At 71.5% G+C, this 57,100-nt stretch carries 48 protein-coding genes, 1 tRNA gene and 1 pseudogene; 24 read left to right on the top strand and 26 right to left on the bottom strand.

Going from position 1 to position 57,100, the window contains the following annotated elements; all coding sequences use genetic code 11:
• Positions 1-41: 41 nt before the first annotated feature.
• The 4 genes from J8M51_RS45090 to J8M51_RS45075 all read left to right on the top strand — a co-directional run bounded on the left by J8M51_RS45090 (position 42) and on the right by J8M51_RS45075 (position 6,172).
• Positions 42-797, top strand: coding sequence for a TIGR03089 family protein (locus J8M51_RS45090; protein ID WP_267300068.1), 756 nt, complete (start codon positions 42-44; stop codon positions 795-797).
• A 207-nt stretch (positions 798-1,004) separates the two neighbouring features.
• Positions 1,005-2,201, top strand: coding sequence for an LCP family protein (locus J8M51_RS45085; protein WP_267300067.1), 1,197 nt, complete (start codon positions 1,005-1,007; stop codon positions 2,199-2,201).
• 246 nt (positions 2,202-2,447) lie between these two features.
• Complete coding sequence (locus J8M51_RS45080) at positions 2,448-4,199, top strand: LCP family protein (RefSeq protein ID WP_086755888.1); 1,752 nt, start codon at positions 2,448-2,450, stop codon at positions 4,197-4,199.
• Between the two features lie 260 nt (positions 4,200-4,459).
• Positions 4,460-6,172: an LCP family protein gene (locus J8M51_RS45075; RefSeq protein WP_086755889.1), complete on the top strand. Its 1,713-nt coding sequence runs from the start codon at positions 4,460-4,462 to the stop codon at positions 6,170-6,172.
• Between the two features lie 78 nt (positions 6,173-6,250).
• On the opposite strand, the gene J8M51_RS45070 is transcribed toward J8M51_RS45075, so the two are convergent.
• Positions 6,251-7,279 (bottom strand): glycosyltransferase family 2 protein, encoded by a 1,029-nt coding sequence (locus tag J8M51_RS45070; RefSeq protein WP_086755890.1) that lies wholly within the window; start codon positions 7,277-7,279, stop codon positions 6,251-6,253.
• Positions 7,280-7,347: 68 nt separating this feature from the next.
• Between J8M51_RS45070 and J8M51_RS45065 the strand changes: the two genes are divergently transcribed.
• A complete protein-coding gene (locus J8M51_RS45065) occupies positions 7,348-8,874 on the top strand; it encodes an LCP family protein (RefSeq protein ID WP_256964724.1) in 1,527 nt (508 codons plus the stop codon).
• Positions 8,875-9,009: 135 nt separating this feature from the next.
• Entirely contained in the window at positions 9,010-10,278 is a 1,269-nt protein-coding gene (locus J8M51_RS45060) for an LCP family protein (protein WP_086755892.1), read from the top strand.
• A 72-nt stretch (positions 10,279-10,350) separates the two neighbouring features.
• Here J8M51_RS45060 and J8M51_RS45055 read toward each other — a convergent pair whose 3' ends face one another.
• Both J8M51_RS45055 and J8M51_RS45050 read right to left on the bottom strand, forming a co-directional pair.
• On the bottom strand, positions 10,351-10,716 hold the full coding sequence (locus J8M51_RS45055) for a four-helix bundle copper-binding protein (protein WP_086755893.1): 366 nt from the start codon (positions 10,714-10,716) through the stop codon (positions 10,351-10,353).
• A 103-nt stretch (positions 10,717-10,819) separates the two neighbouring features.
• Entirely contained in the window at positions 10,820-11,977 is a 1,158-nt protein-coding gene (locus J8M51_RS45050; protein ID WP_086755894.1) for an acyl-CoA dehydrogenase, read from the bottom strand.
• Positions 11,978-12,196: 219 nt separating this feature from the next.
• Here J8M51_RS45050 and J8M51_RS45045 point away from each other — a divergent pair, with 219 nt between their 5' ends.
• Complete coding sequence (locus J8M51_RS45045) at positions 12,197-13,540, top strand: UDP-glucose dehydrogenase family protein (protein WP_086755895.1); 1,344 nt, start codon at positions 12,197-12,199, stop codon at positions 13,538-13,540.
• A 121-nt stretch (positions 13,541-13,661) separates the two neighbouring features.
• Here the strand turns inward: J8M51_RS45045 and J8M51_RS45040 are convergent, their stop codons facing one another.
• Positions 13,662-14,168, bottom strand: coding sequence for a CGNR zinc finger domain-containing protein (locus tag J8M51_RS45040; protein WP_086755896.1), 507 nt, complete (start codon positions 14,166-14,168; stop codon positions 13,662-13,664).
• A gap of 105 nt (positions 14,169-14,273) precedes the next feature.
• Here J8M51_RS45040 and J8M51_RS45035 point away from each other — a divergent pair, with 105 nt between their 5' ends.
• Positions 14,274-14,636, top strand: coding sequence for a VOC family protein (locus J8M51_RS45035; protein ID WP_086755897.1), 363 nt, complete (start codon positions 14,274-14,276; stop codon positions 14,634-14,636).
• Between the two features lie 64 nt (positions 14,637-14,700).
• Here the strand turns inward: J8M51_RS45035 and J8M51_RS45030 are convergent, their stop codons facing one another.
• The 4 genes from J8M51_RS45030 to J8M51_RS45015 form a co-directional block, all read right to left on the bottom strand.
• Positions 14,701-16,110: a dipeptidase gene (locus J8M51_RS45030; RefSeq protein ID WP_256964727.1), complete on the bottom strand. Its 1,410-nt coding sequence runs from the start codon at positions 16,108-16,110 to the stop codon at positions 14,701-14,703.
• Positions 16,111-16,270: 160 nt separating this feature from the next.
• Positions 16,271-17,458 carry a dipeptidase gene (locus J8M51_RS45025; RefSeq protein ID WP_086755905.1) on the bottom strand — a complete coding sequence of 396 codons (1,188 nt, stop codon included), beginning with the start codon at positions 17,456-17,458 and terminating at the stop codon, positions 16,271-16,273.
• A 104-nt stretch (positions 17,459-17,562) separates the two neighbouring features.
• A complete protein-coding gene (gene purE / locus J8M51_RS45020; protein ID WP_086755898.1) occupies positions 17,563-18,099 on the bottom strand; it encodes a 5-(carboxyamino)imidazole ribonucleotide mutase in 537 nt (178 codons plus the stop codon).
• Positions 18,096-19,235 (bottom strand): 5-(carboxyamino)imidazole ribonucleotide synthase, encoded by a 1,140-nt coding sequence (locus J8M51_RS45015; RefSeq protein ID WP_086755899.1) that lies wholly within the window; start codon positions 19,233-19,235, stop codon positions 18,096-18,098. The genes purE and J8M51_RS45015 overlap by 4 nt, the downstream gene beginning before the upstream one ends.
• A 208-nt stretch (positions 19,236-19,443) precedes the next feature.
• Between J8M51_RS45015 and J8M51_RS45010 the strand changes: the two genes are divergently transcribed.
• Positions 19,444-19,998 (top strand): GtrA family protein, encoded by a 555-nt coding sequence (locus J8M51_RS45010; protein ID WP_086755900.1) that lies wholly within the window; start codon positions 19,444-19,446, stop codon positions 19,996-19,998.
• Positions 19,999-20,175: 177 nt separating this feature from the next.
• Here J8M51_RS45010 and J8M51_RS45005 read toward each other — a convergent pair whose 3' ends face one another.
• Both J8M51_RS45005 and J8M51_RS45000 read right to left on the bottom strand, forming a co-directional pair.
• On the bottom strand, positions 20,176-21,444 hold the full coding sequence (locus J8M51_RS45005) for an ATP-binding protein (RefSeq protein WP_086755901.1): 1,269 nt from the start codon (positions 21,442-21,444) through the stop codon (positions 20,176-20,178).
• 110 nt (positions 21,445-21,554) lie between these two features.
• On the bottom strand, positions 21,555-22,232 hold the full coding sequence (locus J8M51_RS45000) for a response regulator transcription factor (RefSeq protein WP_028797028.1): 678 nt from the start codon (positions 22,230-22,232) through the stop codon (positions 21,555-21,557).
• Between the two features lie 636 nt (positions 22,233-22,868).
• Here J8M51_RS45000 and J8M51_RS44995 point away from each other — a divergent pair.
• Entirely contained in the window at positions 22,869-24,413 is a 1,545-nt protein-coding gene (locus tag J8M51_RS44995) for a peptide MFS transporter (RefSeq protein WP_267300066.1), read from the top strand.
• An 85-nt stretch (positions 24,414-24,498) separates the two neighbouring features.
• On the opposite strand, the gene J8M51_RS44990 is transcribed toward J8M51_RS44995, so the two are convergent.
• From J8M51_RS44990 to J8M51_RS44975, 4 genes are all read right to left on the bottom strand, one after another.
• Positions 24,499-25,650, bottom strand: coding sequence for a hypothetical protein (locus J8M51_RS44990; RefSeq protein WP_398858212.1), 1,152 nt, complete (start codon positions 25,648-25,650; stop codon positions 24,499-24,501).
• A gap of 124 nt (positions 25,651-25,774) precedes the next feature.
• Positions 25,775-26,512 (bottom strand): peptidase, encoded by a 738-nt coding sequence (locus J8M51_RS44985; protein WP_267300065.1) that lies wholly within the window; start codon positions 26,510-26,512, stop codon positions 25,775-25,777.
• Between the two features lie 227 nt (positions 26,513-26,739).
• A complete protein-coding gene (locus J8M51_RS44980) occupies positions 26,740-27,255 on the bottom strand; it encodes an ATP-binding protein (RefSeq protein ID WP_216591484.1) in 516 nt (171 codons plus the stop codon).
• A 300-nt stretch (positions 27,256-27,555) separates the two neighbouring features.
• The gene (locus J8M51_RS44975) at positions 27,556-27,924 is read right to left on the bottom strand and encodes an STAS domain-containing protein (RefSeq protein WP_086761068.1); all 369 of its coding nucleotides are present in this window, start codon (positions 27,922-27,924) and stop codon (positions 27,556-27,558) included.
• A 235-nt stretch (positions 27,925-28,159) separates the two neighbouring features.
• Here J8M51_RS44975 and J8M51_RS44970 point away from each other — a divergent pair, with 235 nt between their 5' ends.
• Together J8M51_RS44970 and J8M51_RS44965 are read left to right on the top strand one after the other, a co-directional pair.
• The gene (locus J8M51_RS44970; RefSeq protein ID WP_086761066.1) at positions 28,160-29,083 is read left to right on the top strand and encodes an RNA polymerase sigma factor SigF; all 924 of its coding nucleotides are present in this window, start codon (positions 28,160-28,162) and stop codon (positions 29,081-29,083) included.
• A 273-nt stretch (positions 29,084-29,356) separates the two neighbouring features.
• Positions 29,357-31,654 carry an RICIN domain-containing protein gene (locus J8M51_RS44965; protein WP_086761064.1) on the top strand — a complete coding sequence of 766 codons (2,298 nt, stop codon included), beginning with the start codon at positions 29,357-29,359 and terminating at the stop codon, positions 31,652-31,654.
• Between the two features lie 22 nt (positions 31,655-31,676).
• Here the strand turns inward: J8M51_RS44965 and hutI are convergent, their stop codons facing one another.
• The 4 genes from hutI to hutU form a co-directional block, all read right to left on the bottom strand.
• Positions 31,677-32,987: an imidazolonepropionase gene (gene hutI, locus J8M51_RS44960; RefSeq protein WP_086761062.1), complete on the bottom strand. Its 1,311-nt coding sequence runs from the start codon at positions 32,985-32,987 to the stop codon at positions 31,677-31,679.
• Positions 32,984-34,321: a formimidoylglutamate deiminase gene (locus J8M51_RS44955; RefSeq protein ID WP_267299636.1), complete on the bottom strand. Its 1,338-nt coding sequence runs from the start codon at positions 34,319-34,321 to the stop codon at positions 32,984-32,986. The genes hutI and J8M51_RS44955 overlap by 4 nt, the downstream gene beginning before the upstream one ends.
• Entirely contained in the window at positions 34,318-35,520 is a 1,203-nt protein-coding gene (locus tag J8M51_RS44950) for an allantoate amidohydrolase (protein WP_267300195.1), read from the bottom strand. Before J8M51_RS44950 ends, J8M51_RS44955 begins: the two co-directional genes overlap by 4 nt.
• Positions 35,521-35,588: 68 nt before the next feature.
• The gene (hutU, locus tag J8M51_RS44945; RefSeq protein ID WP_267300064.1) at positions 35,589-37,262 is read right to left on the bottom strand and encodes a urocanate hydratase; all 1,674 of its coding nucleotides are present in this window, start codon (positions 37,260-37,262) and stop codon (positions 35,589-35,591) included.
• A gap of 187 nt (positions 37,263-37,449) precedes the next feature.
• Between hutU and J8M51_RS44940 the strand changes: the two genes are divergently transcribed.
• From J8M51_RS44940 to J8M51_RS44910, 7 genes and pseudogenes are all read left to right on the top strand, one after another.
• On the top strand, positions 37,450-38,883 hold the full coding sequence (locus tag J8M51_RS44940) for a type III PLP-dependent enzyme domain-containing protein (protein WP_267300063.1): 1,434 nt from the start codon (positions 37,450-37,452) through the stop codon (positions 38,881-38,883).
• Between the two features lie 381 nt (positions 38,884-39,264).
• Positions 39,265-39,663: a hypothetical protein gene (locus tag J8M51_RS44935; protein ID WP_086757424.1), complete on the top strand. Its 399-nt coding sequence runs from the start codon at positions 39,265-39,267 to the stop codon at positions 39,661-39,663.
• Positions 39,660-40,643 (top strand): annotated as a pseudogene (locus tag J8M51_RS44930) (hypothetical protein); the annotation flags it as partial. The gene J8M51_RS44935 and the pseudogene J8M51_RS44930, both read left to right, overlap by 4 nt.
• A 310-nt stretch (positions 40,644-40,953) precedes the next feature.
• Complete coding sequence (locus tag J8M51_RS44925; protein WP_267300062.1) at positions 40,954-41,592, top strand: roadblock/LC7 domain-containing protein; 639 nt, start codon at positions 40,954-40,956, stop codon at positions 41,590-41,592.
• A gap of 17 nt (positions 41,593-41,609) precedes the next feature.
• Complete coding sequence (locus J8M51_RS44920) at positions 41,610-41,984, top strand: roadblock/LC7 domain-containing protein (protein WP_013003073.1); 375 nt, start codon at positions 41,610-41,612, stop codon at positions 41,982-41,984.
• 118 nt (positions 41,985-42,102) lie between these two features.
• Positions 42,103-42,819 (top strand): lipoprotein, encoded by a 717-nt coding sequence (locus J8M51_RS44915; RefSeq protein WP_398858159.1) that lies wholly within the window; start codon positions 42,103-42,105, stop codon positions 42,817-42,819.
• A 182-nt stretch (positions 42,820-43,001) separates the two neighbouring features.
• Positions 43,002-44,363: an APC family permease gene (locus J8M51_RS44910; RefSeq protein ID WP_086763232.1), complete on the top strand. Its 1,362-nt coding sequence runs from the start codon at positions 43,002-43,004 to the stop codon at positions 44,361-44,363.
• 31 nt (positions 44,364-44,394) lie between these two features.
• Here J8M51_RS44910 and J8M51_RS44905 read toward each other — a convergent pair whose 3' ends face one another.
• From J8M51_RS44905 to J8M51_RS44895, 3 genes are all read right to left on the bottom strand, one after another.
• Entirely contained in the window at positions 44,395-44,991 is a 597-nt protein-coding gene (locus J8M51_RS44905; protein ID WP_267300061.1) for a hypothetical protein, read from the bottom strand.
• Positions 44,992-45,135: 144 nt separating this feature from the next.
• Complete coding sequence (locus J8M51_RS44900) at positions 45,136-46,029, bottom strand: MurR/RpiR family transcriptional regulator (RefSeq protein ID WP_216590933.1); 894 nt, start codon at positions 46,027-46,029, stop codon at positions 45,136-45,138.
• Complete coding sequence (locus J8M51_RS44895) at positions 46,029-47,645, bottom strand: aromatic amino acid ammonia-lyase (RefSeq protein ID WP_267300060.1); 1,617 nt, start codon at positions 47,643-47,645, stop codon at positions 46,029-46,031. Before J8M51_RS44895 ends, J8M51_RS44900 begins: the two co-directional genes overlap by 1 nt.
• 182 nt (positions 47,646-47,827) lie before the next feature.
• Between J8M51_RS44895 and J8M51_RS44890 the strand changes: the two genes are divergently transcribed.
• Positions 47,828-48,277 carry a hypothetical protein gene (locus J8M51_RS44890; protein WP_179203298.1) on the top strand — a complete coding sequence of 150 codons (450 nt, stop codon included), beginning with the start codon at positions 47,828-47,830 and terminating at the stop codon, positions 48,275-48,277.
• 404 nt (positions 48,278-48,681) lie between these two features.
• Here the strand turns inward: J8M51_RS44890 and J8M51_RS44885 are convergent, their stop codons facing one another.
• On the bottom strand, positions 48,682-50,076 hold the full coding sequence (locus J8M51_RS44885; protein WP_086759770.1) for a cystathionine beta-synthase: 1,395 nt from the start codon (positions 50,074-50,076) through the stop codon (positions 48,682-48,684).
• A gap of 158 nt (positions 50,077-50,234) precedes the next feature.
• Between J8M51_RS44885 and J8M51_RS44880 the strand changes: the two genes are divergently transcribed.
• Positions 50,235-51,329 carry an SGNH/GDSL hydrolase family protein gene (locus J8M51_RS44880; protein ID WP_216590936.1) on the top strand — a complete coding sequence of 365 codons (1,095 nt, stop codon included), beginning with the start codon at positions 50,235-50,237 and terminating at the stop codon, positions 51,327-51,329.
• 274 nt (positions 51,330-51,603) lie between these two features.
• Here J8M51_RS44880 and J8M51_RS44875 read toward each other — a convergent pair whose 3' ends face one another.
• Positions 51,604-52,422, bottom strand: coding sequence for an IS5 family transposase (locus tag J8M51_RS44875; RefSeq protein WP_086756328.1), 819 nt, complete (start codon positions 52,420-52,422; stop codon positions 51,604-51,606).
• A gap of 215 nt (positions 52,423-52,637) precedes the next feature.
• Here J8M51_RS44875 and J8M51_RS44870 point away from each other — a divergent pair, with 215 nt between their 5' ends.
• Positions 52,638-53,855 (top strand): acetyl-CoA C-acetyltransferase, encoded by a 1,218-nt coding sequence (locus tag J8M51_RS44870; protein WP_086756327.1) that lies wholly within the window; start codon positions 52,638-52,640, stop codon positions 53,853-53,855.
• Positions 53,856-54,113: 258 nt separating this feature from the next.
• Positions 54,114-54,896 (top strand): hypothetical protein, encoded by a 783-nt coding sequence (locus J8M51_RS44865; protein WP_086756325.1) that lies wholly within the window; start codon positions 54,114-54,116, stop codon positions 54,894-54,896.
• Between the two features lie 118 nt (positions 54,897-55,014).
• Here the strand turns inward: J8M51_RS44865 and J8M51_RS44860 are convergent, their stop codons facing one another.
• On the bottom strand, positions 55,015-55,326 hold the full coding sequence (locus tag J8M51_RS44860; protein ID WP_179203126.1) for a hypothetical protein: 312 nt from the start codon (positions 55,324-55,326) through the stop codon (positions 55,015-55,017).
• A 103-nt stretch (positions 55,327-55,429) separates the two neighbouring features.
• Between J8M51_RS44860 and J8M51_RS44855 the strand changes: the two genes are divergently transcribed.
• Complete coding sequence (locus tag J8M51_RS44855; RefSeq protein WP_086756323.1) at positions 55,430-55,660, top strand: DUF4287 domain-containing protein; 231 nt, start codon at positions 55,430-55,432, stop codon at positions 55,658-55,660.
• A gap of 91 nt (positions 55,661-55,751) precedes the next feature.
• Here J8M51_RS44855 and J8M51_RS44850 read toward each other — a convergent pair whose 3' ends face one another.
• Positions 55,752-56,633, bottom strand: coding sequence for a Bax inhibitor-1/YccA family protein (locus tag J8M51_RS44850; protein WP_086756320.1), 882 nt, complete (start codon positions 56,631-56,633; stop codon positions 55,752-55,754).
• A gap of 273 nt (positions 56,634-56,906) precedes the next feature.
• Positions 56,907-56,989 (bottom strand) — tRNA-Leu (locus J8M51_RS44845).
• Positions 56,990-57,100 lie beyond the last annotated feature (111 nt).

The following is a 57,100-nucleotide window of genomic DNA, read 5'->3' as shown; positions in this document are numbered from 1 at the left end:
CGGGAACCGCGGGCGAGCCGTCCCCGCGTACGCTTACGCGGATGAACGCCACCGACCGCACCCCTGCCGACCTGCTGCGATCCGCGCTGGCCGCGGATCCCGCCCGCCCCCTGGTGACCTTCTACGACGACGCGACGGGCGAGCGCGTCGAATTGTCCGTGGCCACCTTCGCCAATTGGGTGGCCAAGACCGCGAACCTCCTTCAGGGCGAGCTGTCCGCGGAGCCGGGCGACCGGGTCGCGCTGCTGCTGCCCGCGCACTGGCAGACGGCGGTGTGGCTGCTGGCGTGTGCGTCGGCGGGGGTCGTCGCCGAGGTCGGCGGGGATCCGGCGGCGGCCGATCTCGTGGTGAGCGGTCCCGACACGCTGGACGCGGCCCGGGCGTGCTCCGGGGAGCGGATCGCGCTCGCGCTGCGCCCGCTCGGCGGGCGGTTCCCGCAGGCGCCGTCGGGGTTCGCCGACTACGCGGTCGAGGTGCCGTCGCAGGGGGACCGGTTCGTGGCGTACGCGCCGGTGGATCCCGAGGAGCCGGCGCTGGTCGTGGCCGGGCGGGAGTTCAGCGGGGCGGAGGTCGTGGAGCGGGCGCGGGCGGACGCCGCCGGCCTGGGGCTGACGGGCCCGGGGGCCCGGGTGCTGTCGGGGCTGGGCTACGACACGTGGGAGGGGCTGGCCGCCGGGTTGTACGGGCCGCTCGCCAGTGGGGGGTCCGTGGTGCTGTGCCGGCATCTCGGGCAGCTCGGGGAGGACGCGCTGGCCAAGCGGATCGAGAGTGAGCGGGTGACGGCGGTTTCGCGATAGCGCCGTGGAATGGGCGGTCGTACGGCGACTGCGGGTGCGTGGGGCTTCTCGCGCGGTTCCCCGCGCCCCTGAAAAGCAGGACCGCAGCCCCTCCCCCCAGGCACCCCGTCCCCCGTTCGGCCTAGCCCCGGCCGCCCCCGCACCCCCTCCCGCGCCATCGTCGTAGGAGCAACGACTCGCTCGTACGACGGTGAGGGGTGGCCGGAAGTGGACGACGTCGGAGGCAGGACGCGTGGGCTGGGGCCCGGTGTGGGCGGTACGCCCACCGGGGCCGGGCTCAGGCGTCGGCGCCGGCGGCGGTGGGCGCGGTGGGTGGGGGGCGGGACCGTGCTGGTGGTCGTCGCGGCCCTGGGGGCGGGGTGGGTGGCGTACCGGAAGCTGGACGGGAACATCACCTCGGACCGGACGGCGGCGGACGAGCTGGCGCGGTACGAGAAGGAGCGGCCGACGGCGCTGGTGCGGGGCGCGCAGAACATCCTGGTGATCGGGTCGGACTCACGGTCCGGGAACGGGAACGCCGAGTACGGGCGGGACTCGGGCACCGAGCGCTCCGACACGACGATCCTGCTGCATCTCGCGGCGGACCGGCGGAGCGCGACCGCGGTGTCGCTGCCGCGGGATCTGATGGTGGACGTGCCGAGCTGCCGGCGGCCGGACGGACGGCGTACCGAACCGGTGTTCACCATGTTCAACTACGCGTTCCAGAGCGGTGGTTCGGCCTGCACCATCCGGACGGTCGAGCGGATGACCGACATCCGGATCGACCATCACGTCGTCGTCGACTTCAGCGGCTTCAAGGAGATGGTCGACGCCGTCGACGGGGTCGAGGTGTGCCTCACCGAACCCATCCACGACAAGCAGGCCAAACTGCGGCTCCCCGCGGGCAAGGTGAGGCTCGACGGCGAACAGGCGCTCGGGTACGTACGGGCCCGCAAGTCGCTGGGTGACGGCAGCGACACCGAACGGATGGACCGGCAGCAGCGATTCCTCGCGGCGCTGGCCACGAAGGTGCGCAGCAATGGGGTGCTGCTGAATCCGGTGAAGCTGTATCCGGTGCTGGACGCGGCCACGTCATCCCTCACCACGGACCCGGGACTGGCGAGTCTGCGCGGGCTCTACGACCTTGTGCGCGGGCTGAGAACGATTCCCATGGAAAAGGTGCAGTTCCTGACCGTTCCGCGGAAGTCATATGCGTACGACGCCAATCGTGATGAGCTCGTCGAGCCGGCGGCACGGAGCCTTTTCGCGCGGCTGCGCTCCGACGCGCCCCTGGCGGTCGCGGGGGAACTGCCCGAAGGGATGCGGGAAGGGGAAACGGAAGAGCTTTCGGGAAGCCTCTCCGGCGCCCCGGACCCGATGCCGACTTTCCGCGGCAGTACGGCCGCGGAGGAGGACTGCGGGTGACCTGGACAGGGCCCTCCAGGTAAAACCCACGTCAACACAAGGAACAAATGCTCTAGGAAATGGGCAGATTGCCCAGTTGTAGGGGCGTGCAATTTGTCACCGCCGTCGCTTGACGCGTGATCGGGCAGCTAGTGTGAGCGATCCGGTGCGTCAGGCCTTCTCGGTCGCGCACCACTTGCATCGAGAGCCGAGCGTCTTTTGAGGGGGGAAGGCGCCGCGTGGCCCCGACGGAGGAATCAGACAACCGTGGACGCGCAAGGCCGTGGGCGGGCGGATGACATCGACCCCGCAGACCAGTGGGTACTCAACCCGAGCACCGGTGAATACGAACTGCGACTGAGTCCTTCCGCACCGCAATCGGCGGTGCCGAGGCCGCGTCGGGCCGCGCCCGCCGCGTCGGGCGCCAGGGGGGCGGGCACCACCACGCGTTCCGCGTCGGTGGGCACGGACACCCGGGAGATCCCCGACACGCTGCCGGGTCCCCGGCGCCGTCGGGGTGTGCCCGAGGAGGACCCGCTGCCGGGTCGCCGGGGCGGCCGGGGCAAGGCCAAGGCCAAGCCGAAGAAGTCCACGGGCAAGCGGATACTGGTGTGGACGGGCGGCACGCTGGCCTTCCTGCTGGTCGGGGTCAGCGCCGCGGGCTACCTGTACTACCAGCACCTCAACAACAACATCCAGAAGATCTCGGACGACGGCGCGAGCACCGGCGGCTTCAGCAAGGACCGGGCGATCAACCTGCTGGTGATCGGCACGGACAAGCGGACCGGCGCGGGCAACGAGAGTTACGGCGACAAGGAGAGCGTCGGCCACGCCGACACCACGATCCTGCTGCACGTCTCCAAGGACCGTACGAACGCGACCGCGATGAGCATCCCGCGCGACATGATCGTGGACATCCCGGACTGCCTCACCACACAAGAGGACGGCTCCAAGAAGAACATCGCGGGCACGAACGACGTGCGGTTCAACACCAGCCTCGGCCAGGACGGCCGCACCCCGAGCTGCACGATGCGCACGGTCACCGAGCTGACCGGGATCACCCCCGACCACTTCATGGTCGCCGACTTCAACGCGGTGAAGACGCTCTCCACGGCCATCGGCGGTGTCGAGGTCTGTCTGGCGAAGGACATCAAGGACTCCAAGTCCAAGCTGGACCTCAGCGCCGGCAAGCACACGATCCAGGGCGAGGAGGCGCTGGCGTTCCTGCGCACCCGCTACAGCGTGGGCCTCGGCAGCGACCTGAGCCGGATCGAGCTCCAGCAGCAGTTCCTCAGCTCGATGATCCGGCAGATGAAGTCGAAGGACACGCTGACCGACCCGACGAAGGTGCTGGACCTCGCGGAGGCCGCGACCAGCGCGCTGTCCGTCGACTCGAAGATCTCCGACATCAAGAAGCTGGCCTCGCTCGGCCAGGAGGTCGGCAAGGTCAAGACGAAGAACATCACCTTCACCACCGTGCCGGTCATCGACAACACCGACGGCGCGACCGTGCTGCCCACGCCGGGCAAGGCCGAGCAGCTGTTCTCGACGATCCGCGACGACATCTCGCTCACCGAGGTGAAGAAGCAGAAGAAGGCGAAGGAGGCCGCGAAGCTCAAGGGCGAGCGCGCCGACGCCTCCGAGGTCCGGGTCAGCGTCTACAACGGCGGGGCCGAGGCCGGCAGCGCACAGGCCACTCTCAGCTGGCTGCAGAATGATGTCGGCGTGACCAAGTCGAGCCAGCTCGGCAACGCCGACAAGACGTTGAAGAAGACGACCCTCGCGTACGACCCCGACCAGGCCGACCAGGCGCGCAAGCTGGCCGATCTGATGGGGCTGTCCGCGTCCGCGCTGAAGCCCGGCAAGGGCAACAGCGAGACCAACTCCCAGGGCCTGCCGTCGATGGTGCTGACCCTGGGCGAGGACTTCAAGGGTGCCGGGGTGTCGCTGAGCGCGGCGTCGGCGGCGGATCTGGACGTCGAGAAGAACACCGCAGACAAGGAAAAGTGCGCCAGTTGATGACCTGAGGGGGTCAGGGCGCGTCTTACCGGACGCGAGTGCGGGGTCACACCGGTTTCACCTCTGATGGCTGCCGGGCGGGCGCGGGAACGCGCCCGGCCGGTCGGTTCTCGATGCCCGTACGCCGTCCGCCCGGAGTGTCATCCGGCCGGAACGCATGACGCGTTCAACAGAACATGAGTACATCCGAGTCGGGGTCTCGACAGTCCAACAGGAGGCGGGGAAGGCCCCGCCACGGCAGGGTGGGGAGGGGCAGGGAGATGGTACGGAGTGACGTGCGCGGGGACGGGGGGCGACCGCGCGTCGAGGAACCCGGCGAGGACGGGGACCTGGAACCGCAGGAGGGCTCGTCGTCCGGCTCGGACGGCGACACGGACGGCGACGGCGACGCGGACGTCAGAGTCCCCGAGCAGGGCGGACGGAAGCGCCGGAGCGGTGGCAACGGCGCCGGCGGCGACGGCGGTGGACGGGGGCGCGCGAAGACCGCCGGGAGACCCCGGCGCAGACGGGCGCTGCGCTGGTCGGCGACGGTCCTGGCGGTCGTGATACTCGGCACCGCGGGTGCGGGCTATCTCTACTTCCAGCACCTCAACGGCAACATCAAGAAGGAGAAGCTGAACCTCGGCGACACGAAGATCGCCGAGCCGACGCCCAACGCCTTCGGCCAGACCCCGCTGAACATCCTGCTCATCGGCTCGGACGCGCGGGACACCGAGGAGAACCAGAAGCTCGGCGGCGCCCGGGACACCTTCGACGGCCCGCCGCTCGCCGATGTGCAGATGCTGCTGCACCTGTCCGCCGACCGCTCCAACATGTCGGTCGTCAGCATGCCCCGCGACACCCTGCTCCCCATCCCCAAGTGCACGGACCCCGACAGCGGGGACGTGTACGACGCGTCCACCCAGGCGATGACCAACGACTCGCTGCGCCGCGGCGGCCCCGGCTGCACGGTCGCCACCTGGCAGGAGCTGACCGGGATCCGCATCGACCACTTCATGATGGTCGACTTCGCCGGTGTGGTGTCGATGGCCGACGCGATCGGCGGTGTGCCGGTGTGCGTGACCGACAACATCTACTCGCACACCAGCGCGGGCAAGGGCTCGGGCCTGAAGCTGGAGAAGGGCACCACGTACATCAAGGGCAAGCAGGCCCTGCAGTGGCTGCGCACCCGGTACGGCTTCGAGGACGGCAGCGACATCGCGCGGGCCAAGGCGCAGCACCAGTACATGAACGCGATGGTCCGCGAGCTGCGCGAGAACGCCACGATCACCAACCCGAACAAGCTGCGCAACCTGGCGGAGGAGGCCACCAAGGCGCTCACCGTCGACGAGAGCCTCGGCACGGTGACCAAGCTCTACGACCTCAGCACCGAGCTGCGCAAGGTCGAGCCGGCCCGGATCACGATGACGACGATGCCGTACACCTATGTCGGTGCCCGGGTCGTGCCCAAGGAGGGCGACGCGGAGAAGCTGTTCCGGCTGGTGCGTGAGGACATCGCGCTGGACGGCAAGGACAAGAAGAGAACCACGACCGAGGACGCGGCCTCCGACGACCCGGCGGCGGCGAAGGACAAGATCGGGGTGCTGGTGCAGAACGGCACCATGACCTCCACGCTCGCCCCGGTGGCCGGCCGCGCGCACACGGTGTCGCAGCTGCTCGTCGAGGAGGGTTTCGCCAAGTCCTCGTCCGACGCGTCCACCGCGCTCACCGAGGACAAGACCGTCGTGCGCTATCCGAGCGCCGACCTGGAGGGCGACGCCCAGGTGGTCGCCAAGGCCCTCGGCATCCCGCTGGGCCAGGTGGAGAAGTCCACGAACGTCTCCGGGGTCACCCTCGTCGTCGGCGCCGACTGGCGCGAGGGGAAGACGTACGAGGCCGAGAAGGAGGACGACACGACCCCCGAGTCGGCGGACGCCCTCAACGGCGCGAACGAGAAGGCCTGCATGAAGGTCGACCCGGGCTTCACCTGGTGACCGCGGAAGCCGTCCGTGCATGAGCCGGGGCCCCTCACACGATCGCGTGAGGGGCCCCGGCTCGTACGTGCGGTGTGCTCAGCCCTCGGCCAGGACCGCCGGGCGGCGGGAGGCGATGACCTTCTTCGCCAGGGAGCGGGGGCTGGTGAGGAAGCCGAAGCCCCAGGACATGTGCATGGTGGCGAGGGCGACGGGGATCTGCAGACGGGCCTTGAGCGGCAGCCCCTTGCCCGCCGGGACCGAGCCCGCGACGATCGCCGCGAGATAGCCGCCGGGGATGAGATAGCCGAGCGGGGTCAGCAGGCCGCCCACCAGGACACCGGCCACGATCGCGCACACCGCGGTCGGCGGGGCGAGATAGCGCAGGTTGATGGAGCCCTCGTGGTAGCGGGCGACGACGTGGCGCCAACGCCCGTAGTCCTTGTACTGCTTGGCGAGCGCCTTCACGCTGGGCCGCGGCCGGTACGACACCCGCAGCTCGGGCGAGAACCAGATCAGACCGCCGGCCTCGCGGATGCGGAAGTTCAGCTCCCAGTCCTGGGCCCGGATGAACTCGACGTTGTAGCCGTCCTGCCGCTCCAGCGCCTCGCGCCGGAAGACGCCCAGGTAGACCGTCTCGGCGGGACCGGCCTGGCCGCCCGTGTGGAAGGCGGCGTTGCCCACGCCGATCTTCGAGGTCATGGCGGCGGCGACCGCGTGCTCCCAGTCGTTCTCGCCCTCGGCGTGCATGATCCCGCCGACGTTCTGCGCGCCGGTCTCCTCCAGGAGCCGTACGGCGGTGGCGATGTAGTTCGGCGAGAGGATGCCGTGGCCGTCGACGCGCACCACGATCGGGTGACGGGATGCCTTGATCGCGGCGTTGAGCGCGGCGGGCGTGCGCCCGGTGGGATTCGGGACGGTGTGCACACGCGGGTCCTCGGCCACGAGCTGGGCCGCGATCTCGTCCGTGCGGTCCTTGGACGGACCGAGGGCGATCACGACCTCCATCTCGCCGGCGTACTCCTGCGCGAGGATCGCTTGGACGGCTCCGCGCAGATGCCGCTCCTCGTCGAGGACGGGCATGATCACGGACACGGCGGGGAGCGGCACGTCGGGCTTGGCGTTCATAGAGGGCTCACGTTACCGCGAACGGGGGACACCGACGCGCGCCGCCCGGTCGCGTGCGCGGGGCACGGATGCCGGGACCCTACGGTGCTCAAGGTTCTCTGGCTTCTCCCTCTTCGTCGCCCCCTTCCCCGACCGGTCCCGCGGAGGTGTCCCCCGTGTCCGCACCGCCCCGCCGCCCAGCCCGTCCGCAGCAGCCCCGGCCCCCCGTGCGTCCCCGGCGGCGGAGCTGGGCCATGCGGGCGGTGACCACGCTCTCGGTGGTGGTGCTGGCCGCCGCGGGGATCGGGCACGCGGTGGTGACCCGCCTGGACAACGAGATCACCCGGGTCGACGCCTTCAAGGACATGAAGAACCGCCCCGAGGCGGGCCACGGCATGAACGTCCTGCTGGTCGGCACCGACGGCCGCGACCGGATCAGCGAGGAGGAGCGGCGGAAGTACCGGCTGGGCGGCGCCCCCTGCCACTGCACGGACACGATGATGATCGTGCACATCTCGGAGGACCGGGAGCGCGCGAGCGTCGTGAGTCTGCCGCGCGACTCGTACGCCGAGATCCCCGAGCACACCGACCGCACCACCGGGAAGACGCACCCGGCGCACCCGGTCAAGCTGAACGCGGCCTACGCGGAGGGCGGGCCGGGGCTCACCGTGCGGACGGTCGAGCACATGACGAAGGTGAAGATCGACCACTACGTCGAGGTCGACTTCACCAGCTTCATGCGGACCGTGGACGTCCTCGGGGGCGTCCGGATCTGCACGACCCGCCCCCTGAAGGACAGCTACACCGGCCTCGACCTGCCCGCAGGCACCCATGACCTGGACGGCGGCCAGGCCCTGCAGTACGTCCGCTCGCGGCACGCGGACGGCTCCTCCGACCTCGGCCGGATGAAGCGGCAGCAGCGTTTCATGGCGTCCCTGATGTCCCAGGCCACCTCCTCCGGGGTGCTGCTCAACCCGATGAAGTTCCGCGACATCACCCAGGCCGTCCTCGGTTCCGTCCGCGCCGACAAGGAGTTCGGCACCGGTGAGCTGATCGACCTCGGCCGGGCGATGCGCAACCTCACCCCGGCGTCCTCCGAGTTCACCACCGTGCCGATCGGGCGCATGGGGTACGCGGTGGAGGGCATCGGCTCGACGCTCAAGTGGGACGACGCCAAGTCGGCCCGGCTCTTCGGGGCCCTGCGTGACGACCGCCCCCTCGCCCCCTTCAAGGTCCGCGGCACCTACGCGCTCGTCGACGTGGCCCCGCAGCAGATCCGCGTCCAGGTCGAGAACGGCACGGCGGTCGAGGGCCTCGGCAGGAAGATGGACCGCGAGCTGGCCGCGACGGGCTTCCGCACCACGAAGACGCCGGTGAACGCCCCCCGGCAGAACGTCACCCGCAGCGTGGTCTTCTACGACCCGCGCTGGGACCGCTCGGCCCGCTCCCTCGCCGCCGCGCTCCCCGGTTCGGAGCTGCGGCCGGTCCGGGCCCAGGGCCCCACCCTCAGGGTGGTCGCCGGCACGGACTTCAAGGGTGTCCGCAAGGTACGCGCCGAGGACCCGGAACAGGGCGAGTCCGGGGTGGTGCGGGGCGACCAGGTGTCCTGCGCCTGAGAAGGGCCGGCACCGCCCGGGCGGACCCCGCACTGTTCGACTTGAGTGCGATTTGTGTCAGCTTGGCAACAGCACTGCTCTGGTTTTTCGTCGACCCTTGTAAAGGACACAGCCCGACCCGGCACACTGGGGCGCATGAACGATTGGCCCGAGGGATGGTCCGGCAACAACCGCGGCGGCGACTACGCCCAGCCCGATGGACCGCGTGTGATGCGCCAGGTCCGTCGCGGCCCGTCGGCACCCCCTCAGGGTGGTGTGCCCCAGCAGCCGGCGTACGGCGACCCGTACGGCGACGGCTACGGCAACAACGGCCCCGACCAGTACAGCGGCGGCCACAACAGCGACTACAACACCGGCCAGGTCTACGGCGCCGGTGGCGGCGGTGACGGCTACGGCGGCGGCCGGGGCGGGCGTCCCGCGCCGGACTGGCGGCGTCGTATCAAGCTCACGGCGATCACGGTCACCGTGGTGGTGCTGGCGACGACGATCGGCACGTACTTCTGGGCCGACTCCAAGCTGAACCGCGAGGTCGACCTGTCGAAGGTCATCGAGCGGCCGGCCGAGGGCGAGGGCACCAACTACCTGATCGTCGGTTCCGACAGCCGTGAGGGCCTGTCCGACGAGCAGAAGAAGGAGCTCCACACCGGGTCCGCCGACGGCAAGCGCACGGACTCGATGATGATCCTGCACACCGGGTCGAACGGCCCGACGCTGGTGTCGCTCCCCCGGGACTCCAACGTCGAGATCCCGACCTTCGTCGGCTCCGAGTCCGGCAAGACCTTCAAGGGCACCGGCCGCCAGGTGAAGCTGAACGCGGCGTACGCGGAGGACGGGCCCGAGCTGCTGGTCCGTACCGTCGAGGCCAACACGGGCCTGCGCATCGACCACTACGTGGAGATCGGCTTCGCCGGTTTCGCGAACATCGTCGACGCGGTCGGCGGTGTGGAGATCGACATCCCCAAGGGCGGTCTGAAGGACACCAAGTCCGGCGCGAACTTCGAGGCGGGCAAGCAGACGCTGAACGGCGAGCAGTCCCTCGCCTTCGTCCGCACCCGTTACGCCCTCGCGCGCAGCGACCTGGACCGTACGAAGAACCAGCAGAAGTTCCTCGCGGCCCTCGCCGGCCAGACGGCGACGCCGAGCACGGTGCTGAACCCGTTCAAGCTGTATCCGACGATGAGCGCCGGTCTGGACACCCTGATCGTCGACAAGGACATGAGCCTGTTCGACCTGGCCGACATGTTCTGGGCGATGAAGGGCGTGACGGGCGGCGACGGCAAGTCGATGAACATGCCGATCTCGGGCAACGCCGGCAACGGCAACCTCCAGTGGGACACCGCGAAGGTGAAGCAGCTGGTGGAGCAGTTGAAGAACGACGAGACGGTGACGGTGTCGGACAACTGACCCATGCGGCACGCGGCACACGGCTGAGGGGCACCCCGTGACGGGGTGCCCCTCAGCCGTTCACCGGTCGGGTCAGGCGGTCGCGCCCGCCATCGCCCGGCAGGTCTCCGAGCAGCGGCGACACGCTTCCGCGCACCTCATCAGCTGCGGATCGTCCGGCATGGACATACACGCCTCGGCGCACATGTCACAGGCGCGGGCACACATCGCGCACATCTCGGCGGACAGCGGCGAGCGGCGCATCATCATGTCCGCGCACATACGGGTCATCTCTGCGCAGTCCATCAGGGCGCGCATGATCTGCATCTGGGCCTGGCCGCCGGCCTGCATGCAGGAGCTCATGGTCTCCTCGCACACGCTGTGGCAGGTCATGCAGGCGTTGACGCAGTCCTGCATCTCCTTGCTCATGGCGGTCATGGCTCCGGTGTGCTGCGTCATGGCTCCTCCTGGGGGTGGTGGGGAGTGCGGGGCCCGGGACCGGACTCCGCACTTCCGTCCTACGCCTCCCCGCCCCCGCCCGCCACCGCGCCGGAGGAGGTTGTTACGGCAGGTTGCGCGCCATGACGATGCGCTGGACCTGGTTGGTGCCCTCGTAGATCTGGGTGATCTTGGCGTCGCGCATCATGCGCTCGACCGGGTAGTCGCGGGTGTAGCCGTAGCCGCCGAGGAGCTGGACGGCGTCCGTGGTGACCTCCATGGCGACGTCGGAGGCGAAGCACTTGGCGGCGGCGCCCTGGAAGGTGAGGTCCTTGTCGCCGCGCTCGGACTTGGCGGCGGCCTGGTAGGTGAGGGCGCGGGCGGCCTCGACCTTCATGGCCATGTCGGCGAGCATGAACTGGATGCCCTGGAAGTCGGCGATCGGCTTGCCGAACTGCTTGCGCTCCTGGACATAGCCCTTGGCGTAGTCGAGGGCGCCCTGGGCGACACCGAGGGCCTGGGCGGCGATGGTGATCCGGGTGTGGTCCAGGGTCTTCATCGCCGTGGCGAAGCCGGTGCCCTCCTCGCCGATGATGCGGTCGGCGGGGATGCGGACGTTGTCGAGGTAGACCTCGCGGGTCGGGGAGCCCTTGATGCCGAGCTTCTTCTCCGGGGCGCCGAAGGAGACGCCCTCGTCGGACTTCTCGACGACGAAGGCGGAGATGCCCTTGGAGCGCTTCTCCGGGTCCGTGACGGCCATCACCGTGTAGTACTCGGACTCGCCGGCGTTGGTGATCCAGCGCTTCACGCCGTTGAGGATCCAGTGGTCGCCGTCGCGGACCGCGCGGGTCTTCATGCCGGCCGCGTCGGAACCGGCGTCCGGCTCGGAGAGGCAGTACGAGAACATCGCGTCGCCCTTGGCGAGCGGGCCCAGGTACTTCTTCTTCAGCTCCTCGGAGCCGGAGAGGATCACGGGCAGCGAGCCGAGCTTGTTGACGGCCGGGATGAGGGAGGAGGAGACACAGGCACGGGCCACCTCCTCGATCACGATGACCGTGGCGAGCGCGTCGGCGCCGGCGCCGCCGTACTCCTCGGGCACGTGCACGGCGTGCAGGTCATTGGCGACCAGCGCGTCCAGCGCCTCCCGCGGGAAGCGGGCCTCCTCGTCCACGGCGGCGGCGTGGGGCGCGATCTTCGCCTCGGCGAGGGAACGGATCGCGTCACGGAGCATGTCGTGCTCCTCGGACGGGCGGTACAGGTCGAAATCAGCCGATCCGGCCAAGGTCTCTCACGCTCCTGACGCTAACTACCGTTAAGTAACACAAATTTTAGAGCCCTGCCCGTGCGACGGGTACGTGAGTTTGACGACAGGACGCGGTCCCCCTGGGGGGAATCTGCCCGATGAAGGGCTCGGACACGCCCCGACTATGCTCACGTGCACGCGTGCACACGGCTGTGCACGCCCGCACAGCCCCCACGGCCGGACAGCACAGGAGCACTCATGGCCCTCAAGATCACCGTGATCGGCACCGGCTATCTCGGCGCGACACACGCCGCGGCCATGGCCGAGCTGGGGTTCGAGGTGCTCGGGCTCGATGTCGTCGAAGAGAAGATCGACATGCTGCGGCGGGGCGCGGTCCCGATGTACGAGCCGGGCCTGGAGGAGCTGCTGCGCAGGCATGTCGCCGGCATCGAGGGGTCCAGCGGGCGGCTGCGCTTCACCACCGACTACGCCGAGGTCGCGGCCTTCGGTGACGTCCACTTCGTCTGTGTGAACACCCCGCAGCGGCACGGCGAGTACGCCTGCGACATGTCCTACGTGGACGCGGCCTTCGCCTCGCTCGCCCCGCATCTGACGGGCCCGGCCCTGGTGGTCGGCAAGTCGACGGTGCCGGTGGGCTCCGCGGACCGGCTGGCCGCCTATCTCGCCGAGCACGCGCCGGCCGGGGCGGACGCCGAACTGGCCTGGAACCCGGAGTTCCTGCGCGAGGGCTTCGCCGTGAACGACACCCTGCACCCGGACCGGATCGTGGTCGGGGTGCGCAGTGAGCGCGCCGAGAAGCTGATGCGCGAGGTGTACGCGACGCCGGTCGGCGAGGGCTCGCCCTTCGTCCTGACCGACTTCCCGACCGCCGAGCTGGTGAAGACCTCCGCCAACTCCTTCCTCGCCACCAAGATCTCCTTCATCAACGCCATGGCCGAGATGTGCGAGGCCTCCGGGGGCGATGTCGCCAAGCTGGCGGAGGCCATCGGGCACGACGACCGGATCGGCAGGAAGTTCCTGCGGGCCGGGATCGGCTTCGGCGGCGGCTGTCTGCCGAAGGACATCCGTGCGTTCATGGCGCGCGCCGGTGAGCTGGGCGCCGACCAGGCGCTGACGTTCCTGCGCGAGATCGACTCCATCAACATGCGCCAGCGCGGTCAGATGGTGGAGCTGGCCCGGCAGGCGCTGGGCGGCGGCTCCTTCCTCGGCAAGCGGGTCGCGGTCCTCGGCGCCACCTTCAAGCCCAACTCCGACGACGTACGCGACTCCCCCGCGCTCAACGTGGCCGGGCAGATCCACCTCCAGGGCGGCCAGGTCACCGTCTACGACCCCAAGGGCATGGACAACGCCCGGCGGCTCTTCCCGACGCTCGGGTACGCCGACACCGCGCTGGACGCCGTACGGGGCGCCGACATCGTGCTGCACCTGACGGAGTGGGGCGAGTTCCGCGAGCTGGACCCGGCGGCGCTCGGCGAGGTGGCGTCGACCCGGCTGGTGCTGGACGGCCGTAACGCGCTGGACCCGCAGCTGTGGCGGCAGGCGGGCTGGACGTACCGGGCGATGGGGCGGCCGACCGCGTAGCCGACTGTCGGAGTGCCGCAAGGGCACGGCAGGGCGACACCGTTCCGGCCGAGGCTCAGTCGGCCGGAACGGCGTCTTTCCATATTCTCCACCGTTCCGGCGCCCGGCGGGGGCGAAGCGCTTACTTCGCTCGGTAGCGGCGCATCTTCGCGCGGGCGCCGCACACCCGCATCGAGCACCAGCGGCCCCGGCCGGCCGGGCTGCGGTCGTAGTACGCCCAGTGGCAGTCGGGGGCCTCGCAGGCCTTGAGGCGCTGCCAGGTGCCGGCGGTGAGGGCCTCCGCGACGGCCGCGGCCACCCGGGAGAGCAGAGGGGCCGGGTCGGCGGCGGGGCGCAGGGTCGCGGAGCCGTCCTCGGCGCGGACCACGACGACGAGCGGGGCGGCGGCCAGAAGCTCGCCGAGCGGGGTCACCGGGCCGTGCGGTACGTGTCCGGCGTGGGCGAGCAGGGTCGCGCGCAGGGACTCCCGCAGCCCGCGTACGTCCGTCAGGTCCTCGGCGTCCGTCAGGCCCAGGCGGGCGCGGCCCTCCGGGGTGTCCAGCGCGTCGGCGCCCGACTCCAGGTCCAGCGTGTTCACCAGGCTCTCCACGAGGGCCAGGCCGCCGGGGGCGGACGGTCTCTCACTCATGCCACGAAGTTACCTCTTGAGGGGATGCATGAGGTAACCGTTACTGGTTACCCTCCCCTAGAGGTAACCGATCTCTCATGCGCAGCAACGAGCAAGGAGAAGGCCATGGCCGTCGCCAAGCTGGATGTCGTCGTTCTGGACTGTCCCGACCCGGCCGCGCTCGCCGGTTTCTACGCCGAGGTGGTCGGCGGGACGGTCAGTGGAGAGGGGGACTGGGTGAACCTGGAGGTGCCGGGCGGGGGCGCGCGGCTGGCGTTCCAGAAGGCGCCGGGGTTCGTGGCGCCCGCGTGGCCCTCGGCGGATCGGTCGCAGCAGTTCCATCTCGATCTGAACGTGGAGGACATGGACGCGGCGGAGAAGGAGGTGCTGGCGCTGGGGGCGACGGTGCTGGACGCGGCGGACCGTGAGCGGGGGTTCCGGGTGTACGCGGATCCCGCGGGGCATCCGTTCTGTCTGTGCGCGTGCTGAGGCTGTCCGTGCGCGTGCTGAGGTGAGAAGAGGGCCGCGCCCCATTTCGGGGGCGCGGCCCCCGTCAGCCGTCCAGTTCCTCGATGCTCGCCGTCGAGGCCTCGCGGCGGTCCTTCGCCGCGCGTGCCGTGAAGTCGGCGGTGCGCAGGACTCGTTGGACGTTGCCCCAGGTGAGGAGGGCGAGGTCGGGTTCGGACCAGCCCCGGTGCATGAGTTCGGCGACCAGGCGGGGGTAGCAGGAGGCGTCGGTGAGCTCCTGGGGGTGGGCGGCGCCGGAGTCGTAGGTGCCGGAGAGGCCGACGCACTCGGGGCCGGCGATCGCGCGGACGTGGTCGAGGTGGTCGGCGACATCGCGGATCGAGGGGCCGGTCTGCTCAGCGGTGAGCGGCACCATGCACAGGCCACGGGCCTCGCCCAGCGCCGCGAGGAGATCGTCGGCGAGGTTGGCGGGGTGGGGGCGCAGGGCGCCGGCGGCCGAGCGGGTGCACACCACCGGCGCGCGGGAGACCGCGAGCGCCCGGCGGACGGTCTGCTCCGAGGCGCCGGAGAGGTCGGCGAGGACGCCGATGCGGTTCATCTCGCGGACCACCTCCTCGCCGAACCTGCTCAGCCCGGACCCGCCCGCCCAGGACGCGCCGGTGAGGGTGAGGGCTTTGAGGCCGAGCGCGTGCAGGGCGCGCAGGATGCCGAGGGAGTCGCCGATCGCCGGGGCTCCGGCGGGACCGAGCAGCACGGCGACACGGCCGCAGTTGCGGGCGTCGGTGGTCTCCCCCGCGCTGTGCACGAGCCGCAGGCCCTCGGGGTGGGCGTGGACGACCGTCCGGACCAGGTCCAGCTGCTCCAGGGTGGCACCGACGGCCCGCTCGCCCGCGAGGCCGTCGGGCAGGTGCAGCGACCAGAACAGCGCGCCGATGTGGCCCTTGCGCATCCGGGGCACATCCGTGTCCACCCCGCCCTCGCCCAGCTCCAGGTCGTACCGGGGCAGCTGCCGCAGCACCCACGGCAGCCCGCTGTATCCGTCGGCGACGGGGTGCGCGACGAGGAAGGCGTGCGCCTGGTCCAGCTCGGAGGGGGGTTCGGCGACAGCGGTGGCGACGACGCCGTCGGCGGCCGTGGTCCCGGCTTCGGCCTCGGTCCCGGCGTCGTCCTCGGTCCCGGCTTCCTTCGTCCCCGCCACGGTGGTTCCGGCGCTCGTCGGCCCGGTTCCGGGCCCGTCGCCGCCGTCGCCGTGGGCACGGCCACCGGGCGGGCCGCCGACGAGGACCGTGGCGGTGGTACGGCCGCCCTCGGCATAGCCGGTGGCGGCGGCCCCGCCGGCGGCCCTGTCGCCGGGGCGCCGGTCGTCGCCGTGGGCTATCCGCTCCGCCGCCGGGGCGCGCCGGTCGCGTTTCGGCTTGGGCTTGGTCGGGGTGGGGGGCGTGTCGAGTTCGCCGGCCTCCCCTGCGGCCTGCAGTTCGTCCTGCAGATCTGCCATGGCGGACCTCCGTAGCCGTTGGGTGATCGCAGTACTCGTCACCGTGGCACGGAGGCCGCCCGCCTTCCTGCGGGGTGGGGCGTTCGGGTTGTACGGCCGCGGCGGGGCCGCCGTACGCCACCCGGGTGATGCCCGGCGGGCGCCCGGGTGGGGCCCGGTGTCACCCGTCCAGCTGAGCCAACGTCGCGTTCGACGGGCCCGTGCGGGCCTGGAGGTCACGGGCCACGTCCTCCGCCGCGCCCAGCACCCGGACCGCGTTCTGCCAGGTCAGCTTGGCCAGGTCGGTCCGGGACCAACCGCGGTCGAGCAGCTCGGCGATCAGGTTCGGGTAGCAGGAGACGTCGCCGAGGCCGTCCGGGGTGAAGGCCGTGCCGTCGTAGTCGCCGCCGATGCCGAGGTGGTCGACACCGGCCACCTCGCGCATGTGGTCGAGATGGTCCGCGACCGTGGAGACCGTGGCGACCGGGCGGGGGCTGCGCTCCTCGAAGGCGCGGTGGACCGCCATGCCCTCGGGGGTGGTGTCGAGGTGGTGCAGACCGTGGGCCCGCATGTTCTCGTCGGCGGCGGCCGTCCAGTCCACGGCGGCCTGGAGCACGAACTTCGGCACGAACGTCACCATCGCCACTCCCCCGTTGACCGGGAGCCGTTCGAGGACGTCGTCCGGGATGTTGCGGGGGTGGTCGCAGACGGCCCGTGACGAGGAGTGCGAGAAGATCACCGGGGCGACGGAGGTGTCCAGCGCGTCACGCATCGTCGTCGCGGCGACGTGCGAGAGGTCGACGAGCATGCCCTCGCGGTTCATCTCCCGCACGACCGCCCGGCCGAAGGCCGAGAGCCCGCCGACCGCCGCCTTGTCCGTGGCGGAGTCCGCCCAGGCGATGTTGTCGTTGTGGGTGAGCGTCATGTAGCGGACGCCGAGCGCGTACAGCGCCCGCAGCGTGGCGAGGCTGTTGTCGATGGAGTGGCCGCCCTCGGCCCCCATCAGCGAGGCGACCCGGCCCTCGGCACGGGCCGCCTCCATGTCGGCGGCGGTCAGCGCGGCCCGCAGCTCGGCCGGGTAACGGTCGATCAACTGCCGTACGCAGTCGATCTGTTCGAGTGTCGCGGACACCGCCCCGGGCAGGAACGCGGGGTCCGAGGGCACGTACACCGACCAGAACTGCGCGCCGACCCCGCCCGCGCGCAGCCGCGCCAGGTCGGTGTGCAGGAAGGCGCTCTGGTCGATGGCGATGTCCCGCGCGCCGAGGTCGTAGCGGACCTGCTCGCGCAGCGCCCACGGCAGGTCGTTGTGTCCGTCCGCGACCGGGAACTCCCGCAGCAGTTCCCGGGCCGCCTCCATCGATGCCATGTCCATGCCCATACTCATATCCCCCGTGATCCCCGTCATTCCGCGATGTCCACCATGTCCACCATGTTCGCGATGTCCGCGATGTCCGCCCGCTGTCGCCGGGCCTACTTCCCGAAACCGAAGCCGTTGCCGGCGCCCTCGACCTTGGTGCGCAGGCGCTTGCCCTTCTCGGTGGCCTGGTCGTTCAGCTCCTGCTGGAACTCCCGCATCCGGCCGAGGAGTTCCTCGTCGTGCGTGGCCAGGATGCGCGCGGCCAGCAGACCGGCGTTGCGGGCCCCGGCGACGGAGACCGCCGCGACGGGCACACCGGCCGGCATCTGCACGATCGACAGCAGGGAGTCCATGCCGTCGAGGTACTTCAGCGGCACGGGCACACCGATGACCGGCAGCGGGGTCACCGAGGCGAGCATGCCGGGCAGATGGGCGGCGCCGCCCGCACCCGCGATGATCACCTTGAGGCCCCGGCCCGCCGCGTCCTCGCCGTACGCGACCATCTCGCGCGGCATCCGGTGCGCGGAGACGACATCGACCTCGTACGCGATCTCGAACTCGTCGAGGGCCTGCGCGGCGGCCTCCATGACGGGCCAGTCGGAGTCCGACCCCATGACGATGCCCACGACGGGCCCGGCGGCGCTGCTCATTCGGTGATCGTGCCTCTCAGGTATCCGGCGGCGTGACGGGCGCGCTCCAGCACGTCGTCGAGGTCGTCGCCGTAGGTGTTCACGTGTCCGACCTTACGGCCGGGCTTCACGTCCTTGCCGTACATGTGGATCTTGAGCTGCGGGTCGCGGGCCATGCAGTGCAGATACGCGGAGTACATGTCCGGGTAGTCGCCGCCGAGGACGTTGACCATGACGGTCCACCTGGCGCGCGGGCGCGGGTCGCCGAGCGGGAGGTCGAGGACGGCCCGTACGTGGTTGGCGAACTGGCTGGTGATCGCGCCGTCCTGGCTCCAGTGGCCGGAGTTGTGGGGGCGCATGGCCAGTTCGTTGACGAGGATGCGGCCGTCGCGGGTCTGGAACAGCTCGACGGCCAGGTGGCCGACGACGTCCAGTTCCTTGGCGATGCTCAGGGCCATCTCCTCGGCGCGCAGCGCGAGGGCCGGGTCGAGGTCGGGGGCGGGCGCGATGACGGTGTCACAGACGCCGTTCACCTGCTGCGACTCGACGACCGGGTACGCGACGGCCTGGCCGTGCGGCGACCGTACGACGTTGGCCGCCAGCTCCCGCACGAAGTCGACCTTCTCCTCCGCGAGGACCGGGACGCCGGCGCGGAAGGGGTCGGCCGCGTCCTCGACGGACCGGACGACCCAGACGCCCTTGCCGTCGTAGCCGCCGCGGACCGTCTTGAGGATGACCGGAAACCCGTCGCCCTCGGCGGCGAAAGCGGCCACGTCCTCGGGGTCCGCGACGATGCGGTGCCGTGGGCACGGCACACCGATCGCGTCGAGCCTCGCGCGCATCACCCCCTTGTCCTGGGCGTGCTGGAGCGCGTCCGGGCCGGGGCGTACGGGGATGCCGTCCGCCTCCAGTGCCCGTAGATGCTCGGTGGGTACATGTTCGTGATCGAAGGTGATCACGTCGCAGCCCTGCGCGAACGCACGCAGCGTGTCGAGATCGCGGTAGTCGCCGATGACGACATCACCGACGACCTGCGCCGCGGAATCCTGAGGGGTGTCACTGAGGAGCTTGAATCTGATGCCGAGCGGGATGCCCGCCTCGTGTGTCATACGAGCGAGCTGGCCACCGCCGACCATGCCGACTACCGGGAACGTCACGACCCCAGGGTATCGGCCATGGAATCGGCCACTCCCGGGTGCCCGATTTCCCCGCTCATTTCCGCACTGGACCGCCCACGGACCACTCCTGTCTCCCGGCTGTGAGCTTCCGCACAGGCATTGCCCAGGGGCGCTGGTTAGCATGGCTGAACCAGTGGATTTCGACCGAAGATCAACTCATCCCGGATCGCGACGGGGGCCGCACACGATGGGAAGTACCAGCTCGGGCACCGGCTCGGGGGCTGATACCAAGCCCCGCGGCGCCCTGCGTCGACGGTTCGACCTGCTCGTACGGGAGGTCGCCAAGTTCGGCGCGGTGGGCGGGGCGGGGCTCCTGGTGAACCTCGCGGTGTTCAACCTCGTACGGCACACCACCGATCTGCAGGTGGTCCGGGCCAGCGTGACAGCCACGGTCGTCGCCATCGCGTTCAACTACGTGGGCTTTCGCTACTTCACGTACCGGGACCGTGACAAGAGCGGCCGTACGAAGGAGCTGTCGCTGTTCCTGCTGTTCAGCGCGGTCGGACTGGTGATCGAGAACGGCGTCCTCTACACCGCCACGTACGGCTTCGGCTGGGACAGCCCGCTGCAGTCCAACATCTTCAAGTTCCTCGGCATCGGCGTCGCCACCCTCTTCCGCTTCTGGTCCTACCGCACCTGGGTGTTCCGTACCCTCCCGGCCCGCGAGGCGGTGGCCAGCGCGGAATCGTTCCTCGAAGAGGGGGCCGCCCGCCCACGGACGGTGACGGGCAAGCGCCGCTGAGGTCTGCGGCGGCGGTCTGCGGCGGTGGAAAGCGTGGGGCGCAGCCCCGGCTTTTCAGGGGCGCGGGGAACTGCGCGAGAAGCCCCACCGGCCCGCGGTCGCCCTCCCGCGCCTCGGAGCCGCGACCCGTCCGCGAACCCCTACGCTCCAGCCACCGAGGACAACATGGCCGCCGGGCTACCGAACCGGCCGCTCCCCGCCGGCAGGCGTCCGTACCGGCGTACGCGACAGGAACAACCCGAACACCGGCGGCTGCGCCTGAAGCATCTCCAGACGCCCCCCGTCCGCCTCCGCGAGGTCCCGTGCCACGGCCAGCCCGATCCCCGTCGAGTTGCGCCCGCTGATCGCCCGCTCGAAGATCCGCGCCCCGAGGTCGGCGGGCACGCCGGGCCCCTCGTCGGTGACCTCGATCACCGCCTGGTTCCCGGTGACCCGGGTGCGCAGCGCCACCGTGCCCCCGCCGTGCATGAGCGAGTTCTCGATCAGCGCGGCCAGCACCTGCGCGACCGCCCCCGGCGTCCCCACGGCCTGGAGGTGCCGCTTGCCCGAGCTGACCACGGCCCGCCCGGCACTGCGGTAGGCCGGCCGCCACTCCTCCAGCTGCTGCTTGATGACCTCGTCCAGCTCGAAGGAGACCGCGGAGCCGTTGCGGGGGTCGCGGGAGTTGGTGAGGAGCCGTTCCACGACGTCCGTGAGCCGCTCGACCTGGGTGAGCGCGATGTGCGCCTCCTCCTTCACCGTGTCGATGTCGTCGGTGAGGGTGATCTCCTCCAGCCGCATCGACAGCGCGGTCAGCGGCGTGCGCAGCTGGTGGGACGCGTCGGCCGCGAGCCGCCGCTCGGCGGTGAGCATACGGCCGATGCGCTCGGCGGAGGCGTCGAGCACGTCCGCGACCCGGTCCAGCTCGGGGACGCCGTACCGCTTGTGCCGGGGGCGCGGGTCGCCGGAGCCGAGGCGTTCGGCGGTCTCGGCGAGGTCGGTGAGCGGGGAGGCGAGGCGGTTGGCCTGGCGCACCGCGAGGAGGACCGCGGCGATGACGGCGAGGAAGGCGACCGCCGCGATGATCAGCAGCGTACGGCCGACCTCGCGGCTGACCGCCGAGCGGGACTCCTCGACGGTGACGACCTCGTCCTTCTCGCCCTTGGCCTCATGGCGGATGACGTCACCGACCGGCTTGTCGCCGATCTCGATCGTGGACTGCCCGGGGATCTCGATCCGGGCGTAGCGCTCGTCGCCGACCTGGTCCCTGAGGACCTCCGCGGTGATCCGTTCGTCGCCGATGATGCGGCTGTCCACGATGCTCGTCAGCTGGACCGCCTCGGACTCCACGCGTTCCTGGGCGCTGTTGCTGATCGTGCGGGTCTCGACGATGACGAGGGAGACACCGAAGACCGCGATGACGACGAGCACCACGGCGAGGGTGGACTGGATGAGACGGCGACGCACGGGGGCCCTCCGGGCGGGCGGGGTGTTTTACGTGGACCAGTGTGCCTCTGCCCGGTAAGGCGCCCGGCGCCAGGGCCGGACGCCCCCGAGCCGTCGGGCGCCCCGTCCGGTCAGTTCTTCTCGAACCGGAACCCCACACCCCGCACCGTCGCGATGTACCGGGGGTTCGCCGCATCGTCGCCCAGCTTCTTGCGCAGCCAGGAGATGTGCATGTCGAGGGTCTTGGTCGACGACCACCACGTGGTGTCCCAGACCTCGCGCATCAGCTGGTCACGGGTGACGACCCGGCCCGCGTCGCGCACGAGCACGCGCAGCAGGTCGAACTCCTTGGCGGTGAGCTGGAGTTCCTCGTCGCCCATCCACGCCCGGTGCGACTCGACGTCGATCCGCACGCCGTGCGTGGCGGGCGGTTGCGCCGGCTCCGCCGCACCGCGCCGGAGCAGCGCCCGCACACGGGCGAGCAGCTCGGCGAGCCGGAAGGGCTTGGTGACGTAGTCGTCGGCGCCCGCGTCGAGGCCCACGACGGTGTCCACCTCGTCGGCGCGCGCGGTCAGGATGAGGATCGGCACGGTGTGCCCCTCGGCGCGCAGCCGGCGGGCCACCTCCAAGCCGTCCATGCCGGGCAGCCCCAGGTCCAGGACGACCAGGTCGACGCCACCCTGCATTCCGGCGTCCAGCGCGGTGGGGCCGTCCTCGCGGACCTCCACCTCGTACCCTTCCCGGCGCAGTGCGCGAGCCAACGGCTCCGAGATGGACGCGTCGTCCTCGGCGAGCAGTACACGGGTCATGGAGTGATGGTAGTCCGAGAAGAACCGCAGGTGGAGGGTGATCGGCAAGCGCGATTCACACCTTTGTCCAACGGTTCCCTTACTCTCCCCGGGCATGATCCACTGCGACGGGCGTTTCGTCCCTCCCCCGTGAAGATCCGGGCGCGGGTGTGAAGAAGACGCCCGGCTTCGGTGCGGGTCACGCGCCGATCCCGTGAACATGCCGCCACCGCGCCCCGCCGTGCGGAGCCACCCCCTGCGTCACCCCGTCACGAAACCCCGTATGACCTTCGAATATGCGCTCACGACGGTCTTCTTACCTGTGATCCGCCTCTCAAGCTCTTCCGTTTCCCTCAGCCTTCTGACGTATGGTGACGGAACGCCTGTAGCGACACGTGGGGACCTTTGGCGACATATAACCGCTGAAGGTCTCCTTTCTGTGCGTAATGACCTGTGGCCGGGCCCCGAACACGCGGGACGCATCGATGCGTTGACGCGCGTAGAAGGGCGTGGATCCCGGTGGTCGCCGTCCGCCGTCCCGTGATCCGGGGCGGGATCCCCGTGGGCGTGGGGTGGACGACCCGGCCCACCGGTGCCGGCCGCCCCTCCACCGGGCGCGCGCCCCCACGACGCCGTCCCGACCTGCAAGGAACGACCATGGCGTCCAGCCTGACGAAGGACTCGGCCGGCCAGGGAACCCCCGGCCCCGAACCCACCTTCTTCGGCCACCCCCGCGGACTGGCCACTCTCTTCATGACCGAGATGTGGGAGCGATTCTCCTACTACGGCATGAAGGCCCTGCTCACCGTCTACCTGCTCTCCGGCGGCCCCGACGCCGGCAAGGGGAGCATGGGCGGCGGCCTGGCCATGGACCTGGCCACCACCACTACGATCGTCGCCGTCTACTCGGCGATGGTGTACCTGCTCGCGATGCCCGGCGGCTGGCTCGGCGACCGAGTCTGGGGCCCCCGCAAGACGGTGACGATCGCGGCGGTCACGATCATGTCCGGGCATCTGGTGCTCGCCCTGCCGGGCGGCCAGGCACCGTTCTTCGCGGGCCTCGCACTGGTCGCGGCCGGCTCCGGCCTGCTGAAGGCCAACATCTCGACGATGGTGGGCCACCTGTACGACGGCCCCGGGGACCCGCGGCGCGACGGCGGCTTCACGATCTTCTACATGGGCATCAACGCGGGCGCCTTCTTCGCCCCGCTGGCCATCGGCACGGTCGGTCAGGAGGTGAACTGGCACCTCGGCTTCGGTCTGGCCGCGGTCGGCATGGCGATCGGTCTCGCCGTGTTCCTCGCCGGCAGCCGGACCCTGAGCCCGCGGAGCGACGTGGTCCCGAAGCCGCTCGCTGCCGAGGAGCGCACCGCCTGGCTGCGCAAGGGACTGCTCTGGCTGGCGGTCGCGGCCGTCTTCTACGGCGCTGTGGGCCTCAGCGGCCACTTCACCCTGAACTGGGCGATGATCCCGCTGACCGTCATCGGTCTGGTCGTCCCGGCCGGTGTGCTGCTGCGCATCAAGCGGGACAAGGAGCTGACGGCCGCCGACCAGTCGAAGATGACCGGCTACATATGGTTCTTCGTGGCCGCCGCCGTGTTCTGGATGATCTACGACCAGGGCGCCTCCACGGTCCAGGCCTTCGGCTCGAACAACCAGAAGGTGGCCGGCTCGCTGCTCGGCTTCGAGTTCCCGACCTCCTGGTACCAGTCGCTGAACCCGCTGTTCATCATGGCACTGGCCCCGGTCTTCGCCTGGCTCTGGCTGTGGCTCAACCGTCAGGGCAAGGAGCCCAGCACGGCCGTGAAGTTCGCGATGGCCCTGGTGCTCATCGGTGTCTCGTTCTTCTTCTTCCTGATCCCGCTGGGCATGGCTGCGGACGGCACTCTGGCCAGCCCGATGTGGCTGGTGGGCATCTACTTCATCCAGACCGTCGGTGAGCTGTGCCTCTCCCCTGTCGGCCTGTCGGTGACGACGAAGATGGCCCCGGCCAAGTACGCCAGCCAGATGATGGGCGTGTGGTTCCTCGCAGTCACCGCGGGCGACTCCATCACCGGTCTGCTCTCCAACCCGGCCGTCGGAGGCTTCGACCTCAGCGGCACCGGCATGGTCGCCGTCGAGGCCACCCTCGCCGTTCTCGCCGGCTTCGCGATCTACATGTACCGCAAGAAGGTGAGGGCCCTCACGGGCGACGTCAACTGAGACCGACACCCACCGGACCGCGCGACGGTCCACGGGAAGGGCCGCCGCACCTGGAGATGCGGCGGCCCTTCTCTTTTCCCACCCCTCAAGGGGAGTCGTCCTCCGGCGACGACGAGCGCCGCGCGGCCCGTGCCGCCACCGAGCCCGTGTCCGGTTCCGTGTCCGGCGTGAACCACGGCAGGGCCTCGGATGTCGTGCGTGACGGGGGTGGTGGGGGTGATGAGGGTTGTGGGGTACGGGGCTGGGCGTGCGCGGCGGTGGTGGGGCCCGGGGTGGGGAGCCAGGCGGGGAGTCGGGGTGTGCGCGGGCCTCGTGGCTTCGCGGCGGGGGGCGTGCGGGCGGGGCGCAGCCGGTCCACCGCGGCCATGCCGATCCGGAACAGCGCCGCCGGGACGACGAGGCAGAGCATCAGCCAGAAGAGGGTGACGCCCCAGGGGCGGCCCACGGTCCAGGGCTGTTCGGCGAGGACCTTGCCGCCGTACTTGAGGGAGACGGTGTAGTCGCCGTGGGCCCCGGCCGCGAGTTCCACGGGCAGGGTGACGCGGGCCTCGCTGCCGGGCCGGATGGTGCCGGTCCACTGCTGTTCCTCCCACCTCGGCGCGAACACACCGTGGGAGGTGCCGACCTGGAACACGGGGTTCTTCACCGGGGAGGTCCCGACGTTGCCGACGGTGAGGACGAGTTCGCGGGCGGGCGGCGCCCCGAACCAGGTCAACAGCCCGCTCGCGCCCGTCAGCCGGCCGTCCGTCAGGAGCGACAGCCGCCCGCCGGACGCCTCCCGCGGCAGGGGCTCGACCGAGTGCCCGGCCACCTCGAAGGCCGCGTCGGCCGCCGCCTCGGGGCCCGTGATGGTGGAGACGTGCACGACGCAGGGGCACGGCACCGGCGGCTCCGCCACCGGCAGCTCCCGGCGGAAGCCGCCCTTGCCGTCGGCGGTCACGGCCCGTCCGTCGGCGTTGGCACAGGAGTCCGTGCCGCCGGACACGCCCCGCGCGGGTGAGGCCTGACCGCAGATCAGCACCATCAGGATCGCCTTCGGCCGCCAGCCGGACCCGGTCACGGTGACCGAACCACCGGTCCCCGCCTCCGGCTTGGAGACGTGCACGGTCGGCCGATCCGCCGCCGCGCCCGCCCGCGCCGGGGCGTGCGCCTGCGCGGGCCCGCCCCCGAAGAGCGCCACGAGCACCATGAGCGCCATGAGCGCCACTGCGAGGGCCGACACCATCGTCGGCACCATCGCCGACACCGACCTCGACACCGACCTCGGCATCGACCGCGGCACCGGCATCGACTTCGACTTCGACTTCGGCATCGCGTACGACCTCGGGATCCGCCGCCCACTGATCACGTTCCGGCTCCCGTCAGCGACGTACCGCCTGGTTCCTGCGCGTCACCCACAACGCCCCCGCCGCGCCGGCGAGCAGCACGGTGCCGCCGAGCGTGCCGAGCGCGACCGCCGAGTCCAGGGGCCCGGTCTGCGGGAGCTCCCCGCCCGAGCCGCCCGTACCCGTCGTACCGCCCGTGCCGCCCGAACCCCCGGAGTCCGACCCGCCCCCCGTGCCGCCCGCGGCGGTGACGTCGAGCGTCAGCGACGGGCCGGGATCGTTGCCGGGGGTGCAGGTCGTCACCGTGCCGAGGGCCTTGATGGTGAGGACGCCCGCGGTGAAGTCGACCTTGCCGGTCTTCTTCGGGGTGTAGGTGCCGCTCAGGTCATTGATCTTGATCGGTGTGTTGGCCGGAATCGCCTCCTGGTTCGCCGGCCCGGTCACCGTGAGCGTGCCGCTGTCGGCGCCGCCCAGTTCGATCGTGGCGCTCGGCGTCATCGCGCCCTTGCCCAGTTCGACCGGGCTCGACGAGACACCCTTCTGCCAGGACATCGTGATCTTGTAGTCGTCGCCGCTCTCGACCCCCTTGATGTCGATCGGCGACACCGCGGACTTGTCCCCGATCGGCGTCTTGCAGTTGTACTCGACGTCCACGACCTCGGCATGGGCCACCGGAGCGGCCATCAGCACCGCCGAGCCGGCCAGGGCCGCGAGGCACGCGAGCGCGGCGCTTCGTTTCTGGTACGTCCGGTACGACACCTCGGCACCCCACATTCTGACGGAACATCAGATCGGCGGCTCAAGGTACGCCGGGGCCCTTGGAGAAGGAAGACACACGCAGGTGTCGGATGTGTGTCGACGGGCAGAGCCTGTCGGCGGTCGGAGGCGCGTCGACGAGCGGAGGCCGTGTCGGCGAGCGGAGGTGCGGCGACAGGCGGACGCGCGGCGACGAGCGGCGCCCGCCCCGGCGGGACGGGGCCTGCCCCGCCCCCGGCGGAACGCTAGGCCGGTGCCCCCAGCTCGGCCCACACCGTCTTCCCGGCCGCCCCGGGAGCCCGTACGACCCCCCAGTCCAGACAGAGCCGCTGCACGATGAACATCCCGTGCCCGCCCGGCCGGCCGGCCCGGTGCGGGGTCCGGGGCGCGGGGTTTCCCGTGCCCCGGTCGGACACCTCGATCCGCAGCACCTTGTTGTCGCAGCCGATCCGCAGCTCGGCGGGGCCACCGGCGTGCAGACACGCGTTGGTGACCAGTTCGGACACCACCAGCAGGACGTCCTCGGCCGCCGCGCGGCGGTCCGCGGTCGCGGCCGGCAGCCATCCCCACGCGTGGAGCGCCTGACGGGTGAAGTCACGGGCGAGCGGCACCACTCCGCTCTCGCCGTCGAAGCCGAGACGCCGGGTCCGACGACTCGTGGCGGGGGCCTCGGGCGGGTCTCCGCCGGGCTCCCCGGAAGCGCCGCCGGCACCCGGTTCCGGGCCGCGGTCGCCCGGCGAGAAAGGCCGGGTGGTGCTCATCAGCGCTTCACCTCACCGCTTCACCAGTGCACGATTCAGGACTCATCAAGGGTGCGGGACGAGACCCGCGGTACATACCGTCTTCTGCTGCGTGTTGTCGTGTTGTCCGCCGCCGTCACGCTCCCGCCGCCGTACGTCGCCACGCGTTGTCTTGCGTCGTCATGTCGTCGTCTTCGCTTCAGGATGTCTCCTGCCCGAGCGAACCGTCAGAACACCCACGTTTTCGGCATAGAACATGTGACGCGAATAACCCGGCCGGGACGGGGGGCCGGGGCCGGCCTCGGACACGAGGAACGCGCCCTAGTCGCCCAGGGCCGCGTCAAGGGTGTCGTGGACGGTGAAGACCGCGTCCGCCCCGGTGATCTCGAAGACCCGCGCCACCGCCGGGAGCATGCCCGCCAGATGGACGCCGCCGCCCGCGGCCTCCGCCCTGAGCCGGACGCCCAGCAGGACGTTCAGCCCCGTGGAGTCGCAGAACTCCAGGCGCGAACAGTCCACCACCAGGCGGGTGAAGCCCTTGTCCAGGCAGCTCTCGAGTGGCTCACGCAACAGATCGGCGGTGTGGTGATCGAGCTCACCCGCCGGGGTCACGACGGCGCTGGAGCCCTCTTCCCGCACCTCGACCCGTAGTCGGCCCGACTGTGCGCTGCCGACCGTCCCACGGTCCATGCCGTCTCTCTCCCGACCGTCGTGACTGCTGACTCGCCCTCGAACACTACGCCTTCTCCACACTCCCCGACACCCGAACAATCCCTCGAAAAGGGACATTTCGCCACAGTACGCACTTGCGACGGCGTCGTGAAACCGGGTAGGGCTAGTAGTGACACGAATCGACACGGCCGGCTTTGGAGGCGCCGCACACCGCAGTGCACGTATTGGCATCGGCGGCCATATGCCGAGAACGATGGAGGACATCATGTCACCCCGGCTCGACGCATCGCATACCCAGAGGGCGACATCGGCATCCGCCCCGGAAGAGACGGCAGCGACCGAGGACGGCCCCGCCCACGATCCGGGCGACGGTCTCGCCGACCTGCCGGAGATCCCCCCGTACGACGAGGTGGGGCCGGTGGACGCGCGAGCGCTGTCCAAGACCCTCTTCGAGCGGCTGGAGTCCCTCGAAGAAGGCACGTACGACTACTCGTACGTGCGCAACACCCTCGTCGAACTCAACCTGGCCCTGGTGAAGTTCGCCGCCTCCCGGTTCCGCTCGCGCAGCGAACCCATGGAGGACATCATCCAGGTCGGCACCATCGGCCTGATCAAGGCGATCGACCGCTTCGAACTGAGCCGTGGCGTCGAGTTCCCCACGTTCGCGATGCCGACCATCGTCGGCGAGATCAAGCGTTTCTTCCGTGACACCAGCTGGTCCGTGCGCGTACCGCGCAGGCTCCAGGAGCTGCGCCTCGACCTGGCCAAGGCCGGTGACGAGCTCGCGCAGAAGTTCGACCGCGCGCCTACCGTCGGAGAGCTGGCGGAGCGCCTCGGGCTGACGAACGACGAGGTCGTCGAGGGCATGGCGGCGTCGAACGCGTACACCGCCTCCTCGCTGGACGCCCAGCCCGAGGAGGACGACTCCGAGGGCGCGCTGGCGGACCGGATCGGCTACGAGGACCACGGGCTCGAAGGCATCGAGTACGTCGAGTCCCTGAAGCCGCTGATCGCCGAACTTCCGCCGCGTGACCGGCAGATCCTCTCCCTGCGGTTCGTGGCCAACATGACGCAGTCCGAGATCGGGGACGAACTGGGCATCTCCCAGATGCATGTCTCCCGGCTGCTGTCCCGCACGCTGGTACGGCTGCGCAAGGGACTGACGCTGGAGGAGTGAGCGCGGGCGCGCCGAACGGGACGCCGCATGGGCACGTCGAACGGGCATGCCGAACGGTGTCTCGCGCGATGACGGAAATCGGCCGGGCGCGACGGGAGTCACGACACTCCTGGCGTACCCGGCCGAACTGCTGCCGGCCTGCCGCCCGTCCCACCCCCTTACCGCAAGAAACCCCTTCCCTCTCGTTCACCTTCCGTCACTATGGTCACGCGCCAGGCTGTTCGGTATGTCAGAAGCCGACGGGCGGACACGGGGGTGCGAGGAGGCACGAGGATGACTCGGGCTCGGGACGAGCGCCCCGGCGGCGACGGCCATGAGGACCATCAGGACACCGGCGCGCCGGGCGCACGCCCCGACGACGGGTCCGATCACCGGCACGCGGACGCGTCCGACGCACGGCTCACCACCCTGCTGCGCGCCGACACGCCGGTCGCGTACACGGCCCTGCGCGAACTGCGCGAACGCCACCGCCCCTCGGTCCTCGCCTACGCCCGGCTGTGCGCCGCGAGCGAGTCCTCGGCACGGGAGCTGGCGACGCAGGCGTTCACCATGGCCACCAAGGAGACGGCGCGTGGCGTCGAGCCGGCCGTCCCCTGGCGTCATCAACTGCTCCTGCTGACCGTCCGGGTGGCCGCCACGTGGACCGCGGACGGACACGCGACCGGCCTCGCCGCCGCCCTGCGCCCCGTGCTGGACGCGGCGAGCCCCGACGGCCCCGTCCCGCCCCTGCTCGCGGCGTTCCAGTCCCTGCCGCCCCGCCCGCAGGGCCTCATCTGGTACGGCGTCGTGGAGGAGGAACCGGACGACCGTACGGCCGTCCTGCTCGGCCTCACCGCCGACGACGTCACGTACAAGCGGGAGTCCGCGGTCCAGGCCCTGCGCCAGGCCTGTCTCCGAGCACGTCTCGCCGCCTCCGACGACCCGCGCTGCCAGGACTTCCGTCGGCTCATCGAGGAGTCCGTACGCCCGGACACCCCCCGCCACAGCACCGATCTGCAGGCCCACATGGAGCATTGCGGGCACTGCGCAGGCGCGTACGAGGAACTGTGCGCCCTGCGCGACAGCCCGCGTACGACCCTCGCGGAGGGGCTGTTGCCCTGGGGCGGTACGGCGTACACGCGGGGAGCGAGCGCTGCGCGGAGCGGCGCGAGTGCGTGGGACGGGGGCGGCGGGTACGGCGGAGCGGGCTTCGCCGAGCCGGAGGCCGGGGCGCGGACGGGCGCCGGGAACGCGCCCCAGCCGCCCCAGCCGGGGCAGCCATGGGCGAGCCCCGGGGCGGACTCCCGAGCCGGCGGCTGGGCGGGGGCGGGCATCGACACCGTGTCCGGCCCCGGCGTCAGTTTTGACGTGGGCGCCGGTGCGGGTGCTGGTGCAGGCGGCGGCTCGGGCGACGGTTCCGGTATGGGCATGGGCGTGGGCATGGGCGGGAGGCCTGATTCCGGCTCCGGCGCCGATGGCGACTCCGGTGTGAGCGATGGTGTCGGCGCAGGCATCGGCCCTGGTGCGGGCGGTTCGGGTACCGGAGGCGACAGCGCCGGTGTCGGCTCCGGGCCCGGCATCGACTCCGGCTTCGGGTCCGGCTCCGCCTTCGTACGCGGCCAGGGCGCGGAGGCGGGGTCACGCTCCGACGCCTTCGCCGGGGCGGAGGCGTGGGGAGCCTCCGGCGACGGACCTCCCGGCAGGGCCGCGGAGGCAGGTGCCGCCGCCGGGACCTCTGCGGTCGGCATCGGTGGCGGAGCCGACTCCTGGGCGTCGGCCGGAGCCGACGGCATGACGGCCGGGGCCGGAAACGGAAACGGAATCGGAGCCGGGGAAGGGCCGGAGTCCGGAGCGCCCGGCGGTGGCTGGTCGCCGACCCGGCGGCTCGTGCTGACCTCGGTTGCCCTCGGCGTGGCGCTGGCGCCACTGCTGGCGTTCCTGGTGTTCTCGGGCACGGTCGGCTCGTCCGACGACAACGCGGGTTCCGTCGGGACGCCCGCCACACCGCCCTCGGGACCGGTGACCCCGACGGCTCCGGCGAGCCCGACCCCCTCGGCGTCCCCTTCCGAGAGCGAGAGCCCCTCGAAGCCGCCGGAGAAGGAGAAGCCGACGAAGAGCCCGAGTCCGACTCCGTCGACGTCGGGTCCGGCGACGCCGCAACTGCCCTACGGCCCGCCGCTGAACGGTTCCTACACCCAGGTCGTGAACGTCGCCTCGGGGCTGTGTCTGGACATCCGGGGCGAGTTGGAGAAGGGCACGGACGTCGTCACGGCGACCTGCTCCTCGCGCGCCACCCAGCGCTGGCGCGTGGACTCCGAGCGGGACGCCCTCCAGTCGTTCGCCGACCCCGATCTGTGCCTCGACAGTCGCGGGGCGACCGACGACGGGGTGGGCATCTGGGACTGCGACTCACTGGACGGGGACAACGGCAAGAACCTCAGGTTCGAGTTCGGCCCCCGGGGACTGATCAGCCCGGCGATCGGGCCGGGGTACGCCGTGACCCCGGACGCGCTCGGTTCCGTCAGCTTCGCCGAGGTGTCGGGGCGCGACGGCCAGCGGTGGCGGGCGGGCGCCGGCCCGGTCCACACCTGAGGCCCCGCCCGGGAACCGCCGGTCAGACCACGCGTACGCCCCGGCGCCACACATCCGTGACCAGGGGAACGCCCGGCCGGTAGGCGAGGTGGACGTGGCTGGGCGCGTCCAGCAGCGCGAGATCGGCGTACGCGCCGGGCGTGAGGCGGCCGATGTCATCGCGGCGGAGCGCCCGCGCGCCCCCGGCCGTGGCCGACCAGACCGCCTCGTCCGGTGTCATCCCCATGTCCCGCACGGCGAGCGCGACGCAGAAGGGGACGGACGAGGTGAAGGACGAGCCCGGGTTGCAGTCCGTGGAAAGGGCCACGGTGACCCCCGCGTCGAGCAGCCGCCGGGCGTCCGGCCACTGGGCACGGGTGGAGAACTCGGCACCGGGGAGAAGCGTCGCGACCGTACGGCTGTTCGCCAGGGCGTCCACGTCGGCGTCGGTGAGGTGGGTGCAGTGGTCCGCGCTCGCCGCGTCCAGTTCCACGGCGAGCTGGACGCCGGGGCCGTACGACAGCTGGTTGGCGTGGATGCGCGGGTGCAGGCCCTTGGCCTTGCCCGCCGTGAGGATCGCGCGGGCCTGGTCGCCGTCGAAGGCGCCCTTCTCGCAGAAGACGTCGATCCAACGGGCGTACGGGGCGCAGGCGTCGAGCATCTCGCCGGTCACCAGCGCCACGTACGCGGCGGGGTCGTCGGCGTGGTCCGGGGAGACGATGTGGGCGCCGAGATACGTCACCTCGTCCGTGTGCCGGGCGGCGATGCGCAGGGCCCGTGCCTCGTCCTCGACGGTCAGGCCGTAGCCGGACTTCGTCTCGAAGGTGGTCGTGCCCTGCCGGAGCGCCTCGCGGAGGTAACGGGTGAGGTTGGCCTCCAGTTCCGCGTCGGTGGCGGCACGGGTCGCGGCGACGGTCGTACGGATGCCGCCCGCGCTGTAGGCCCGGCCGGACATCCGGGCGTTGAACTCGGCGGTCCGGTCGCCCGCGAAGACGAGGTGGGAGTGGGAGTCCACGAAGCCCGGGATCACCGCCCGTCCACCGGCGTCGACCCGATTGTCAGTGGCGGGTGCTTTGCTCTGTTCACCGGTCCACGCGATGCGTTCACCGTCGATGACGACGGCCGCGTCCTGGATCAGTCCGAGAGGCGAACCGTCGCCGAGGGAGGGGTCGTTGGTGACCAGGGCAGCGATGTTGGTGATGAGCGTACTCGCGGTGCTCGCCGAGTCGGCGGGGCTGACGGTCGTCGGGCTGCTCATGGCGTCCTTGGTTGCTTGGTCGGCGGTCGGATCGGGTTCGGGGGCCGAGGAGGCCGAGGAGCGGGCCGGGCGCGGGGGCGGCCCGGCCCGGGTCATCCGCGGAGTGCTGCGATGGCGTGCGCGAGGGCTTGTGGCACGTCCGGGACGCGTGTGTGTGTCCCGTCGCGTACGACGTGTCGTCCCGCGGTCACTGTGTGGGTCACGTCCGCTGCCGACGCGGCGAATACCGCGGTCTCCGCGCCGAGCCGTGGCAGCGGCCCCGCTGTCCTGACCGTGTCGAGCGCGAGGGTGGTGAAGTCGGCGAGCGCGCCCGTCTCCAGGGTGCCGGCCTGGTCCCAGCCGAGCGCGGTGTGGCCGTCGGCGGAGGCCGCGCGCAGGAGGGCGGCGGCTGTCCAGTGGCCGCGGGTGCGGGTGCGCAGCCGTTCGTTCAGCTCCATCGCGCGGGCTTCTTCGAGGAGGTCGATGACCGCGTGGCTGTCGGAGCCCAGGGAAAGGGGTGAGCCGGCTTGCTGGAGGGCTACGGCCGGTCCGATGCCGTCGGCGAGGTCGCGTTCGGTGGTGGGGCACATGCAGGTGCCGGTGCCGGTGTCGCCGATCAGGGTGATGTCGGTGGTGGTGAGGTGGGTGTTGTGGACGCCGGTGGTGCGGGGGCCCAGGACGCCGTGGTCGGCCAGGAGGCGGGTGGGGGTGCAGCCGTGGGTCTGGTGGCAGGCGTCGTTCTCGGCCGTCTGCTCGGAGAGGTGGACGTGGAGCGGGGCGTGGCGTTCCTGGGCCCAGTGTGCGACGGTCGCCAGCTGGCCGGCGGGGACGGCGCGTACGGAGTGGATCGCGGCGCCGATCCTCGCGTGGTCCCGGTCCTTGAGGAGGGAGGCGCGTTCGGCCCAGGCGTCGGCTGTGTGGTCGGAGAAGCGGAGTTGGTGGGTATCGGGGGCCTTGCCGAAGCCGGCGGAGAGGTAGGCGGTGTCGAGGAGGGTGATGCGGATGCCGGCGTCGTCGGCGGCGGCGATGAGGGCTTCGCCCATGGCGTTGGGGTCGGTGTAGGGGGTGCCGCCGGGGGCGTGGTGGACGTAGTGGAACTCGCCGACGGCCGTGATCCCGGCGAGCGCCATCTCCGCGTACACCGCACGCGCGAGGGCGTGGTAGGTGTCGGGGGTGAGCCGGTCCGCCACCCGGTACATGACTTCCCGCCAGGTCCAGAAGGTGCCGGAGCCGACCTGGACGGTGGAGCGCAGGGCCCGGTGGAAGGCATGGCTGTGGGCGTTGGCCAGGCCGGGCAGGGTGAGGCCGCGCAGGACCACTGCGCCGGGCGGCGGGGTGTCGAGGTTCTGGCGGACGGCGGTGATGCGGCCGTCCGTCACGGTCAGGGTCACGCCGGGCTCGACGTGGGTGTCGAGCCAGGCGTGTTCGAGCCAGTAGGTCGTCGATGTCACCTGCGGGCCAGCCCTTCCAGGATGTCGGCGAGGGCGCTCACTCCGGTCAGGCAGTCGTCCTCGGCGGCGTGTTCGGCCGGGGAGTGGGAGATGCCGGTGGGGTTGCGCACGAACAGCATGGCGGTCGGGACGGTCCCGGAGAGGATCCCGGCGTCGTGTCCGGCACCGGTGCCCAGGACCGGGACCGTCAGACCGGTGTCCTTGCCCAGGATGCGGGCGAGTTCGGTGCGCAGGGCGTGGTCGAACTCCACGACCGGGGTGAAGGACTCCCGGACGATGTCCAGATCGATGCCATGCGCCTGGGCGTAGTCGCGGGCGGCCTCCTCGATCCCGCCGACCACTGTGTCGAGGCTTTCCTGGTCGGCGGCGCGGGAGTCGAGCCAGCCACGCACCAGGGAGGGGATGGCGTTGACACCGTTGGGTTCGACGGAGATCTTGCCGAAGGTGGCCACCGCCCCGGCGAGCTGGGCCTGGTGACGGGCGGCCAGGACGGTCTGGGCGTAGGACAGCATCGGGTCGCGGCGGTCGGCCAGGCGGGTGGTGCCGGCGTGGTTGGCCTCGCCCCGGAAGTCGAACCGCCACCGCCCGTGCGGCCAGATGGCACTCGCGATGCCGACCGCGTCCCCGGACAGGTCCAGGGCCCGGCCCTGCTCGACGTGCAGTTCGACGAACGCCCCGATCCGGGCCAGCCGCTCGGGGTCCGCCCCGATGGCCTCAGGGTCGTAGCCGGCGGCCTCCATCGCCCGGGGCAGCGTGATCCCGTCACCGTCGGTCAGCCGGTGTGCCTGCTCGACGGTCAGCTGACCCGCAGCCAACCGTGACCCGGCACAGGCCAGCCCGAACCGCGCCCCCTCCTCATCACCGAAGTTGACGATGGCCAGGGGCTTGTCGAGGCGGGCGCCCCGGGCACGGAGTTCGTCCAGCGCGGCGAACGACGACACCACGCCCAAAGGACCGTCGAAGGCCCCGCCGTCGGGCACCGAGTCCAGGTGCGAGCCGGTGACCACGGCATCCCCAGCGGCCGGGTCCCCCAGCCAGGCCCACTGGTTGCCGTTGCGGTCGACCTCGTAGTCCAGCCCCCGGTCCCGCGCCTGCTCCTCGAACCAGGCCCGGCACTCGGCATCCGCCCCGGTCCACGCGAACCGCCGATATCCACCGGAATCCGAATGCCGCCCGATCGGTGCGAGGTCCCGCCACATCTCATGGAAGGAGGCACCGCCGGCGGCCGGCTGGGAAGCGCCGTCGATCAGTTCAGGCCGACTGCGGGTCACGCGTCCTCACCCTCGTGCCCCTCACGCATGGGTACGCGTACGCCCCGCTCGTCGGCGACGGAGTCCGCGATGTCGTAGCCGGCGTCGACGTGCCGGATGACGCCCATCCCGGGGTCGTTGGTCAGCACCCGCCGCACCTTCTCCCCCGCCAGCTTCGTCCCGTCCGCCACGGAGACCTGACCTGCGTGGATCGACCGCCCCATGCCGACGCCGCCGCCGTGGTGGATGGACACCCACGACGCACCGGAGGCCACGTTGACCATCGCGTTCAGCAGCGGCCAGTCGGCGATCGCGTCGGAACCGTCGAGCATCGCCTCCGTCTCCCGATAGGGAGAAGCAACAGAACCGCAGTCGAGGTGATCGCGGCCGATCGCGAGCGGCGCGGCCAGCTCACCGGAGGCGACCATGTCGTTGAACCGCTCACCGGCCTTGTCGCGCTCGCCATAGCCCAGCCAGCAGATACGGGCGGGCAGGCCCTGGAAGTGCACCCGCTCCCCGGCCATCTTGATCCAGCGGTGCAGCGACTCGTTCTCCGGGAACAGGTCCAGGATCGCCCTGTCCGTCTTGGCGATGTCGCTCGCCTCACCCGACAGCGCCGCCCACCGGAACGGCCCCTTGCCCTCACAGAACAACGGCCGGATATAGGCGGGCACGAAGCCCGGGAAGGCGAACGCACGGTCGTATCCCGCGAGCTGCGCCTCACCCCGGATCGAGTTGCCGTAGTCGAAGACCTCCGCACCCGCGTCCATGAAACCGACCATGGCCTCCACATGCCGGGCCATGGACTCACGGGCCCGGGTGGTGAACCCGGCCGGGTCCTTCGCCGCCGCATCCGCCATGTCCTCGAAGTCCACGCCCACCGGAAGGTAGGCCAGCGGATCGTGCGCCGAGGTCTGGTCGGTGACGATGTCGACCGGCGCGCCCTCCGCCAGCATCCGCGGCAACAGCTCCGCCGCGTTGCCCAGCAGACCGATGGACAGCGGACGACGGGCATCCCGCGCCTCCACCGCCAGCCGCAGCGCATCCTCCAGGCTCTCGGCCCTCACATCCAGGTACCGGTGCACGATCCGGCGCTCGATCGCCCGCGGATCGACATCGATACAGATCGCCACACCGTCGTTCATCGTCACCGCCAGCGGCTGGGCGCCGCCCATCCCGCCCAGGCCCGCGGTGAGCGTGATCGTCCCCGCCAGAGTGCCGCCGAACTTCTTCGCCGCGACCGCGGCGAACGTCTCATAGGTGCCCTGAAGGATGCCCTGCGTACCGATGTAGATCCAGGAGCCGGCGGTCATCTGGCCGTACATGGTCAGCCCGAGCTGTTCCAGTCGGCGGAACTCCTCCCAGTTGGCCCAGTCGCCGACAAGGTTGGAGTTGGCGATGAGGACGCGGGGAGCCCACTCGTGGGTCTGCATGACGCCGACGGGGCGGCCGGACTGGACGAGCATGGTCTCGTCCTGCTTGAGGGTGCGCAGGGTGCGGACCATGGCGTCAAAGGAGCGCCAGTCCCGGGCCGCCTTGCCCGTCCCGCCGTAAACAACGAGCTTGTCGGGGTGCTCGGCGACCTCGGGGTCGAGGTTGTTCTGGAGCATCCGCAGAGCGGCTTCCTGCTGCCAGCCCAGAGCACTGAGCTCCGTACCACGCGACGCTCGGACGGGGCGGGGTCCTGACACGGGTCTGCCTCCTCGCTTTACAGCAACTATTCACATCCTCACCCGATGAATAGAGCTAGTCAATACAGCCGTAGGGCCAGCGGGGGCGCGCCGTGGATGTTTGGCTGGACACATCGGCCCTCCGGGCCCGGAGGACGACACGACGGACGACACGACGGACGACGCGACAGCGACAGCGGGGGAAGAGATGGGAGACGTGACGAACGGAACCGTCGGGGAGGGGCCGGCCGAAGGCCGGGCCCACCCGCAGGACGAGGAAGACACCGAGCGCACACTGCGGCTGTTCGACACCGACGGCGAGCGGGCGGCCCGGCGGGACGAGGCCGTGCGGGCGGCGGTGGAGCGGGGGCTGCTCGGCCCCGGTACACCGGTCGTCGCCCTGCTGGACGTCACCGGCATCCGGGCCTCGGCGGGGGCGCTGCGCAGGGCGTTCGACGCGGTGACGGCGCCGGGGACGCCCGTGCTGCACGCGTTCGCGGTGAAGGCGACACCGCTGGTGCCGGTGCTGCGGCTGCTGCGCGAGAGCGGGATCGGCGCGGAGGTGGCGAGCGCCGGGGAGCTGGCCCTGGCGCGGGCGGCCGGGGTGTCACCGGGCCGGACCGTGCTGGACTCGCCCGCGAAGACCCCGGCGGAGCTGCGGGAGGCGCTGGCGCTGGGGATCGCGGTCAACGCGGACAATCCGCAGGAGCTGGACCGTATCGACGCGCTCGTCCGGTCGGCGACGACCCGCTCGCCGATCGGCATCCGGGTGAATCCGCAGGTCGGCGCGGGGGCGATCGACGCACTGTCCACGGCGACGGCCACATCGAAGTTCGGGGTGGCGCTCCGGGACGAGGGCGCCCGGGAGTGGGTCGTCCGGGCATATCTGGACCGTCCCTGGCTGAGCCGGCTGCACGCGCACACCGGGTCGCAGGGGATGCCGCTGTCGCTGATGACCCGGGGGATCACGGAGACGTACGAGCTGGCGGAGGAGATCAACCGGCGGATCGGGCGGCGGCAGATCGACACGATCGACATCGGCGGCGGACTGCCGGTGAACTTCGCGTCGGAGGCGGCGACACCGACGTACGAGCAGTACGCGCGGCTGCTGGCGGAGGCGGTGCCGGGGCTGTTCGACGGACGGTACGGGCTGGTGACCGAGTTCGGGCGGTCACTGCTGGCGAAGCACGGCACGGTCGTCGCGCGGGTGGAGTACACCAAGAGCGCGGGCGGGCGGGCGATCGCGGTCACCCACGCCGGGGTGCAGGTGGCGACGCGGACGGTGTACGCGCCGGGGGCGTGGCCGCTGCGGATCGCGGCGTACGACGGGAAGGGCCGCGCGAAGGAGGGGCCGGCGGTGGTGCAGGACGTGGCCGGGCCCGCCTGTTTCGCGGGGGACCTGCTGGCGGAGGGGCGGGAGTTGCCGCTGCTCGAACCGGGGGACTACGCGGCCGCGTTGGACACGGGGGCGTACTACTTCGCGCACCACTACGCGTACAACTCCCTGCCGCGGCCGGGGATCTACGGGTACGCGCCCGGGGAGCGGGAGATGCGGTTCGCGGTGGTGCGGCGGGCGCAGAGCGTGGAGGAGATCGTGGCCGAGGCGGGGGGAGCCGACCGGGCGGGGCTGCTGGGGCTCTGAGAGTCGCCTTGCGGGGCGGGGGAGCTGACGTTCGGCGGCTGCGGGTCCGATGGGGTTGCTCGCGCAGTCCCCGCGCCCCTTGGGGGCTCCGGGGCGCCCCGGGGCGGCAGCCGCCCCCTCTCCTGCGCCCCTCGCGCCCCCCAGAATGGTTGGCGGTCGGCTTCTTGTCCGGGCCCGGTATGCAGGGCGGACACATAGGCCCACTTCAGGGCGCTGACGCGTCTCTCCGGCCTCAACAGCGGTGAAAAGCAGGCAAGTCGACCCACCTTAGTCACCTGTCCGCATGTTCCGCTGGAAAATGCCAGATCCCTCACTCCCTCGCGCACACGGTGCGTAGCGTCTGGGTCACTCAGCCGAACCGCAGGCAGGAGGGGAGCCACGGTGCCCGGAATCGACGAGTGTCTGGTGGAGGCCATGAGGCTGCCCGGTGCCCTGGGCGCCGCGGTGGTCGACTGGACCAGTGGACTGGCGCTGGGCACGGTCGGGGAGGCACCCGGCGGTGACCACGAGACGACCGCGGCGGAGGCGGCGGAGCTGGCGCGGCTCGCGGCGGAACACCGGGCGTTCGCGCCGGAGGAGGGTTCCGACTGGTCCGGGGCCGATCTGCCGGTCGAGGACCTGATCGTCAGCAACCGGGACACGTACCACGTGCTGCGGTTCGTGCGGACGACGTTCGACAGCAGTGTGTTCCTGCATCTGTGGCTGGCCCGTACGGACGGCAATCTGGCGCTGGCCCGGATCCGGCTCGGCGAGATGGCGGGACGGCTGGTGCTGGTATGAGCGTGATCACCACACCGGTGCCCACCCCGGCGCCCGCGCTGCCCGTGCGGGGCGAGCACTTCCGGCAGGCCGTCTCCCCGATGCTGAGCCGCCTCGCCGCCGAGCGGGCCACCGGCGTCCTGCTGCGCGAGACCGGTGCGCTGTATCTGTCCGACGGCGAGGTGGTGCACGCCGAGAGCCCCCGGTCCCCGGGCCTGGACGTGCTGCTCACCACCGGCGGTGTCCTGGACACCGACGGCTGGCGGGAGGCGGTCGACACGGCCGGGGCCGGGCTGCGGGTCGGGCGGTTCCTCGTGGACAGCGGCCGGGTCGCCCGGGGCGCGCTGGAGCTGTGCCACGTGGGGGCGCTCTTCGACGCGGCGTACTTCGTGCTCGGCCCAAGCAGCGCGCCGGCCAGCTTCCGTTACGGGGCCGCGCACTGGCTGGGGCCGATCCGTCCGGTGCCGCTGGCCGCCGTGGAGCGCGAGGCCCGGCGCCGCCGGGATCTGCTGCACCGGATCTGGCCCGACCCGGCCACGGACGACGCCCCGCTGATCAGGGCGGCCAGGCTGGAGGCACAGCCGGTCCCGGCCCGCCAGGGAGCCGTGCTCGGTCAGGTCGACGGGTTCCGCACGGCCGCCGAGATCTCCCTGACCCTGGGGCGCCCCGCCTTCCACACCCTCGTGGACATCCGAAGACTGGCCGCCGCGGGACTCATATCCACGGCCCGGCCCGGCCCGCCGAAGGCGCCGCGAACCCCACCGGCCCCGGCCGGCCCGGACCACTCCCCCGCCACCCACCAGGGCCCCGCCCCTGTCACCCCGCCGCAGCCCACGACCTCTCCGGCCGCCCCGGACCGTGTCCCTCCGGCCGACCCGGACGGTATCGCTCCGGCCGACCCGGACCACGTCGGCCCGGCCGCCACGGACCGCGCCACCTCGTCCGGCCCGGGCGACACCGCGTCTGCCGACCCGGGCCACATCGCCTCGACCGACCCGGACCGGCTCCCGCCCGCCTACCTGACCGACCTCGCGACGGGCGGCCGGGGCCACCCCTCGTCGGCGGCCCCGGACCACACCTCACCGGCCCACCCGAGCCGCACCGCACCGGCCGGCTTCACCGGCCGTCCGCCGGCCGCACCGGGGCACCCCCTCGCCGCCGGGCCCCCGTCCGGCGGCGGGGCGCCACCCCTCACCCCACCTTGGCCGCTCACCACCACAGACCCCGACGTGGCTCTACTGCAAAGGCTCAGGGATGCGCTGGAGGCCCTTTGAGCGGCAGCGGGAGCGTCCCGCCGAGAGGAGACTGATCATGGCCGCGGAGGCCGAAGTCCTCGACGAACTGCACCGGTTGAGGGCCCGTGTACCCCAGTTGACCGGCGCGCTCGCGGCCAGCGTGGACGGGCTGGTCCTCGCCCACGACACGCCCGGCGTGGAACCGGAGGGCCTGGCCGCGCTCACCGCCGCCGCGCTCGGTGTCGCCGTACGCATGACGGACGCCGCCGGACGGGGCGAGCTGCGCGAACTGCTGCTGCGCGGCGACCACGGCTATGTGGCGACATACGCGGCGGGCTCGTCCGCCGTGCTGACGCTGCTGGCCCAGGACCGGGTCAACGTGGGCCGGCTGCATCTGGAGGGCCGGCGCGCCGGCGGCCGGATCGGCGAGCTGATGGACGCCCTGCCCCGGCAGGACGCCACGGCCGGGGCGGGCGCCAGGGCGGCCACCAGGAACCCGGCCCGGTCGGTGGCGAGGACCACGGGCACACCCACCGCGCCCGCCACACCCGCCGGACCCGCCACGCCCACCACGTCGGCCACGACCACCACCCCGGCCCAGACACCGGCCAAGGCCACCGTCAGGTCCACCATGCCGCGCCGGACGCCGCGCGCCACCACCCCACGCCCCACCCCCCGAACCACTCCCAACACACCTACCACCAGTGAGAGTTGAAAGGACACCGCATCACCATGGCCAACACCGAGACCACGCTGAAAGAGGCCCTCGCGTCCATCGAGGGCGCGACCGGCGCCGCCCTGGTCGACTACACCAGCGGCATGGCACTGGGCACGATCGGCGGCAGCAAGGGGTTCGACCTCAATGTCGCCGCCGCCGGCAACACCGACGTCGTCCGCGCCAAGCTGCGCACCATGGAACACCTCGGCCTCAAGGGCGAGATCGAGGACATCCTGATCACCCTGTCCGACGCCTACCACCTGATCCGCCTGCTCACCGGCCGCGGCGGCAACGGCCTCTTCCTCTACCTGGTCCTCGACGCCAAGCGCGCCAACCTGGCCATGGCCAGGCACCAGTTGAAGCGGATCGAGGCGGAGCTGGAGGTCTGACCCACCCGGCACCGGGTCACCCACCCGGCACCGGGGCCACGGCCGCGCACCCCACCCGGGGAGCGCCGCCGTGGCCCCCGCTACCGTGTCCGCCCTGAAGCGAGAGACGAGGGTGAGGGTGACTGTGGGAAGAGCGGTACGGGGGACGGTGCTGGCGCAGGTGGCTCTGCTGGCCGGGGTGCTGGCGGGATGCTCGGAGCCGGCGGAGGACGACGGCGCGAAGCCGTCGGCGAGCGCCACCGGCGCGGCGACGGCCGACGCGAAGGACACCGCCGACACGACCGACGAGGCCGACGCCGACGCCGACGCCGACGCCGCGAAGAGCGGCGGCAGTGTCGGCGCGACCGGTTCCGCCTGCGAACTCCCGGTCACCTTCGACACGGCCGAGAAGTGGCAGCCGGAGGCGGTCGAGTCCGAGGAGGACGAACTGCCCGCCGAGTTGGCCGAGGGCCTGCTCCGCCAGGGCCCGTTCACCGCCGCGTGCGAGATCGACGCCAAGCCCGCCGGGAACATCGGCTTCCTCCGTGTCTGGACCGGCGAGGCCGGTGCGAAGCCCGGTGACGCTCAGGCGCTGCTGAAGGAGTTCGTGGCGGCCGAGGGCGACACCAGCAAGGCGAGGTACAGCGCGTTCACCTCGGACTCCGGCGTCTCGGGCAGCGAGGTCGCGTACCTCTACACCAGCGAGGCCCTGGACGAGACCAAGCGGGAGCGGGCCTTCGTCACGGTCACCCCGGACGGGCCCGTGGTCGTCCACCTCGGCGGCCTCGACACCGAGGAGCACGAGCAGATGCTCCCGGCGTACGAGCTGGCCAAGCGGACCCTCAAGACCGGCTGAGCACGACCCGGGCACGGCTGAGCACCGCCTGAGCACCGCCTGAGTACGACCCGGGCACGCCCCGTGCACGGGCCCGCCCCTCACCCGAAAGCTCCGAGAACCGGTTGCGAACGCATCCGAGGCCCGCGACCGGGCAGGAGTTCCCTGGACGGATGGACGGATCACCGACCGGGGGAGGTTCCTTGTCCACCACCGAAAGCGCCGCCGCGACACCCGCACCCGCCGAGGAGGGCGGTCTCAAGCGGGTGCTCGGCCCGAAGCTGCTGATCCTCTTCGTGATCGGCGACATTCTCGGCACCGGTATCTACGCGACCACGGGCAAGGTCGCCGGAAAGGTCGGCGGGGCGCTCTGGCTCCCGTTCGTCATCGGCTTCGTGGTGGCGATCCTGACGGCGGCCTCGTACGTCGAACTGGTCGGCAAGTACCCGAAGGCGGCCGGGGCCGCGCTCTACACGCAGAAGGCGTTCCGGCTGCCCTTCCTGACGTTCATCGTCGCGTTCATGGTGATGTGCTCCGGCCTGTCGTCGGCGAGCGCCGCCGCCCGCGCGTTCAGCGGCGACTACCTGGACGAGCTGACGAACGGCGCGCTGCCGCCCACCCTCGTCGCCATCACCTTCATCGTGCTGCTGGCCGCGCTGAACCTGCGCGGGGTCTCCGAGTCCGTGAAGACGAACGTGGTGCTGACCCTGGTCGAGCTGACCGGTCTGGCGATCATCCTGGCGATCGGCGCCTGGGCGGTGCTGAGCGGTGACGGTGAACCCTCCCGGCTCACCGAGTTCGAGTCCAGCGGCACCGGATACGCCCTGCTCACCAGCGTTCTGGGCGCCACGGCCCTGGGCTTCTTCGCGTTCGTGGGGTTCGAGGACTCGGTGAACATGGCGGAGGAGACGAAGGACCCGACCAGGACCTTCCCCCGGGCGATCTTCATCGGGGTGGCGGTCACGGGCACGATCTACGTCCTGGTGGCCCTGGTCTCGTCGCTCCTGGTGGACTCCGAGACCCTGGCCGGGTCGAGCGGCCCGCTCCTCGAAGTGGTGAAGGCCGGCGGGGTCGACTTCCCGCACAAGTTGTTCGCCCTGATCGCGCTCTTCGCGGTCACCAACTCGGCCCTGATCAACATCATGATGGCCTCGCGCCTCTGCTACGGCATGGCCAACGAACGCATCCTCCCGCGCGGCATGGCCCGTGTCCTGCCCCGCCGCCGCACGCCCGTCGTGGGCATCGTCTTCGTCACCGTCCTCGCCATCGGTCTGGTCTCCACCGGCGAGATCGAGGGTCTCGGCGACACCACCGCGTTCCTTCTCCTCTGTGTCTTCGCGGTCGTCAACATCGCGGTCCTCGTACTGCGCCGCGACCCCGTCGACCACCCCCACTTCCGCACACCGACCGCGCTCCCGGTCCTCGGCGCCGTCACCGCCCTGATCCTGGCAAGCCCGCTGGCCGACCGCCCGGCCGACGTCTACATCCGCGCGGGCGTGCTCCTGGCCATCGGCATCGGCCTGTGGGCGGTGAACAAGCTGGTCCTGCGCGCCCGGGACGAGTGACCCGCCCCGGCCCCGGGCCTCGGCGGCAGTCCTACGACCGCCGCCGTCCACCCCCCGGCGCCGCGTCCCCGGCCCCGATACCGGTGACCCGGTACCCGGCCACCCGCTTGCCCGTCGGCCGGCCGCCGCGCCGGGACAGCCGGTCGACGCGGACCCAGAAGAGCCGGCCCTCGGCGAGTTCGCGGCGGCCGAGCCGGGCCGCCTTGAGCCGGAGGCCGGTGCCGAGGCCGGCGAGCAGCAGGCCGCCCGCGGCCGGGAGCGCGAAGGACGAGCCCAGGGCGGCCGCGAAGCCGAGCAGCAGCCACCATCGATGGCCCCGGCGCCAGGTGCGCAGGGTCACGGCACGGTCCTGGAGGACGTCGTGCTTCCCGGCGCGCACGGCGTCACGCACCGGCGCGAGATATCGCCTGCGCCCCGCCCACACCACCCCGCCGACGGCGACGAGGAACAGCGCGGCCCCCGCCAGCACCCCGATCCGCCGCCCGGTCAGCCCCGACGGCAGGACCCCGACCCCCGCCGCGACCACTCCGAGCCACCACAACGGCGCCGCCCCGGCCCGCACCACGACGGCCACCCGAGCAAGCCCCTGTCCTCCGCGCCCCACGCTCCCCGCCTCCCGCGATCCCATGGCCGTACGGCGTCCCTGGCCGCACGACACCCCGAGGCCGTACGACCTCTCCGGGTCGTCCGACAGTCGCGGGCACGCTAACCGGCGAACGTGAAACGCGCCTGAGAATCGAGGCCTCCCCGAGCCGGAGAGCCTTCCGCACGGCTACTCGACGAACAACCCCCTGGCCGCGGCCTTCGCGTCGAACTCCTCCAGCCGGGCCTGCGCCTCGGGCAGGTCGTCGCACATGGCCTCCAGGAGCACCCGGCCCAGCAGCATCGGGGCACAGGCGGTGTCGAAGGCCAGCCCGGTGCCGACGGCGGCGGGCAGCAGCAGGTCGGAGACCTTGGCGACCGGCGCGAACGCGGAGTCGGCGACGGTGACGACGAAGAGCCCCGCCTCCTTGGCGTACGCGAGGGTGTCGACGACCTCGCGCGGATGCCGGGGCAGCGCGAAGCAGAGCAGGGCGCTCGCCCCGGCCCGGACGGCCGAGTCGATACGGTCGTGGAGCATGGTGCCGCCCTCGTGCAGCGGCCGTACGTCGGGGTGGACCTTGGCGGCGAAGTAGGCGAAGCCGTACGCCTGGGAGGCGGCGGCCCGCAGGCCGAGCACGGGCAGCGGGCGGGACGCGGCCAGCATCCGGCCGGCGCGGGCCACCGGGGCGGGGTCGGCGAGCACCTCGGCCAGATGCCGCAGATTCTCGATCTCCGCCTCGACGGCCTGCTGGTACTCGTTGTACGCGGTGGTGTCCGGGGCGGGTTCGGCGGGCGCGACGTCCCGCAGATGCCGGCGCAGCGCCGGGTAGCCGTCGAAGCCCAGCGCCACCGCGAAGCGGGTCACGGAGGGCTGGCTGACCCCGGCCAGTTCGGCCAGTTCCACGCTCGACAGGAACGGCACGTCGGCCGCCCGGCGCACCATGCTGTGGGCGATGCGCCGCTGGGTGGGCGTCAGCCGGTGCCCCTCGAAGAGCGTCTGCAGCCGCGCGGCGGGACTGTCCGTCGCACCCGCCGCTCCCCCGACGGAACCGGGCGTCACACCCGTACCGTTCTCCGCGCTCATCACGCGCTCCCCCTCCGCAGGTCGTCCTGGACGTCCGTCCAGATCTCGGTGAACCGGTCGAGCAGTTGGGCCGCCGCGCTCACGTCGGCCGTCAGCGGCCGGTCGGCCGGGTCCGGGTCGAGCACGGCCTCCGCCAGCTCCATCGCCCGCCCGACGGGCAGTTCGGGGTCCGGCTTCAGGTCGCGCTGGCGCAGCGCCCGTACGGCGGCGACGAGTTCGCAGCCGACGACGAGCCGGTACGCGCCGCACGCCCGCAGCGTCTGCCGGGCGGCGAGCGAGGCGAAGCTGGCCTGTTCCTCGACGCCCCGGGAGAGTACAGCGTGGCCGAGCGAGGCGGGGGCGGAGAAGGCGCGCAGGTCACCGAGGGCGGCCCCGGCGGCGTACTCCAGGATCATCACCCCCGACGAGGCGGGTTCCTGATCCGCGAGGAAGGGCCTGAGGCGGGTGTAGGCGGGCTCGTTGAGCGAGGAGAGCCGGGAGGTCGACAGCCGTGCCACCTGGGTCACGGCGAGTCTGAAGTGGTCCAGGGCGAGGGCGAGCTGGGCCTGGTAGAAGCCGCCGTGGTGGTAGGCGGCCATGTCCTGCGGGACGATCAGCGGATTCTCCGCCGCCGCGTTGATCTCCACCTCCAGGACCCCCTCCAGCGCGTCCGCCGCGTCCAGCGCGGGCCCGTGGATCTGGGGCAGGCACCGGAAGCCGTACGGGTCCTGGATGCGCCCCAGCGGGGGCGTGGGCCGGTCGGCGGACCCGATCAGCACCCGCATGCGCCGGGCCACCTCCCGCGACCCCCGGTGGGCGCGCGCGAGGTGCACGGGCGCCGCGTACGCCTCGTGCGAGCCGTCCACGGCGAGCAGGGACAGCGCGGCGACGACCTGGGTGGCGGCGATCAGCCCCCGCAGCTCGTGCAGGGCCAGCGCGGCCTGTCCGAGCGTGAGCGCGTTGCTGCTGATCAGCGCGAGCGCGTCGTTGTTGTCGAGCGGCTGCGCCTCGGGGACGCCGGGCCCGGCGTGTCCGAGCCCGGGAGCGGCGCCCCCGGCACCCGGTTCCACCGGTCCTCGCCACGGATGCTCTCCGGCGAGCGCCAGCCCCATCTGGGCCAGCGCGGCGATGTCACCGGTGCCCACCGACCCGAACTCGTTCACCACGGGGTGCACCCCGCTCTCCAGCGCCTCGCAGAGCGCGGTGACCACGGTCGGGCGGAGCCCGGCGCCGCCCGCGAGCAGCTGGTTGGCGCGTACGGCGAGCATGGCCCGGACCTCCCGGGCGGGCAGTTCCTCCCCGATGGCCCCGGCGTGGCTGCGCAGCAGCCGCAGCCCGTGCTCGGCGGCGGCCTCGGTGGGCACGTCCTCGCTGCGGTTGGCGCCGACGCCGGTGGAGCGGCCGTACACGCGTCCGGTCGCCGCGATCTGCCGGGCCGCGTCCCAGGACTCCTCGACCCGCCGCATCGCCTCGCTGCCGGGCACGGGCCGCGCGGTCCCGTCGGCCAGCCGGACGACGTCGGCGACCCCGAGCGCGTACCCGTCGAGGACGACGAGACCGGCCGTACCGGGCGCTGTCGCGACACCGGCCGGCGCGGTGGCGCGGGCGTCCGACGCGCCCACGATCCGAGAAGACATCACCCACGGCCTCCAGCCCCGAACCGATTCCGAATATTCAGACACCGAGAACTCTGCATGAGGTCATACAGGACGGGCAAGGGACGGCGGGCGAACCATCCGGCGGAGGAGGGGAGGGAGGACGGACAACAGGGGGGCTAACCCCAGTGCCAAGCGGCCCCCGGCTCCCTACGGTGAACGGTATGACCGGTATGGATGCCCGTGACGCGCAGCTCGCAGACACCGAGCTCAAGAAGGAACTCGCCGCCACCCTGCACGCCCGCAGAGAGCTGGGCGAGGACTACGAGTCCGCGCTCGTCGACTCGTTCCTGGAGAAGGTCGACCAGCGCATCGACGGGGCGGTGGACCGCCGGGTCCGGCGTCAGGTCGCCGAGCAGCAGATGGTGGTGGCCCGTGGCAGCCGCTCCCCCGACAAGTCCACCGACACCTGGGGCGAGCGCTACGGCTTCGGTGTGGTCTCCCTGGTCGTCGCCATCCCGCTCTCCGGTATCGGCGGCGGCGTGGCCGACCTCGCCGGGCTCTTCGTGACCTGGGCGGGCATCGTGGGCGTGAACGTGGCGTGGGCCCTGCGCAACTCGCCCGCCCTGAGCGGGCGCCGGAACAAGGGCGGGGACTCGGACTGGCAGGAGTGACCCGCGCGAGGGGCCCGTACCTCGGGAGGCCGGACCTCGGGGGCCCGGAAAAGATATGCGCGGGGACCGCCGCACCCCCGTGTGACGGGGGGCGGGACGACGGCGGTCCCCGCGAGGGACGCGGGCCGGGTCAGGACCGGGCTGACGCGTCCTTGGCGTCCATGGAGGTCCGGGAGCCGCTCCGGAGGTCCTTGGCGCCGTTTTGGTTGCCGGCCCGGGCGGGGAGCCGCTCCCGCCCTGCCGACACCCATCAATGTGCCGGATCTGTGTTAAGCGGGTGCTGCGCGGACGTGACGCGCTCGTACCACTTCTGCGAAGTCAAACTCCCGACCCGGACAAATCTTCGACGCGAACGGCCCGTCGCGGGAGATTTCCCTCCGGAACCGGCACCCCCGCCTCGTCCCCTACTGCTTGGCGCCGCCCTTGGCGAGGAACGCCAGCAGGTCCTGCCGGCTGACGACACCGGTCGGCTTGCCCTCGACCAGCACGATCGCCGCGTCCGCCGAGCCGAGCACGGACATCAGGTCGCCCACGGGCTCACCGGAGCCGACCTGCGGCAGCGGGGCCGACATGTGCTTCTCCAGCGGGTCGTCGAGCGAGGCGCGCTGGGTGAACAGGGCGTCCAGCAGCTCCCGTTCGACGACGGACCCGACGACCTCGGCGGCCATGACGTCCGGGTGCCCGGCGCCCGGCTTCACGATCGGCATCTGCGAGACGCCGTACTCGCGCAGCACCTCGATCGCCTCACCGACCGTCTCGTCCGGGTGCATGTGGACGAGGGAGGGGATGGCGCCGTGCTCCTTGTGGCTGAGGACGTCGGCGACACGCGCGCTCGGGCCCTCGTCCTCCAGGAAGCCGTAGTCGGCCATCCACTCGTCGTTGAAGATCTTGCTCAGGTACCCGCGCCCGCTGTCGGGCAGCAGGACCACGACCACGTCGTCCGGACCGAGCCGCCCGGCGACCTCCAGCGCGGCGACGACGGCCATGCCGCAGGAGCCGCCCACGAGCAGGCCCTCCTCCTTCGCCAGCCGCCGGGTCATCTGGAAGGAGTCCTTGTCGGACACGGCGACGATCTCGTCGGCGACGGTCCGGTCGTACGCGGTCGGCCAGAAGTCCTCGCCGACGCCCTCGACGAGGTACGGCCGCCCGGACCCGCCGGAGTACACGGACCCCTCGGGGTCGGCACCGATCACCTGGACGCGGCCGTCACTGGCGTCCTTGAGGTACCGGCCGGTGCCGGAGATGGTCCCGCCGGTGCCCACGCCGGCCACGAAGTGGGTGATCCGCCCCTCCGTCTGCTCCCACAGCTCAGGGCCGGTCGAGTGGTAGTGGGAGAGCGGGTTGTTGGGGTTGGAGTACTGGTCCGGCTTCCAGGCGCCGGGCGTCTCGCGGACCAGCCGGTCGGAGACGTTGTAGTACGAGTCGGGGTGCTCGGGGTCGACGGCGGTGGGGCAGACGACCACCTCCGCGCCGTACGCCCTGAGCACGTTGATCTTGTCCGTGCTCACCTTGTCGGGGCACACGAAGATGCACTTGTACCCCTTCTGCTGGGCCACGATGGCGAGGCCCACACCTGTGTTTCCGCTGGTCGGCTCGACGATCGTGCCGCCGGGCTTCAGCTCCCCGCTCTTCTCCGCCGCCTCGATCATGCGCAGCGCGATGCGGTCCTTCACGGAGCCGCCGGGATTGAAGTACTCGACCTTGGCCAGGACGGTTGCCTGGATACCCTCGGTCACGCTGTTGAGCCGCAGCAGCGGGGTGTTGCCGACGAGGCTGATCATCGAGTCGTGGAATTGCACCGTTGTCTCCGGAGCCGCAAAAGGGATGGTCGTAATGTCCCGCCAGCCTAAGCCCCGCCCTCACCCTTCTCCCCCCTGATCACCTCGCACCGGGATTGGCCGAGGGCCGGTACGGGGCAATGAGTGGGTGTACGGGTACGAGGAGGTGGCGGCGACGCATGACGAGCATGTCGAGAGCAAGGGTGGCCCGCCGCATCGCGGCGGGCGCGGCGTACGGCGGTGGCGGCATCGGACTGCTGGGCGCGGCGGCCGTGGGGGTGCTGCTGGCCGAGGTGCGGATGGCCAAGCGGGTCGTGGGCAACGGGCACAGCCCGCACCCGCCGAGCGCGGAGGGCGTGTACGGCCACACGCACGGCAGCCGGTACGGCCGCGCGTACGGCTACGGCTCCTACGGCAGTACGTACGACGTCCCTGACGATCCCCCGCTCCGTCTCGTCATGCTCGGCGACTCCACCGCCGCCGGCCAGGGCGTCCACCGGTCCCGGCAGACCCCGGGCGCGCTGATCGCCTCGGGGCTCGCGGCGGTGGCCGAGCGCCCGGTGCTGCTGCGCAACGTCGCGCTGCCGGGCGCCCAGTCGGACGATCTGGACCGGCAGGTGGCCCTGGTCCTGGAGGATCCGGCCCTGGTCCCCGACGTCTGCGTGATCATGATCGGCGCGAACGACGTGACCCACCGGATGCCGCCGACCCGCTCCGTCCGCCATCTCTCCTCGGCGGTACGGCGGCTGCGGACCGCCGGGGCCGAGGTGGTGGTCGGCACCTGTCCGGACCTGGGCACGATCGAGCTGGTGCAGCAGCCGTTGCGCTGGCTCGCCCGCCGGGCCTCGCGGCAGCTGGCGGCCGCCCAGACGATCGGAACCGTCGAACAGGGCGGCCGTACCGTGTCGCTGGGCGACCTGCTCGGACCCGAGTTCGAACAGAACCCGCGTGAGCTGTTCGGCCCCGACAACTACCACCCCTCGGCGGAGGGGTACGCGACCGCGGCGATGGCCCTGCTGCCGACGGTGTGCGCGGCGCTGGGGCTCTGGCCGGCGGAGGAGGAGCGGCCGGACGTCAGCCGTCGCGAGGGGTTCCTGCCGGTGGCCCGGGCGGCGGCGGAGGCCGCGTCCGAGGCCGGCACCGAGGTGACGGCCGCGATGCCTACGGGGCCGCGTGGCCCCTGGGCCCTCCTCAAGCGGCGCCGGCGGCGCCGGGTGCCGGTGTCGGACCCAGCGCCGGCCGCCGCGGCGGATGCGCAGCCGGGTGCCTCATAGCTCGGGGGTGCGGGTCTCGTCGGCGGGTGCGGGTGGGTGGGGGCTGGTCGCGCAGTTCCCCGCGCCCCTGAAAAGCAGGGGCTGCGCCCCAGGCTTTTCCCCACCCGCCTCTGCCATCTGTCATCTGTCATCTGTCATCTGTCAGGCCCGCGGGGGCCTGGTCTTTCAGGCCCGCAGGAACCTGGTCTTTCAGGGGCGCGGGGAACTGCGCGAGAAGCCCCACCGGCCCCGCGCCCGCCCACGAACCCCGCACCCCCACCCCTTAGGGGTGCTTTCAGAATGCCGGGTGCTTGCGGGCGAGGGTCATGCAGTGGGCGAGCTGGAGGAATGCGTCGTGCATGTCGTCTCTGGTTTCCCAGCGGGTCCGTAGGCGGCGGGGGCCGTGGAGCCAGGCGATGGCGGACTCGGCGACCCACCGGACCTTTCCCAGGCCCGAGCCGTGAGCCTGGCCGCGCCGGGCGATCTTCGGTGTGATGCCGCGCTCGCGCAGACGGCGGCGGTAGGCGTCGTAGTCGTAGCCGCGGTCGGCGTACAGCGTGCGGGGCTTGCGCCGGGGCCGGCCCCGCTTGCCCCGCACCGGCCCAAGGCTGTCGACCAGCGGCAGAAGCTGGGTGACATCGTGACGGTGGCCGCCGGTCAGCGACACCCGCAGCGGAGTGCCGCAGGCGTCGGTCAGCACGTGATGCTTCGAGCCCGGCCGTGCACGGTCAACCGGGCTCGGACCGACTTTTGGGCTGCTTCGCCCCCGCTTGGCCTGCACATGGGAGGCATCGATCGTGGCGCGGGAGAAGTCGAGACGGTCCGCCGCCCGTAACCGGTCCAGCAGCACCCGCTGGAGTTCCTCCCACACCCCCGCCCGCTGCCACTCGGCCAGCCGACGCCAGCAGGTAGGACCCGAACCGAACCCCAACTCCTGCGGCAGGAACTCCCACTGGACACCGGTGTAGAGGACGAACAGCACCCCCTGCAGCGTCTTGCGGTCATCGATCCGCTTGCGCCCCGGATGCCGGAACCGCCGTTCATGCTTCGGCAACAGCGGCTCGATCACCGCCCACAACTCGTCACTGACCTCCCACGGCTTCCGCCGCGCCATGCTCACACCCCACAGAACACGGGATCACCTACACCTCCACCGTGCCACACCACGATCTTTCTGCAAGGACTCCTTAGGCGCCCCACCAAAAAGCAAGCGCTTAGAAAAGTGCGGCCGGAGTCACACCCGCCTTCCCGTGACCCCGCCCATACGTACGGGTAACTTCCCCCACAGCCCTGCTTATCCGTACGCGAACGCATGCCAATGGAGCCGTGATGCCCGAAGCCGTGATCGTCTCAGCCGCCCGCTCCCCCATCGGCCGCGCTTTCAAGGGCTCGCTCAAGGACCTGCGCCCCGACGACCTGACCGCCACCATCGTGGCCGCCGCCCTCGCGAAGGTCCCGGAGCTGGACCCGAGGGACATCGACGACCTGATGCTCGGCTGCGGCCTCCCCGGCGGCGAGCAGGGCCACAACCTGGGCCGTATCGTCGCCGTCCAGCTGGGCATGGACCACCTGCCGGGCTGTACGGTCACCCGCTACTGCTCCTCCTCGCTCCAGACCTCCCGCATGGCGCTGCACGCCATCAAGGCCGGCGAGGGCGACGTCTTCATCTCGGCCGGCGTCGAGGTCGTCAGCAGCACCGCGCGCGGCACGAGCGACATCCCCACCGCCCGCAACCCCCTCTTCGCCGAGGCCCAGGCCCGCACGGAGACCGTCTCGAAGTCGGTCGGCGCCTCCTGGCACGACCCGCGCGAGGACGGCCTGCTCCCCGACCCGTACATCGCGATGGGGCAGACCGCCGAGAACCTGGCCCGCCAGTGGGGTGTGACCCGCGAGGACATGGACGAGTTCGGCGTCCGCTCGCAGAACCTCGCCGAGGAGGCCATCAAGAAGGGCTTCTGGGAGCGCGAGATCACCCCGGTGACGCTGCCCGACGGCACGGTCGTCGCCAAGGACGACGGCCCGCGCGCCGGCGTCACCCTGGAGGCCGTGCAGGGCCTGAAGCCGGTCTTCCGCGAGGACGGCCTGGTCACCGCCGGCAACTGCTGCCCGCTGAACGACGGCGCCGCCGCCCTGGTCATCATGTCCGACACCAAGGCGCGGGACCTCGGGCTCACCCCGCTCGCCCGGATCGTCTCCACCGGCGTCTCCGGTCTCTCCCCCGAGATCATGGGCTACGGCCCGGTGGAGGCGTCGAAGCAGGCGCTGTCCCGCGCGGGTCTCACCGTCGGCGACATCGACCTGTTCGAGATCAACGAGGCCTTCGCCGCCCAGGTGATCCCCTCCTACCGCGACCTGGACATCCCGCTGGACAAGCTGAACGTGAACGGCGGCGCCATCGCCGTCGGCCACCCCTTCGGCATGACCGGCGCCCGTATCACCGGCACGCTCATCAACTCCCTCCAGTTCCACGACAAGCAGTTCGGCCTGGAGACGATGTGCGTCGGCGGTGGCCAGGGCATGGCCATGGTCATCGAACGCCTCAGCTGACCGGGAGCGGGAGACGGCCCGGAATCCCCCGATTCCACGGGGCTCCGGGCCGTTTTGTGATCCAATCTCCCCCAGGATGTGACCTATCTCCCTCCGGAGAGGGATTTACGCAGGTCAGAGCCGTTTCAGCACCAAACATCGGGGCAAAGAAACTGCCCGATTCGTGACGTTACGCACTGACAGCTGGTTAGTCCGCCCTTCAAGCTGATGTAGGAAGTCGGGGGTCGACTTTGAACCGGGAGTACGTCAGTGAGCGCTATGCCGATCGCCTTGCTGCTCACCACGGCCGCCACCGCCGCCGTGGGCGTCGCCGTCCTGCGCACCCTCGCGGGGCTGCGCCGACAGGTCGCTGCCTTGCGCACCGAGCTGGCCGAGAGCCGGACCGCCGGGGTGCGCGCCCCGGTACCGGCCGCCCGGCCGGCCGCCGACACCGAGGAGATACGCGCCGCCGTCGCCGAGGCGCTGGCCGAGGAGCGGGAGCGCGAGCTGGCCGAGGCGCGGGCCTTCTGGGCCGCCCAGGAGTCGCGTGACGTCTCCGACGCTCCCTCGCTGCTGGGTCTGCCCGAGAGCGATCTGTTCCTGCCCCGGCAGTCCGATTTCGCGGGTCTGGAGCACCTGGAGCCGGTGATCGAGCCGAGCCTGGAGGGCGATGAGTTCGCCGGGGACTCCGCGGAGCTGGCCGCGGCCCGCCGCCGCCACCCCTCGCACCCCGATTTCGTACCGGTGCAGTCACCTGTCACCAACGACCACGAGCGCACGGTCGCCTGCCTGGAGGACCTCGCCGCGTCCCGCACCGAGCTGGCCGACGTCCGCCCCGGCCCCCTCGGCACCCTCGACGTCTACGTCTTCGCCGACGGCACCACGCTCTGTATGACCCCCGGCCACCGCGAGACCGCCGAACGCCTCGCCACGGCTCTCCAGACCGGTGACGTCCCGGTCCTCCTGGGCGGCTCGGGCATATCCGGCGCCTACACCCTCACCTTCGAGTGCGGCGACGACATGGTCTACATCCTGGCGGACCGCGTCATCGCGTCGTTGTAGGGCCGATACGGCAAGGGCCGGCCGCGCCCTGAAGGGGCGCGGGGAACTGCGCGAGAACCCCCACCGGACCCGCACCCGCCAATGAACCAGGCACCCCCGAGCTACTGGGCGCCCGATCTCACACCCCGGCCCGCCGCTGAGCCTCCTCCACCAGCGCCACCGCCTCGGCCAGCGCGGCCTCATCGGCCAAGACCAGCGCGAGATCGTTCCCGGCGACCGTCACCTGATCCGCCGCCGCGAACATCCCCACGTCCGGCATCTCGTGAACAGGCCCCCCGGGCACCTCCAGCCGCTGCGCCCGCGTCACCATCTCCCTGGCCAGCGCCAGCGCCTCCGCGGCGGCGCCCCGCTGCAGCCGGCTCTGCGGGGCGGCCCGCAACCGGTCGGCGAAATGATCCACGGCACGGGTCAACGGCGTCGTATCAAGCACGCCGCGAGAGTACGCGCCTCCACCGGACTGTTGCCAACAGGCCGCCACTCAGGCAACGTGACCTGAAGGACCGGCTTACATTCCCTTTCGTCCGGAGGCGCCGATGTCCCAAGTCTTCTCCGAGGAGACCCACCGCAACCTGCTCGCCCGCATCCCCCATTGCACCGGTCGTGAGATCTCCGACTGGCTCCGCAAAGTCGACGACGGCCCCGCTCTCCCCAACTTCGAGGAGAAGGTCAGCTGGCTCCGGCACGAGTACGACCTCGCGTACGGACACGCCAAAGCGATCGTTCACGAGTACGACCTGAGGAGGGCCGCGCGGAAGCTCCGTTGAAGCCGCCGAGAACCTACGAAGGGCCCCCGAACCTCGCGGTTCGGGGGCCCTTCAACACTCACTCACCGGTCCCGTGGGACCGGCCGGCGTCCTAGTCGTCGCCGCTGAAGATGGCGACCAGACGGAGCATCTCGACGTAGATCCACACGAGGGTCATGGTCAGACCGAACGCGGCCAGCCAGGCCTCGTCGCGCGGGGCGCCGTAGGCGATGCCGTCCTCGATCTGCTTGAAGTCGAGGGTCAGGAAGAACGCGCCGAGCAGGATCGCGAGGATGCCGACGATCGCGCCGAGCGGGCCCATGCTGCGCAGTCCGCCGTCGGGGGCGACCCCGAAGACGACGAGGAGCAGGTTGACCGCCATGACGAGGATGAAGGCGATCGCGATGGTCATACCGATGCGGGCGTACCGCGCGGTGACCCGGATCCAGCCCGCCTTGTAGACCAGGAGGGTGGCGCCGGAGACGGCCATGGTGCCGAGGACCGCCTGGAAGGGCGCGCCGGACCACCGCGAGTTGAACATCTCGCTGAGCACGCCGAGGAAGACACCCTCGAAGGCCGCGTACGTCAGGATCAGCGCGGGTGAGGCCTTGCGCTTGAAGGACTGCACCATCGCCAGGACGAAGGCGATGAGCGCGGCGCCGATGGCCAGGCCGTAGCTCGTGGGCGACACCGGCAGGAGGGCCCAGGCGAGGGCCGCGCCGACGACGACCGTACCGAGCGTCATGGCCGAGCGCAGGACGACGTCGTCCATGGTCATGGCGCCCGTGCGGGCCGGAGCCTGCGGCGGGACGCCGTGCTGCGCGTCCTGCTGGGCGTACGGGTTCGTCGCGTACGGGTTGCCGCCCTGCTGGGCGTAGGGGTTGCCCTGGGTGCCGACAGCTGCTCCCCCGGCCTGCGGCGCGGTGTTGAAGCCCGCGTAGCCGTTGTCGCGGCTGAACCCCCGTCGCGAGAAGACCGGGTTGCTGCTCCTCATTTCACTCCTCCATGGCCACCCTGCGTGGCCTTGGCTCAAGAGTAATAGGTAGGCAAAGGATTGACTCTACTGCCTGGGGAGGATCTTTCCCTGACGGATCTTTCCCTGCCATGTCACCGAACACGCTACGCGTCTCCGTGATTCCCCGTCCCATCCCCCTCAACCCATGACCAACCCGGTACCGACCCGCGATCGTCCGGAGATCAACCACTCCGGGTCGCACGAGGGAGGGTTGTGAGGGTATGGGGAGAAACATGCATGTTTGGTCGGAGGTGCCCGGAACCGGACTTGAACCGGTACGCCCGCGAGGGGCAGCGAGGTTTAAGCTCGCCGTGTCTGCATTCCACCATCCGGGCAGGCCATGGGCTCCGCAATGAGGTCCCGAGCCTATCGGGGCGCTTCCCCCGAACAGTCGAAGCACGGACCGATGTTGTCTTATTTTATTGACGTCTGAGGGTGCATCAGCC

Origin of the sequence: Streptomyces griseiscabiei (assembly GCF_020010925.1) — a bacterium.
Classification (GTDB): domain Bacteria; phylum Actinomycetota; class Actinomycetes; order Streptomycetales; family Streptomycetaceae; genus Streptomyces; species Streptomyces griseiscabiei.
This window is presented reverse-complemented; position numbering and strand designations above follow the sequence as displayed.

Excerpts from the sequence above, each read along its gene's own strand:
- J8M51_RS45090 (WP_267300068.1), top strand. The coding sequence starts at position 42 with ATGAACGCCACCGACCGCACCCCTGCCGACCTGCTGCGATCCGCGCTG.
- J8M51_RS45075 (WP_086755889.1), top strand. The coding sequence starts at position 4,460 with ATGGTACGGAGTGACGTGCGCGGGGACGGGGGGCGACCGCGCGTCGAG.
- J8M51_RS45070 (WP_086755890.1), bottom strand. The coding sequence starts at position 7,279 with ATGAACGCCAAGCCCGACGTGCCGCTCCCCGCCGTGTCCGTGATCATG.
- J8M51_RS45065 (WP_256964724.1), top strand. The coding sequence starts at position 7,348 with ATGCCGGGACCCTACGGTGCTCAAGGTTCTCTGGCTTCTCCCTCTTCG.
- J8M51_RS45060 (WP_086755892.1), top strand. The coding sequence starts at position 9,010 with ATGAACGATTGGCCCGAGGGATGGTCCGGCAACAACCGCGGCGGCGAC.
- J8M51_RS45055 (WP_086755893.1), bottom strand. The coding sequence starts at position 10,716 with ATGACGCAGCACACCGGAGCCATGACCGCCATGAGCAAGGAGATGCAG.
- J8M51_RS45045 (WP_086755895.1), top strand. The coding sequence starts at position 12,197 with ATGGCCCTCAAGATCACCGTGATCGGCACCGGCTATCTCGGCGCGACA.
- J8M51_RS45040 (WP_086755896.1), bottom strand. The coding sequence starts at position 14,168 with ATGAGTGAGAGACCGTCCGCCCCCGGCGGCCTGGCCCTCGTGGAGAGC.
- J8M51_RS45035 (WP_086755897.1), top strand. The coding sequence starts at position 14,274 with ATGGCCGTCGCCAAGCTGGATGTCGTCGTTCTGGACTGTCCCGACCCG.
- J8M51_RS45030 (WP_256964727.1), bottom strand. The coding sequence starts at position 16,110 with ATGGCAGATCTGCAGGACGAACTGCAGGCCGCAGGGGAGGCCGGCGAA.
- J8M51_RS45025 (WP_086755905.1), bottom strand. The coding sequence starts at position 17,458 with ATGGCATCGATGGAGGCGGCCCGGGAACTGCTGCGGGAGTTCCCGGTC.
- purE (WP_086755898.1), bottom strand. The coding sequence starts at position 18,099 with ATGAGCAGCGCCGCCGGGCCCGTCGTGGGCATCGTCATGGGGTCGGAC.
- J8M51_RS45010 (WP_086755900.1), top strand. The coding sequence starts at position 19,444 with ATGGGAAGTACCAGCTCGGGCACCGGCTCGGGGGCTGATACCAAGCCC.
- J8M51_RS45000 (WP_028797028.1), bottom strand. The coding sequence starts at position 22,232 with ATGACCCGTGTACTGCTCGCCGAGGACGACGCGTCCATCTCGGAGCCG.
- J8M51_RS44995 (WP_267300066.1), top strand. The coding sequence starts at position 22,869 with ATGGCGTCCAGCCTGACGAAGGACTCGGCCGGCCAGGGAACCCCCGGC.
- J8M51_RS44990 (WP_398858212.1), bottom strand. The coding sequence starts at position 25,650 with ATGGTGCCGACGATGGTGTCGGCCCTCGCAGTGGCGCTCATGGCGCTC.
- J8M51_RS44985 (WP_267300065.1), bottom strand. The coding sequence starts at position 26,512 with ATGTGGGGTGCCGAGGTGTCGTACCGGACGTACCAGAAACGAAGCGCC.
- J8M51_RS44980 (WP_216591484.1), bottom strand. The coding sequence starts at position 27,255 with ATGAGCACCACCCGGCCTTTCTCGCCGGGCGACCGCGGCCCGGAACCG.
- J8M51_RS44975 (WP_086761068.1), bottom strand. The coding sequence starts at position 27,924 with ATGGACCGTGGGACGGTCGGCAGCGCACAGTCGGGCCGACTACGGGTC.
- J8M51_RS44970 (WP_086761066.1), top strand. The coding sequence starts at position 28,160 with ATGGAGGACATCATGTCACCCCGGCTCGACGCATCGCATACCCAGAGG.
- J8M51_RS44965 (WP_086761064.1), top strand. The coding sequence starts at position 29,357 with ATGACTCGGGCTCGGGACGAGCGCCCCGGCGGCGACGGCCATGAGGAC.
- hutI (WP_086761062.1), bottom strand. The coding sequence starts at position 32,987 with ATGACCCGGGCCGGGCCGCCCCCGCGCCCGGCCCGCTCCTCGGCCTCC.
- J8M51_RS44950 (WP_267300195.1), bottom strand. The coding sequence starts at position 35,520 with ATGTGGCGGGACCTCGCACCGATCGGGCGGCATTCGGATTCCGGTGGA.
- J8M51_RS44940 (WP_267300063.1), top strand. The coding sequence starts at position 37,450 with ATGGGAGACGTGACGAACGGAACCGTCGGGGAGGGGCCGGCCGAAGGC.
- J8M51_RS44925 (WP_267300062.1), top strand. The coding sequence starts at position 40,954 with ATGGCCGCGGAGGCCGAAGTCCTCGACGAACTGCACCGGTTGAGGGCC.
- J8M51_RS44920 (WP_013003073.1), top strand. The coding sequence starts at position 41,610 with ATGGCCAACACCGAGACCACGCTGAAAGAGGCCCTCGCGTCCATCGAG.
- J8M51_RS44905 (WP_267300061.1), bottom strand. The coding sequence starts at position 44,991 with ATGGGATCGCGGGAGGCGGGGAGCGTGGGGCGCGGAGGACAGGGGCTT.
- J8M51_RS44900 (WP_216590933.1), bottom strand. The coding sequence starts at position 46,029 with ATGAGCGCGGAGAACGGTACGGGTGTGACGCCCGGTTCCGTCGGGGGA.
- J8M51_RS44895 (WP_267300060.1), bottom strand. The coding sequence starts at position 47,645 with ATGTCTTCTCGGATCGTGGGCGCGTCGGACGCCCGCGCCACCGCGCCG.
- J8M51_RS44890 (WP_179203298.1), top strand. The coding sequence starts at position 47,828 with ATGACCGGTATGGATGCCCGTGACGCGCAGCTCGCAGACACCGAGCTC.
- J8M51_RS44880 (WP_216590936.1), top strand. The coding sequence starts at position 50,235 with ATGACGAGCATGTCGAGAGCAAGGGTGGCCCGCCGCATCGCGGCGGGC.
- J8M51_RS44875 (WP_086756328.1), bottom strand. The coding sequence starts at position 52,422 with ATGGCGCGGCGGAAGCCGTGGGAGGTCAGTGACGAGTTGTGGGCGGTG.
- J8M51_RS44870 (WP_086756327.1), top strand. The coding sequence starts at position 52,638 with ATGCCCGAAGCCGTGATCGTCTCAGCCGCCCGCTCCCCCATCGGCCGC.
- J8M51_RS44865 (WP_086756325.1), top strand. The coding sequence starts at position 54,114 with ATGCCGATCGCCTTGCTGCTCACCACGGCCGCCACCGCCGCCGTGGGC.
- J8M51_RS44855 (WP_086756323.1), top strand. The coding sequence starts at position 55,430 with ATGTCCCAAGTCTTCTCCGAGGAGACCCACCGCAACCTGCTCGCCCGC.
- J8M51_RS44850 (WP_086756320.1), bottom strand. The coding sequence starts at position 56,633 with ATGAGGAGCAGCAACCCGGTCTTCTCGCGACGGGGGTTCAGCCGCGAC.